The 55,065-nt window shown below is 68.1% G+C and carries 55 protein-coding genes, 1 tRNA gene, 1 pseudogene and 1 riboswitch (1 of these 58 running past the window's edge); of the genes and pseudogenes, 28 read left to right on the top strand and 29 right to left on the bottom strand.

The genetic code is table 11. The features are described 5' to 3' along the window. The first annotated feature begins 78 nt into the window (after positions 1-78). The 8 genes from clpS to ADL12_RS17280 all read left to right on the top strand — a co-directional run bounded on the left by clpS (position 79) and on the right by ADL12_RS17280 (position 6,948). Positions 79-396: an ATP-dependent Clp protease adapter ClpS gene (gene clpS, locus ADL12_RS17310; RefSeq protein WP_030053518.1), complete on the top strand. Its 318-nt coding sequence runs from the start codon at positions 79-81 to the stop codon at positions 394-396. A 41-nt stretch (positions 397-437) separates the two neighbouring features. Continuing rightward, positions 438-1,046, top strand: a complete 609-nt coding sequence (locus ADL12_RS17305) for a DUF2017 domain-containing protein (RefSeq protein ID WP_062703378.1) — start codon at positions 438-440, stop codon at positions 1,044-1,046. A 368-nt stretch (positions 1,047-1,414) separates the two neighbouring features. Beyond that, positions 1,415-2,953, top strand: coding sequence for an alanine/glycine:cation symporter family protein (locus tag ADL12_RS17300; protein WP_062703376.1), 1,539 nt, complete (start codon positions 1,415-1,417; stop codon positions 2,951-2,953). 451 nt (positions 2,954-3,404) lie between these two features. Then, positions 3,405-4,847, top strand: coding sequence for an amino acid permease (locus ADL12_RS17295; protein WP_062703371.1), 1,443 nt, complete (start codon positions 3,405-3,407; stop codon positions 4,845-4,847). 145 nt (positions 4,848-4,992) lie between these two features. Beyond that, the gene (locus ADL12_RS17290; protein WP_062703369.1) at positions 4,993-5,415 is read left to right on the top strand and encodes a M67 family metallopeptidase; all 423 of its coding nucleotides are present in this window, start codon (positions 4,993-4,995) and stop codon (positions 5,413-5,415) included. Between the two features lie 86 nt (positions 5,416-5,501). Next, positions 5,502-5,597 (top strand): putative leader peptide, encoded by a 96-nt coding sequence (locus ADL12_RS58100; protein ID WP_324617258.1) that lies wholly within the window; start codon positions 5,502-5,504, stop codon positions 5,595-5,597. A gap of 114 nt (positions 5,598-5,711) precedes the next feature. Continuing rightward, positions 5,712-5,990, top strand: coding sequence for a MoaD/ThiS family protein (locus tag ADL12_RS17285; protein ID WP_062703367.1), 279 nt, complete (start codon positions 5,712-5,714; stop codon positions 5,988-5,990). Between the two features lie 7 nt (positions 5,991-5,997). Continuing rightward, positions 5,998-6,948 (top strand): PLP-dependent cysteine synthase family protein, encoded by a 951-nt coding sequence (locus tag ADL12_RS17280; protein WP_062703365.1) that lies wholly within the window; start codon positions 5,998-6,000, stop codon positions 6,946-6,948. A gap of 34 nt (positions 6,949-6,982) precedes the next feature. Here the strand turns inward: ADL12_RS17280 and ADL12_RS17275 are convergent, their stop codons facing one another. Together ADL12_RS17275 and ADL12_RS17270 are read right to left on the bottom strand one after the other, a co-directional pair. Then, complete coding sequence (locus ADL12_RS17275; RefSeq protein WP_062703363.1) at positions 6,983-7,513, bottom strand: type II toxin-antitoxin system PemK/MazF family toxin; 531 nt, start codon at positions 7,511-7,513, stop codon at positions 6,983-6,985. 19 nt (positions 7,514-7,532) lie between these two features. Then, positions 7,533-7,814, bottom strand: coding sequence for a hypothetical protein (locus ADL12_RS17270; RefSeq protein ID WP_062703361.1), 282 nt, complete (start codon positions 7,812-7,814; stop codon positions 7,533-7,535). A gap of 284 nt (positions 7,815-8,098) precedes the next feature. Here ADL12_RS17270 and ADL12_RS17265 point away from each other — a divergent pair, with 284 nt between their 5' ends. Next, complete coding sequence (locus ADL12_RS17265) at positions 8,099-8,851, top strand: MBL fold metallo-hydrolase (protein WP_062703359.1); 753 nt, start codon at positions 8,099-8,101, stop codon at positions 8,849-8,851. A gap of 119 nt (positions 8,852-8,970) precedes the next feature. Here the strand turns inward: ADL12_RS17265 and ADL12_RS17260 are convergent, their stop codons facing one another. Continuing rightward, complete coding sequence (locus ADL12_RS17260) at positions 8,971-10,236, bottom strand: PTS transporter subunit EIIC (protein WP_062703357.1); 1,266 nt, start codon at positions 10,234-10,236, stop codon at positions 8,971-8,973. A gap of 184 nt (positions 10,237-10,420) precedes the next feature. After that, positions 10,421-11,734 carry a PTS transporter subunit EIIC gene (locus tag ADL12_RS17255; RefSeq protein WP_062703480.1) on the bottom strand — a complete coding sequence of 438 codons (1,314 nt, stop codon included), beginning with the start codon at positions 11,732-11,734 and terminating at the stop codon, positions 10,421-10,423. 176 nt (positions 11,735-11,910) lie between these two features. Here ADL12_RS17255 and ADL12_RS17250 point away from each other — a divergent pair, with 176 nt between their 5' ends. From ADL12_RS17250 to rdgB, 4 genes are all read left to right on the top strand, one after another. Beyond that, positions 11,911-12,144, top strand: a complete 234-nt coding sequence (locus ADL12_RS17250) for a PTS sugar transporter subunit IIB (protein ID WP_062703355.1) — start codon at positions 11,911-11,913, stop codon at positions 12,142-12,144. Between the two features lie 107 nt (positions 12,145-12,251). After that, positions 12,252-12,989 (top strand): ribonuclease PH, encoded by a 738-nt coding sequence (gene rph, locus ADL12_RS17245; RefSeq protein WP_062703478.1) that lies wholly within the window; start codon positions 12,252-12,254, stop codon positions 12,987-12,989. 150 nt (positions 12,990-13,139) lie between these two features. Beyond that, positions 13,140-13,544, top strand: coding sequence for a hypothetical protein (locus ADL12_RS17240; RefSeq protein WP_062703353.1), 405 nt, complete (start codon positions 13,140-13,142; stop codon positions 13,542-13,544). Positions 13,545-13,578: 34 nt separating this feature from the next. Further along, positions 13,579-14,181, top strand: a complete 603-nt coding sequence (rdgB, locus tag ADL12_RS17235; RefSeq protein ID WP_062703350.1) for an RdgB/HAM1 family non-canonical purine NTP pyrophosphatase — start codon at positions 13,579-13,581, stop codon at positions 14,179-14,181. A 59-nt stretch (positions 14,182-14,240) separates the two neighbouring features. Here rdgB and ADL12_RS17230 read toward each other — a convergent pair. The 4 genes from ADL12_RS17230 to bcp all read right to left on the bottom strand — a co-directional run bounded on the left by ADL12_RS17230 (position 14,241) and on the right by bcp (position 16,256). Continuing rightward, positions 14,241-14,316 (bottom strand) — tRNA-Leu (locus ADL12_RS17230). Continuing rightward, positions 14,307-15,002 carry an HNH endonuclease signature motif containing protein gene (locus ADL12_RS17225; RefSeq protein ID WP_062703349.1) on the bottom strand — a complete coding sequence of 232 codons (696 nt, stop codon included), beginning with the start codon at positions 15,000-15,002 and terminating at the stop codon, positions 14,307-14,309. The genes ADL12_RS17230 and ADL12_RS17225 overlap by 10 nt, the downstream gene beginning before the upstream one ends. After that, a complete protein-coding gene (locus ADL12_RS17220) occupies positions 14,999-15,640 on the bottom strand; it encodes an HNH endonuclease signature motif containing protein (protein WP_062703347.1) in 642 nt (213 codons plus the stop codon). Before ADL12_RS17220 ends, ADL12_RS17225 begins: the two co-directional genes overlap by 4 nt. Before the next feature lie 148 nt (positions 15,641-15,788). Next, positions 15,789-16,256 carry a thioredoxin-dependent thiol peroxidase gene (gene bcp, locus ADL12_RS17215; RefSeq protein WP_062703340.1) on the bottom strand — a complete coding sequence of 156 codons (468 nt, stop codon included), beginning with the start codon at positions 16,254-16,256 and terminating at the stop codon, positions 15,789-15,791. Between the two features lie 95 nt (positions 16,257-16,351). Between bcp and ADL12_RS17210 the strand changes: the two genes are divergently transcribed. The 3 genes from ADL12_RS17210 to ADL12_RS17200 all read left to right on the top strand — a co-directional run bounded on the left by ADL12_RS17210 (position 16,352) and on the right by ADL12_RS17200 (position 17,613). Next, positions 16,352-16,681 carry a DUF3618 domain-containing protein gene (locus ADL12_RS17210; RefSeq protein ID WP_062703338.1) on the top strand — a complete coding sequence of 110 codons (330 nt, stop codon included), beginning with the start codon at positions 16,352-16,354 and terminating at the stop codon, positions 16,679-16,681. A 55-nt stretch (positions 16,682-16,736) separates the two neighbouring features. Then, positions 16,737-17,093, top strand: a complete 357-nt coding sequence (locus tag ADL12_RS17205; protein WP_062703335.1) for a GroES family chaperonin — start codon at positions 16,737-16,739, stop codon at positions 17,091-17,093. An 81-nt stretch (positions 17,094-17,174) separates the two neighbouring features. Continuing rightward, a riboswitch (guanidine-III (ykkC-III) riboswitch) is annotated at positions 17,175-17,245 on the top strand. 47 nt (positions 17,246-17,292) lie between these two features. Further along, a complete protein-coding gene (locus ADL12_RS17200) occupies positions 17,293-17,613 on the top strand; it encodes a DMT family transporter (protein ID WP_062703333.1) in 321 nt (106 codons plus the stop codon). Between the two features lie 13 nt (positions 17,614-17,626). Here ADL12_RS17200 and ADL12_RS17195 read toward each other — a convergent pair whose 3' ends face one another. Beyond that, positions 17,627-20,017 carry a transglycosylase domain-containing protein gene (locus ADL12_RS17195; RefSeq protein WP_062703331.1) on the bottom strand — a complete coding sequence of 797 codons (2,391 nt, stop codon included), beginning with the start codon at positions 20,015-20,017 and terminating at the stop codon, positions 17,627-17,629. A 237-nt stretch (positions 20,018-20,254) separates the two neighbouring features. Here ADL12_RS17195 and ADL12_RS17190 point away from each other — a divergent pair, with 237 nt between their 5' ends. From ADL12_RS17190 to ADL12_RS17175, 4 genes are read left to right on the top strand one after another with little or no spacing between them, the layout of a single operon-like run. Then, positions 20,255-21,055: an ABC transporter permease gene (locus tag ADL12_RS17190; protein WP_062703329.1), complete on the top strand. Its 801-nt coding sequence runs from the start codon at positions 20,255-20,257 to the stop codon at positions 21,053-21,055. 37 nt (positions 21,056-21,092) lie between these two features. Continuing rightward, the gene (locus ADL12_RS17185) at positions 21,093-21,869 is read left to right on the top strand and encodes an ABC transporter permease (RefSeq protein WP_244187925.1); all 777 of its coding nucleotides are present in this window, start codon (positions 21,093-21,095) and stop codon (positions 21,867-21,869) included. Between the two features lie 6 nt (positions 21,870-21,875). Then, the gene (locus ADL12_RS17180) at positions 21,876-22,889 is read left to right on the top strand and encodes an ABC transporter ATP-binding protein (protein WP_062703327.1); all 1,014 of its coding nucleotides are present in this window, start codon (positions 21,876-21,878) and stop codon (positions 22,887-22,889) included. Positions 22,890-22,923: 34 nt separating this feature from the next. Next, positions 22,924-23,742, top strand: coding sequence for a DUF1707 SHOCT-like domain-containing protein (locus ADL12_RS17175; RefSeq protein WP_062703325.1), 819 nt, complete (start codon positions 22,924-22,926; stop codon positions 23,740-23,742). A 196-nt stretch (positions 23,743-23,938) separates the two neighbouring features. Here the strand turns inward: ADL12_RS17175 and ADL12_RS17170 are convergent, their stop codons facing one another. Next, entirely contained in the window at positions 23,939-25,276 is a 1,338-nt protein-coding gene (locus ADL12_RS17170) for an SGNH/GDSL hydrolase family protein (RefSeq protein WP_062703323.1), read from the bottom strand. Between the two features lie 232 nt (positions 25,277-25,508). Between ADL12_RS17170 and ADL12_RS17165 the strand changes: the two genes are divergently transcribed. After that, positions 25,509-26,876: a DUF445 domain-containing protein gene (locus ADL12_RS17165; protein WP_107119939.1), complete on the top strand. Its 1,368-nt coding sequence runs from the start codon at positions 25,509-25,511 to the stop codon at positions 26,874-26,876. A gap of 335 nt (positions 26,877-27,211) precedes the next feature. On the opposite strand, the gene ADL12_RS17160 is transcribed toward ADL12_RS17165, so the two are convergent. Continuing rightward, complete coding sequence (locus ADL12_RS17160) at positions 27,212-28,681, bottom strand: alginate lyase family protein (protein WP_062703319.1); 1,470 nt, start codon at positions 28,679-28,681, stop codon at positions 27,212-27,214. Positions 28,682-28,808: 127 nt separating this feature from the next. Between ADL12_RS17160 and ADL12_RS17155 the strand changes: the two genes are divergently transcribed. Next, positions 28,809-29,210, top strand: a complete 402-nt coding sequence (locus ADL12_RS17155) for a VOC family protein (RefSeq protein ID WP_062703317.1) — start codon at positions 28,809-28,811, stop codon at positions 29,208-29,210. Here the strand turns inward: ADL12_RS17155 and ADL12_RS17150 are convergent. The 4 genes and pseudogenes from ADL12_RS17150 to ADL12_RS17135 form a co-directional block, all read right to left on the bottom strand. After that, entirely contained in the window at positions 29,178-29,486 is a 309-nt protein-coding gene (locus ADL12_RS17150; RefSeq protein ID WP_062703316.1) for a barstar family protein, read from the bottom strand. The genes ADL12_RS17155 and ADL12_RS17150 overlap by 33 nt on opposite strands. Before the next feature lie 54 nt (positions 29,487-29,540). Further along, a pseudogene (locus ADL12_RS17145) lies at positions 29,541-29,856 on the bottom strand (hypothetical protein). 62 nt (positions 29,857-29,918) lie between these two features. Next, positions 29,919-30,269, bottom strand: a complete 351-nt coding sequence (locus ADL12_RS17140; protein ID WP_244187920.1) for a hypothetical protein — start codon at positions 30,267-30,269, stop codon at positions 29,919-29,921. A 236-nt stretch (positions 30,270-30,505) separates the two neighbouring features. Next, positions 30,506-31,369, bottom strand: coding sequence for a class I SAM-dependent methyltransferase (locus ADL12_RS17135; RefSeq protein ID WP_079052086.1), 864 nt, complete (start codon positions 31,367-31,369; stop codon positions 30,506-30,508). A gap of 107 nt (positions 31,370-31,476) precedes the next feature. Between ADL12_RS17135 and ADL12_RS17130 the strand changes: the two genes are divergently transcribed. Continuing rightward, complete coding sequence (locus tag ADL12_RS17130) at positions 31,477-31,938, top strand: Lrp/AsnC family transcriptional regulator (protein WP_062703473.1); 462 nt, start codon at positions 31,477-31,479, stop codon at positions 31,936-31,938. A 3-nt stretch (positions 31,939-31,941) separates the two neighbouring features. On the opposite strand, the gene ADL12_RS17125 is transcribed toward ADL12_RS17130, so the two are convergent. Next, positions 31,942-32,355, bottom strand: coding sequence for an SsgA family sporulation/cell division regulator (locus tag ADL12_RS17125; RefSeq protein WP_062703312.1), 414 nt, complete (start codon positions 32,353-32,355; stop codon positions 31,942-31,944). A gap of 218 nt (positions 32,356-32,573) precedes the next feature. On the opposite strand from ADL12_RS17125, the gene ADL12_RS17120 reads away from it, so the two are divergent. The 3 genes from ADL12_RS17120 (at position 32,574) to ADL12_RS17110 (ending at position 37,503) form a co-directional block, all read left to right on the top strand. Beyond that, positions 32,574-34,424, top strand: a complete 1,851-nt coding sequence (locus ADL12_RS17120; protein ID WP_062703310.1) for a sigma-70 family RNA polymerase sigma factor — start codon at positions 32,574-32,576, stop codon at positions 34,422-34,424. Between the two features lie 247 nt (positions 34,425-34,671). Next, on the top strand, positions 34,672-35,748 hold the full coding sequence (locus ADL12_RS17115; protein ID WP_062703309.1) for an SH3 domain-containing protein: 1,077 nt from the start codon (positions 34,672-34,674) through the stop codon (positions 35,746-35,748). 234 nt (positions 35,749-35,982) lie between these two features. After that, positions 35,983-37,503 carry a hypothetical protein gene (locus ADL12_RS17110; RefSeq protein ID WP_062703307.1) on the top strand — a complete coding sequence of 507 codons (1,521 nt, stop codon included), beginning with the start codon at positions 35,983-35,985 and terminating at the stop codon, positions 37,501-37,503. A gap of 150 nt (positions 37,504-37,653) precedes the next feature. On the opposite strand, the gene ADL12_RS17105 is transcribed toward ADL12_RS17110, so the two are convergent. Together ADL12_RS17105 and ADL12_RS56470 are read right to left on the bottom strand one after the other, a co-directional pair. Next, positions 37,654-37,860, bottom strand: a complete 207-nt coding sequence (locus tag ADL12_RS17105) for a hypothetical protein (RefSeq protein WP_062703305.1) — start codon at positions 37,858-37,860, stop codon at positions 37,654-37,656. Further along, positions 37,857-38,210, bottom strand: coding sequence for a hypothetical protein (locus ADL12_RS56470; protein WP_244187919.1), 354 nt, complete (start codon positions 38,208-38,210; stop codon positions 37,857-37,859). Before ADL12_RS56470 ends, ADL12_RS17105 begins: the two co-directional genes overlap by 4 nt. 363 nt (positions 38,211-38,573) lie before the next feature. On the opposite strand from ADL12_RS56470, the gene ADL12_RS17095 reads away from it, so the two are divergent. After that, a complete protein-coding gene (locus tag ADL12_RS17095; RefSeq protein WP_079052085.1) occupies positions 38,574-39,689 on the top strand; it encodes an endonuclease/exonuclease/phosphatase family protein in 1,116 nt (371 codons plus the stop codon). Between the two features lie 156 nt (positions 39,690-39,845). Here ADL12_RS17095 and ADL12_RS54010 read toward each other — a convergent pair whose 3' ends face one another. The 7 genes from ADL12_RS54010 to ADL12_RS17070 form a co-directional block, all read right to left on the bottom strand. Continuing rightward, on the bottom strand, positions 39,846-40,139 hold the full coding sequence (locus tag ADL12_RS54010) for a peptidase inhibitor family I36 protein (RefSeq protein ID WP_062703299.1): 294 nt from the start codon (positions 40,137-40,139) through the stop codon (positions 39,846-39,848). Between the two features lie 178 nt (positions 40,140-40,317). Next, the gene (locus tag ADL12_RS17085; RefSeq protein WP_244187918.1) at positions 40,318-41,073 is read right to left on the bottom strand and encodes a YqeB family protein; all 756 of its coding nucleotides are present in this window, start codon (positions 41,071-41,073) and stop codon (positions 40,318-40,320) included. A 206-nt stretch (positions 41,074-41,279) separates the two neighbouring features. Beyond that, on the bottom strand, positions 41,280-41,951 hold the full coding sequence (locus tag ADL12_RS17080) for a class I SAM-dependent methyltransferase (RefSeq protein WP_062703297.1): 672 nt from the start codon (positions 41,949-41,951) through the stop codon (positions 41,280-41,282). A 292-nt stretch (positions 41,952-42,243) separates the two neighbouring features. After that, positions 42,244-42,531: a hypothetical protein gene (locus ADL12_RS54005; RefSeq protein WP_159053182.1), complete on the bottom strand. Its 288-nt coding sequence runs from the start codon at positions 42,529-42,531 to the stop codon at positions 42,244-42,246. Continuing rightward, on the bottom strand, positions 42,528-42,824 hold the full coding sequence (locus tag ADL12_RS17075; protein WP_062703295.1) for a hypothetical protein: 297 nt from the start codon (positions 42,822-42,824) through the stop codon (positions 42,528-42,530). Before ADL12_RS17075 ends, ADL12_RS54005 begins: the two co-directional genes overlap by 4 nt. Before the next feature lie 180 nt (positions 42,825-43,004). Next, positions 43,005-43,208 carry a DUF397 domain-containing protein gene (locus tag ADL12_RS50450; protein ID WP_079052084.1) on the bottom strand — a complete coding sequence of 68 codons (204 nt, stop codon included), beginning with the start codon at positions 43,206-43,208 and terminating at the stop codon, positions 43,005-43,007. Beyond that, positions 43,205-44,053 (bottom strand): helix-turn-helix domain-containing protein, encoded by an 849-nt coding sequence (locus tag ADL12_RS17070; RefSeq protein WP_062703293.1) that lies wholly within the window; start codon positions 44,051-44,053, stop codon positions 43,205-43,207. The genes ADL12_RS50450 and ADL12_RS17070 overlap by 4 nt, the downstream gene beginning before the upstream one ends. Before the next feature lie 216 nt (positions 44,054-44,269). Here ADL12_RS17070 and ADL12_RS17065 point away from each other — a divergent pair, with 216 nt between their 5' ends. Beyond that, on the top strand, positions 44,270-44,926 hold the full coding sequence (locus ADL12_RS17065; protein ID WP_062703292.1) for an ATP-binding protein: 657 nt from the start codon (positions 44,270-44,272) through the stop codon (positions 44,924-44,926). Positions 44,927-45,162: 236 nt separating this feature from the next. On the opposite strand, the gene drmB is transcribed toward ADL12_RS17065, so the two are convergent. The 4 genes in view from drmB to ADL12_RS17045 are tightly spaced (each overlapping or abutting the next) and all read right to left on the bottom strand, a layout consistent with a single transcriptional unit that may run on beyond the window. Next, positions 45,163-46,974 (bottom strand): DUF1998 domain-containing protein, encoded by a 1,812-nt coding sequence (gene drmB, locus ADL12_RS17060; RefSeq protein WP_062703290.1) that lies wholly within the window; start codon positions 46,972-46,974, stop codon positions 45,163-45,165. Beyond that, positions 46,955-50,128 (bottom strand): helicase-related protein, encoded by a 3,174-nt coding sequence (locus tag ADL12_RS17055; RefSeq protein ID WP_062703288.1) that lies wholly within the window; start codon positions 50,126-50,128, stop codon positions 46,955-46,957. Before ADL12_RS17055 ends, drmB begins: the two co-directional genes overlap by 20 nt. Then, a complete protein-coding gene (locus tag ADL12_RS17050; RefSeq protein ID WP_062703286.1) occupies positions 50,125-51,642 on the bottom strand; it encodes a nuclease-related domain-containing DEAD/DEAH box helicase in 1,518 nt (505 codons plus the stop codon). The genes ADL12_RS17055 and ADL12_RS17050 overlap by 4 nt, the downstream gene beginning before the upstream one ends. Beyond that, positions 51,639-55,065: the 3' portion of a DEAD/DEAH box helicase gene (locus ADL12_RS17045; protein WP_079052083.1), read on the bottom strand. Its footprint extends 1,295 nt past the window's final position; only the last 3,427 of its 4,722 coding nucleotides appear in the window; the start codon falls outside the window, past its right edge; the stop codon is at positions 51,639-51,641. The genes ADL12_RS17050 and ADL12_RS17045 overlap by 4 nt, the downstream gene beginning before the upstream one ends.

Raw genomic sequence — 55,065 nt, 5'->3', positions numbered from 1 at the left:
TGACGATTTGTGGGGCGGAGGTCACAACAGGCGCGGCTGCGCAGCCCGTTTGTGCGACCACCCCCCTCGGGTGGCAGCATGGGCTCTGTGACGTCACCCGCTCCCCTAGAGATCGAACGCACCGAGTCGGCGGAGGAAGTCTTCGCCGTCCCCGAGCCGGACGTCCCCTGGGTCACCATCGTCCATAACGACCCGGTCAATCTCATGAGCTACGTGACCTACGTCTTCCAGTCGTACTTCGGCTACACGAAGGACAAGGCCACCAAGCTCATGCTCGACGTCCACCACAAGGGCCGGGCTGTCGTCTCCAGCGGTACTCGCGAGGAGATGGAACGCGACGTGCAAGCCATGCACGGCTACGGCCTGTGGGCGACCCTCCAGCACGACCGCAAATGACCTGTTCGCCCGCGCAGGACCGGAAGTAGCGAATCGCCTCCATGCCAGGAACCTTCGAACCGCTCCCCGGCGGCGGCGCGGCCGTCGCCCTCGATGAAGTCGAGATCTCCATCATCCGGTCGCTGGCAGTCCAGCTGCTGGAACTCATCGGGCCCGGCCCCGCCGGGGAGGCCCCCGACGACCCGCTCGCCGAGCTGTTCGCCGAGGGACCGAGCGAACCTCCCGCCGACCCGGTCCTCAAGCGCCTCTTCCCGGACGCCTACAGCGACCCGGAGGCGAATCCCGGCCCCAAGGAGGCCGAGGAGCAGCGGGCGTACTCCTCGGAGTTCCGCCGCTACACCGAGAACGACCTGCGCGCCGGCAAGCGCGACAACGCGCTGGCGGTCGTCCGCTCCCTCGACGAGCTCAGCTCCGCCTCCGCCGGTGAGGGCGGTGCGGTGCTCAAGCTGTCCACCGAGGAGTCCCAGCAGTGGCTCGGCGCCCTCAACGACCTGCGCCTGGCCATCGGCTCCCGCCTGGAGATCACCGACGAGGACGACACCGACCTGCTCTACCGGCTCCCGGACGAGGATCCGCGCAAGCCGATGGTGATGGCGTATCTGTGGCTGGGCGGACTTCAGGAAACCCTCGTGGCGACCCTTCTGCCCTGATTTGCCGGGTCGCGTGTTTGTCTTGTAACCGCCTTGCATTGATCTTGCGTTCGCTCAGAGAACGCTCAAATCCGAATAACGATCCTGTCACCGCCCCTGGGGTTTTATGCCTTAGGGGCGGCTGCATGTGATCTGTACCACTAAAGATCTCGTAAACGACGTGATAGGAACTGGCAACTCGTTTTCGGCACCACCCCTGCCCGAGGCGGGAGAGCCGGTCAACACCGGTGTGCACGACCTGTACGACACCAAGGGGAAGCCCGAGTCCGTGGGCCCCCCTTTATTTCTGTCGCCGAACGGACACGGCGTTCGCTCATCCCCATCCGCTGCGCCACGCCAGCACGTCCCCGCGCCACCGAGGAAGTTCGATGTCACTCGACTCCATCACCACGTCCATCGACGATGCCGTCAGCGGCTTCTTCGAACCCGTATCCGAGACGGTCGCTAAGTACGTCTTCTACTCCGTCTCCGTCAACGGCACAGAGCTCCCCCTCATCGTCGCCTGGCTCGTGATCGCGGGCCTGGTCTTCAGCGCCTGGTTCGGGCTCATCCAGATACGGAAGTTCAAGCTCGCCCTCGAAGTCGTACGCGGCAAGTACGACGAGAAGGGCGCCCCCGGTGAGGTCAGCCACTTCCAGGCGCTGACCGCCGCCGTCTCAGGCACCGTCGGCCTCGGCAACATCGCCGGTGTCGCGGTCGCCGTCTCCATCGGTGGCCCGGGTGCCACCTTCTGGATGATCCTGTGCGGTCTGCTCGGCATGGCGAGCAAGTTCGTCGAGGTCACGCTCGGTGTGAAGTACCGCGAGACGCACGCGGACGGCACCGTCTCCGGTGGCCCGATGTACTACCTGCCCCGCGGCCTCGCCGAGCGCTTCGGCCCCGCCGGCGCCAAGTTCGGCAAGGTGCTGGCCATCGCCGCCTCCGTCATGATCCTCTTCTTCGGTCTGTTCGGCGGCAACCTGTACCAGACCAACCAGAGCTACGCGCAGGTCTCCTCGACCTTCGGCGGCGAGGACGGCTTCCTGGCCTCCTCCGCCGGTGCCGTCCTCTTCGGCCTGGTGGTCTCCGCGCTGGTCGGCCTGGTGCTGCTCGGCGGCATCCGCTCCATCGCCTCCGTCACCAGCAAGCTGGTCCCGGCGATGGCCATCATGTACATCCTGGCCTGCCTGGTCGTCATCCTGGCCAACGTCTCCGCGGTGCCCGACGCGATCCAGGAAATCATCAAGGGCGCGTTCCAGGCCGATGGTGTCGTCGGCGGTGTGATCGGTGCCCTGATCCAGGGCTTCAAGCGGGCCGCCTTCTCCAACGAGGCGGGTCTGGGCTCCGCCCCGATCGCCCACTCCGCGGTCAAGACCAACAAGCCCGCGAGCGAGGGTCTGGTCGCCCTGCTGGAGCCGTTCATCGACACGGTCGTCATCTGCACCATGACCGCCCTGACGATCATCATCGCCAACCCGGACAGCTGGGGCGAGGCCCGCAAGAGCGGCGAGCCCGTCGGTGTCGTCATCACCTCGGACGCCTTCGGCACCGTGCTGCCCTGGTTCCCGAAGCTGCTGACCGTCGCGGTGCTGCTGTTCGCCTTCTCCACGATCCTGACCTGGGGCTACTACGGCCTCAAGGCCTGGACGTACCTCTTCGGCCGCAGCAAGGCCAGCGAGACGATCTTCAAGGCCGTCTGGAGCGCGTTCGTCGTCCTGGGCTCCCTGATGTCCCTCGGCTCGCTGATCGACCTGGGTGACTCGGCGCTGTTCCTGCTGTCGGTGTTCAACATCATCGGCCTCTACCTGCTGGCCCCGATCGTCAAGCGCGAGCTGGACAAGTTCCTGGACTACGTCCGGGAGCGCAAGGCCCGCGCGGCCCTCGGCAGCGAGGAGCCGCAGGAGGAGGAGACCGCCAAGGCGCTCTGAGCGCGGCAGGCAGTCCCCGCAAGGCCCTGAACGCAAGGCCCTGAACGCAAGGCCCTGAAGGGCCCGCTCGTACCATCCGGGTACTCCGGGCTTCCCGGTACGAGCGGGCCCTTCCGCGTCTCTTGGTCTCTTGACCGGATCGCGAATGTTCTCTCAGCGAACGCTCAAATCCGGATAACGATCACGTCAACCCTCAGGCCACGATCCCCCCGCTTTGCGCCCTTTGACCGCTTCTCCCTGTGTTCCGTGTCACATTCGTAGCAGCCGATCATGGTTGCGACCGTGATAAATCTTCACGATCGCCCGGCGAACACCACCCGTATGTTCGCCGGGTGCGCCATGTGGCCGACGGATCGTGGGCCAGGCACAGCTCCATCAGTCCGGGGGGATCGACACCCGATCCGAGGCCCACGAAAGGCCCGGGTCGGTATGGAGAAAGGGCGCACCACACATGACCTCTTCGAAGGTCACCGACGCGAAGGCCACGGACGCCCCCGAGGAGGGGTACGAGCGCGGCCTCGGCAGCCGTCAGGTCCAGATGATCGCCATCGGCGGCGCCATCGGCGTCGGCCTGTTCCTGGGTGCCGGCGCGAACATCGCCAAGGCCGGTCCCAGCCTCATCCTGATGTACGCCCTCGCGGGCGCCATCGTCTTCTTCATCATGCGGGCGCTCGGTGAGCTCCTGCTCTACCGCCCGGTCTCGGGTTCCTTCGCCGAGTACTCCCGTGAATTCCTCGGCCCGTTCTTCGGCTACTTCACCGGCTGGACGTACTGGCTGATGTGGGTCGTCACCGGCATGGCCGAGCTCACGGCCGCCGCGATCTACGTCCACTACTGGTTCCCGGACGTCCCGCAGTGGGTCACGGCCCTGGTCTTCCTGGTGATCCTCTTCGGGGTCAACCTGATCTCCGTGAAGGTCTTCGGCGAGCTCGAGTTCTGGTTCTCGATGGTCAAGGTCACCGCCCTGATCGGCATGATCGTCATCGGCCTGGGCGTGCTCACCTTCGGCTTCAGCGCCGCCGGCGACACCGCGGCCGTCTCCAACCTGTGGGCCTTCGACGGCTTCTTCCCCAAGGGCATCGGCTCGTCCCTGATGACCCTGCAGGGCGTCATGTTCGCCTACCTCGCGGTCGAGCTGGTCGGCGTCACGGCCGGCGAGTCGGAGAACCCGGAGAAGACCCTCCCCAAGGCGATCAACACCCTGCCCTGGCGTATCGCGCTGTTCTACGTCGGCGCCCTCACCGTCATTCTCTGCGTGGTGAAGTGGACCGAGTTCGCGGAGGGCGTCAGCCCCTTCGTGAAGGCATTCGCGGTGATCGGCATCCCGGCCGCCGCCGGCATCGTCAACTTCGTCGTGCTGACGGCCGCCCTGTCGTCCTGCAACTCCGGCATGTACTCCACGGGCCGCATGCTGCGCAACCTCGCCGACAGCGGTGAGGCTCCCAAGGCCTTCTCGAAGCTGTCCTCCACCAAGACCCCGGCCCTCGGCATCGCGGTCTCGGTCGCCTTCATGGGCATCGGCGTGGTCCTGAACTACATCGTCCCGGAGAAGGCGTTCGGCTACGTCACCTCCATCGCCACCGCGGCCGGCATCTGGACCTGGCTGATGATCCTGATCAGCCACGTCCGCTACCGCCGCCAGGTCGTCGCGGGTCGCCTGCCCGCCTCGTCCTTCCCGGCGCCGGGCGGCTCGGTGTGCAGCTGGATCGCCATCATGTTCCTGCTCTTCGTCACCGGCCTGATCGCCTACGACCCCGACTCCCGCGTCTGCCTGTACGTGATGGCCGGCTGGGCCGCCGCCCTGGGCATCGGCTGGGCGGTCCTCAAGAGCCGCAACCCGCAGATCACCGCGCGCGGTGGCGACGAGGAGCCGGAGTTCGAGAAGGTCGGCTGAGTCCGCCGTATTCACGGTCGAGGACGTCCAGTCGCAGGGAGCGCTCGTGGCGCCCCCCGGCGGCTGCCGCTCAGGACGTCCGGCATGTGGGCCGTCCCGTACCACTCTTCGGTATGGGGCGGCCCTTCTGCTTATCCTGACGAGCATGCTGACCATCACCCAGGCCCTCGTCGACCAGATCGTCGCCCACGCGCGCAAGGACCACCCCGACGAGGCGTGCGGCGTCGTGGCGGGGCCGGCGGGCTCGGACCGCCCGGAGCGCTTCATCCCGATGCTGAACGCGGCCATGTCGCCCACGTTCTACGAGTTCGACTCGGGCGATCTGCTCAAGCTGTACCGCGAGATGGACGACCGCGACGAGGAGCCGGTGGTCATCTACCACTCCCACACGGCGACCCAGGCCTACCCTTCCCGCACCGACATCTCCTACGCGAACGAGCCCGGCGCGCACTATGTCCTGGTCTCCACGGCCGACACCGACGGGCTCGGCGAGTTCCAGTTCCGCTCGTTCCGGATCGTGGACGGTGCGGTGACGGAGGAAGAGGTCGAGGTCGTAGCGGCCTACTGAGCCTGCATCCCGTTATTCGGTCAGAATTCTTCCACTATGCGAGATCACACTCTGGGCCCCGGACCGGGAATCGATACGATGAGCCCATGGTTTCCCACGACGTGAGCGAGAAGACGCCGGGCTTGCTGCTCGTGGCGCGGCTGCACGTCGACCTGTGCAGGCTCGCCAGCGCCATCTGTTGACGCTGCCCCTGCCGCCGTACGGCCGTGAGCCGCGGCGCTGCCCACACGCACCACCTGCTGTACCTGCGCTGCCGCGCGCCCCCGACTGACTACTCCCGACAGGAGCCCTGAGCCATGGCCATCGAGGTCCGCATCCCGACCATCCTCCGCCAGTACACCGACGGTCAGAAGGCGGTGGAGGGCAGCGGTGACACCCTCGCCGACCTGTTCACCGACCTCGAGACCCGGCACGCGGGCATCCAGGCCCGCATCGTGGACGAGGGCCAGCTGCGCCGCTTCGTCAACGTCTACCTGAACGACGAGGACGTCCGTTTCGTCGACGGCATCAACACCAAGCTGTCCGACGGCGACACCGTGACGATCCTGCCGGCCGTCGCCGGCGGCATGGCCTGAGACCGGTATGCGCTACGACTCCCCGCTCGCCGCGGTGGGCAACACCCCTCTGGTGTGCCTGCCGCGGTTGTCGCCGTCCGCCGACGTCCGCATCTGGGCCAAGCTGGAGGACCGCAACCCCACCGGCTCGGTCAAGGACCGCCCGGCCCTGCACATGATCGAGCAGGCGGAGAAGGACGGCCGCCTCACCCCGGGCTGCACCATCCTGGAGCCGACCAGCGGCAACACCGGGATCTCGCTGGCGATGGCGGCGAAGCTCAAGGGCTACCGCATGGTCTGCGTGATGCCCGAGAACACCTCGCAGGAGCGCCGTGACCTGCTCGGCATGTGGGGCGCGGAGATCATCCCCAGCCCCGCCGCGGGCGGCTCCAACACCGCCGTACGGGTCGCCAAGGAGCTGGCGGCCGAGCACCCGGACTGGGTGATGCTCTACCAGTACGGCAACCCGGACAACGCCGGCGCGCACTACGCGACGACCGGCCCCGAGATCCTCACCGACCTCCCCTCCATCACCCACTTCGTGGCCGGCCTCGGCACCACGGGCACGCTGATGGGCGTCGGCCGCTACCTGCGCGAGCACAAGCCGGACGTGAAGATCGTGGCGGCGGAACCGCGCTACGACGATCTCGTCTACGGCCTGCGCAACCTCGACGAGGGCTTCGTACCCGAGCTGTACGACGCCTCCGTCCTGACCACCCGCTTCTCGGTCGGCTCGGCCGACGCGGTCACCCGCACCCGCGAACTCCTGCAGCAGGAGGGCATCTTCGCGGGCATCTCCACCGGCGCCGCGCTGCACGCCGCGATCGGTGTCGGAAACAAGGCGCTGAAGGCGGGCGAGAGCGCGGACATCGTGTTCGTCGTGGCCGACGGCGGCTGGAAGTACCTCTCGACGGGCGTCTACACGGCGGCGACGACGGAGGAAGCGATCGAGACCTTGCAGGGGCAACTCTGGGCGTGAGCAACGCCCTGCACCGGCGCTCCCCGCGGAGCGTCTACGTCGCGAGGTGACGGACCTGGTCCCACACGACCGGGTCCATCACCCCCACCCGCCGCCGGAAGTCCCCCACCGGTACGTCCCGCAGCTCGCCCGTCTCCAGAAAGCTCGCCCGCCCGCGCGTGTCCCCGACCGAGCCCGGCGGCAGCGGGATCACTCCGCCCCGCTCGTCGCGGTACTTGCTGGTGATCTTCGCGACGGTGACCCGCTGCCCGCGCACCGCGAGCACCAGACACGGCCGGTCCTTCGCCCGCCCGTCTCCCGCCACCGCCCTACCCGACGCGCTACGCGCGGCCCCTTTTGACGCTGGCCCGTCCTCGTAGGGCACGTTCGCCCACCAGATCTCCGCGGGCGCCGGCCGAGCGGGACCACGCCCGTCCTGACGACCCGGAGGGCGCCGGTCCGCCCGCCCCGGCGGCCGCGTCCGCCGCCCCCGGGGACGCCGCCCGCGCCCCCACCCGTCCACGAGCGCGGCGATCAGTGCGAGCAGCACCACCGCGGCGAGCGCCAGCCACCAGGACGTGTCCATGAAGACGACGGTACCCGCCCTACGGGATCAGCGAGTTGTACAGCTCGACCACCTGGCTGTCGAACGGCGGCGCTCCGAGAGCCTGCGCGGCCGGAATCACCGACTCCGCCAGGAAGCGCCGGAACTGTTCCTCCGACTCCCACACGTCGACGACCTGCCATCCGCCTGACTCGGCAGGTGCCCCGAAGTGCGCGATCAGCCCGGCGGGTGGATTCGCGCGATCCGGGATCGCCCGGTCGAAGGCAGCCTGGTAGAGCTCCTGGGTCCACTCAGCACCCCGGTTGACGACCAAAACAGTCATGTCCGGATCCCTCGGTTCACTTAGGCAACACGTCTTTCCGACGCTACGTCCGTATACGGGGGGCTGCGACCGGAGATGACCGTCTCTGCGCCGCCCGAGGGCCGGCCTCGAACAACTGGACAGCGTCGGCAGCCGAACCGGTGACACCACAGGTGAGTTCGCCCACAACAGCCCTTGGCGGAGGAGCGACCGGAGGTTTTGCGCCTTACGCTCGACAAACCGCACGACCCCCGACGCCCCATCCTTCGATCTTCTCTTTTTCCGCCAGCGGAGGTTTCTGTTTCATGAAGCTCACCGTCGTCGGCTGCTCGGGGTCGTTCCCGTCCGCGGAATCGGCCTGCTCGAGCTACCTCGTCGAGGCCGACGGCTTCCGGCTGCTCCTCGACATGGGCAATGGCGCCCTGGGCGAGTTGCAGCGCCACTGCGGTCTCTACGACCTCGACGCGATCTTCCTCAGTCATCTGCACGCCGACCACTGCATCGACATGTGCGCGTATTTCGTCGCGCGTTACTACCGGCACGACGGCGGCCGCTGCGACCCGATCCCGGTCTACGGACCCGAGGGCACGGAACAGCGCCTGACCACCGCCTACGCCGACACCCCCACCGCCTCGTCCATGAGCGAGGTCTTCGACTTCCACACGGTCAAGCCGTCCACCTTCGAGATCGGCCCGTTCACGGTGCACACGGAACGCGTGGCCCACCCGGTGGAGGCGTACGGCATCCGGATCGAGCACGGCGGGAAGAGCCTGACGTACTCCGGCGACACGGGCATCAGCACGGCCCTGGACGAACTCGCCCGCGACGCCGACCTGTTCCTGTGCGAGGCCGCCTTCACGCACGGCAAGGAAGACATCCCCGACCTGCACCTCAACGGCCGCGAGGCGGGCCAGACGGCGGCCCGCGCCGGCGCCCGCCGCCTGCTCCTCACCCACATCCCGCCGTGGACCGACCCCCAGGTCAACCTGGCCGACGCGCGCGCGGTCTACGACGGACCCGTGGAGCTGGCGGCGCCGAGGCGGTCGTACGAGATCTAGCCGGTCCAGCCGAGCCGGTCGAGAAGCAGCCCGTACGGGGTTCAGGCCCGTAGGTGCGCGAAGGCCCCGGAACCTTTTCGGTTCCGGGGCCTTCGTCATTCGTTGCTGGGGCGTGCGGCCTACTTCGCCTCCGCCTTCTGGAGTTCGGCGAGTTCCTCGTCGGACTCGCGGCCCGGGGTCGGCAGGTTGAACTTGGTGATCGCGAACCGGAAGACCACGTAGTAGACCGCGGCGAAGCACAGGCCCACCAAGGCCAGGCCCCACGGGTTGGTCGCGATGCCCAGGTTCAGGCCGAAGTCGACCGCGCCGGCCGAGAAGCCGAAGCCGTCCTTCATGCCGAGAGCCCAGGTCAGGGCCATCGACACACCGGTCAGCGCCGCGTGGATCGCGTACAGCACCGGGGCGATGAACATGAAGGTGAACTCGATCGGCTCGGTGACGCCCGTGACGAACGAGGTCAGCGCGAGGGAGAACATCATGCCGCCGACGACCTTGCGGCGCTCGGGGCGGGCGCAGTGGACGATCGCGAGGCACGCGGCCGGCAGTGCGAACATCATGATCGGGAAGAAGCCGGTCATGAACTGGCCGGCGCTCGGGTCGCCCGCCAGGAACCGGGCGATGTCGCCGCTCTTGCCCTGGTACTCGCCGGCCTGGAACCAGGGGAAGGAGTTGAGCAGGTGGTGCATGCCGATCGGGATCAGCGCACGGTTGGCGACACCGAAGATGCCGGCGCCGACGGCCCCCGAACCGACCAGCCACTCACCGAAGTTGTGCAGACCCGTGCCGAGGACCGGCCAGATGTAGCCGAAGACGATGCCGATGACCAGGCCGGCGAAGGCCGACAGGATCGGGACCATTCGGCGGCCACCGAAGAAGCCCGCCCAGTCGGGCAGCTTGGTGCGGTAGAAGCGCTGGTAGAGGAGGGCGACGACGATGCCCATCACCACGCCGCCGAGGACCTTGGCGTCCACGGGTGCGTCGACCATCACGACCTTGCCGTCGACGGCGGTCGCCACCTGCGGAAGGTTCGGGTCGGTGAACGTGGCGAGTACGTTCTTGAAGACCAGGTAGCCGACCACGGCCGCCAGGGCCGTCGAGCCGTCCGACTTCTTCGCGAAGCCGATCGCGATGCCGACGGCGAACAGCAGCGCCATGTTGTCGAGGATCGCGTTGCCACCGGCCGCCATGAAGCCCGCGATCTTCGTGAGGAACGCGGGGAACTCCGGACGGCCCAGCATGTCGGTGTTGCCGAGGCGGACCAGGAGCGCGGCGGCGGGCAGGACCGCCACCGGCAGCATCAGGCTGCGGCCGATACGCTGCAGAACAGCCATCGCACCGGCGCCCTTCTTCTTGTCGGCCGCGGGAGCGGCGCTGGCCGTGGTCACAACTTCCTCCAGGGGGCATGGCGCCGCCCGAAGACAAGGAGGGGACGGCGGCGTCTGGTCTAAACCACTTAGTGGTGTAGACCTGTTGTAGCACGGTGAAGGCCGGATAAGGAACCCGCGATTCCCGCGACTGATCCGCTACTTTCCGGCGTCGCCGGGCCCCTTTCGCCCCCGCCCGATCACGTCAGACCTTGGTCACGTCCTCGACCTCGTCCTCCGGCTCCCGCCCCGGGGTCTTCAGGTCGAACTTCGTGATGGCGAACCGGAAAACGGCGTAATAGACGGCCGCGAAGCACAGGCCGATCGGAATGATCGCCCAAGGTCTCGTCGCCAGGTTCCAGTTGATGATGTAGTCGATCAACCCGGCCGAGAAGCTGAAGCCGTCGTGCACGCCCAGCCCCCAGGTCACCGCCATCGACACACCCGTCAGCAGCGCGTGCACCACGTACAGGAGCGGGGCGATGAAGAGGAACGAGTACTCGATCGGTTCCGTGATGCCGGTGACGAACGACGTCAGGGCCACCGACAGCATCAGCCCGCCCACCTCTTTGCGGCGGCTCGGCTTGGCGCAGTGGGTGATGGCGAGGGCCGCCGCCGGCAGGGCGAACATCATGATCGGGAAAAAGCCCGAGGTGAACTGGCCGGCGTCCGGGTCGCCCGCGAGGAACATGTTGATGTCGCCGTGCACCACCTCGCCGTCGGGCGTGGTGTAGCTGCCGAACTGGAACCAGATGGGCACGTTGAGGAACTGGTGCAGGCCCACGACCAGCAGTGCGCGGTTTGCGATGCCGAACACGCCCGCGCCCCAGGCGCCCAGGCCGCTCATCCAGTCGCTGAAGCTCTCCAGCGCGTCACCGATCGGCGGCCAGACCCACAGGCACAGCACCGCGAACACGATCGCCACGAACGCCATGATGATCGGGACGAGACGCCGCCCGTTGAAGAAGCCGAGCCAGTCCACCAGCCTCGTGCGGTGGTAGCGCTGCCAGAAGAAGGCCGCCAGCAGGCCGATGACGATGCCGCCGAAGACGCCCGGATTCTGGTACGTGTACGCGCTCACCGCCCCCTCGGCCGCGGCGCAGCCGATGTCGGGGATCTCCTTCGTCCCCTCCGGGCAGTCCTCCGGGAACTCGCGCAGCACGTTGTAGTAGACGAGGAACCCGGTCACCGCCGCCAGCGCCGTCGAACCGTCCGCCTTCTTCGCCATGCCGATGGCCACGCCCACGCAGAACAGCAACGGCAGTCCCAGCGAGCCGTCGAGCAGCGCACCGCCCGCGCCGTCCATCACCTTCGAGACGTTGTCCCAGCCCAGTCCCTCGTCCCCGAACACATCCGGCTGGCCGAGGCGGTTGAGGATGCCGGCGGCCGGCAGTACGGCGATCGGGAGCTGGAGGCTGCGGCCCATCTTCTGCAGGCCCTGGAACGCGGTGTTCCAGCGGGCGCGCGCGGGGCTGACAGTGCTCTCTCCGCCCCTGTTCGCACTGCTGTCGGCGCTCATCGGGACCCCTCTGCCGGTGCGCGGTTTGTCGGCCGTCCCCAGGGTGGTGTAGACCAGTCGGCGGACGGTTCCGTTGTCGTGAACGTCATCCTTGGGCACGTACGACATGACCGCTCGCGAAGATGGGCCAACTGTGGGTTACTGCGACAAAGCGGTTCGGATCAGGGAGAAGGAACATGGCCAGCAAGGCTGAGAAGATCGTCGCCGGGCTCGGCGGCATCGACAACATCGAGGAGATCGAGGGTTGCATCACCCGACTCCGCACCGAGGTCAGCGACCCCTCGCTGGTCGACGAGACCGCCCTGAAGGCCGCCGGCGCGCACGGTGTCGTGAAGATGGGCAGCGCCATCCAGGTCGTCATCGGCACCGACGCCGACCCGATCGCGGCGGAGATCGAAGACATGATGTGAAGCGCGGGCATCGTCCCGGGCTTCAGCCCCTGAGGGCCCCTTCCCACCGCGGGAGGGGCCCCTTCCGTATGTGCGGCTAGGCTCACGCCATGGCAGCTACCTCCTCAATTCCTCGAATCGACGGCCGTACCCCCGAACAGCTCCGCCCGGTCACCATCGAACGTGCCTGGAGCAAGCACGCAGAGGGCTCCGTCCTCGTCTCCTTCGGCGACACGAAGGTCCTGTGCACCGCCTCCTTCACCGAAGGCGTCCCGCGCTGGCGCAAGGGCAGTGGCGAGGGCTGGGTCACCGCGGAGTACGCCATGCTGCCGCGCGCCACCAACACCCGCGGTGACCGCGAGTCCGTCCGGGGCAAGATCGGCGGCCGTACCCACGAGATCAGCCGCCTCATCGGCCGTTCCCTGCGCGCGGTCATCGACTACAAGGCGCTCGGCGAGAACATGATCGTCCTCGACTGCGACGTCCTCCAGGCCGACGGCGGCACGCGTACGGCGGCCATCACCGGCGCCTACGTCGCCCTCGCCGACGCCGTCTCCTGGGCCCAGGGCAAGAAGCTGATCAAGCCCGGCCGCAAGCCGCTCACCGGCACGGTGAGCGCCGTCTCGGTCGGCATCGTCGGCGGCGTACCGCTCCTCGACCTCTGCTACGAGGAGGACGTGAAGGCCGACACTGACATGAACGTCGTCTGCACCGGCGACGGCCGCTTCGTCGAGGTCCAGGGCACCGCCGAGGCCGAGCCCTTCGCCCGCGACGAGCTCAACTCCCTGCTGGACCTTGCCGTTTCGGGCTGCGGGGAGCTGGCGGAAGCGCAGCGCAAGGCACTTGATACCGTCCTCGAAAAGTAAAGGACGCACCAAGAAGAGCCGCAGCACCAGGCAACCCTGCAGCCCTTCCTGGCGTCACTAGGGGTACGGGTGTACGGCATACCGCTGTACGCCCGGCCAGTGACCAACGGGGGCCCTGCGAGGCCTGGGAGCAGGGAGGGAACGTCAACCATGGCCACGAGCCGACGCCGCTGGAGCCGTATCGCCATAGCCGCCGCAGCCGTTGCGGCTGTCGGACTGACGGCCGGGCTGACCACCGGCTGCGACGCTGTCAACAAGGCGCTGGACTGCGTCCAGACCGCCGACGCCATCGCCGACAGCGTCACCGAACTCCAGCAGGCCGTGGAGAGCGCCGCGAACGACCCGACGCAGCTCGAGGAGTCGCTGACCTCCATCGACAAGAACCTCGACAAGATCGGCGACAAGACGGACGACGCCGACGTCAACAAGGCGGTGGACGATCTCCAGCAGGCCGTCACCAACGTCCGCGACGCCGTCAAGAACGGCGACGAGACCCCGGACATCAGCCCGGTCACCGACGCGGCCGGCGAGCTGACCAAGGTCTGCACCTCATAACAGGCAGCTCTGGACCCCAGCGATACTGGGGTCCATGACCCGCCTCATCCTCGCCACCCGCAACGCCGGAAAGATCACCGAGCTCAGGGCGATCCTCGCCGACGCAGGCCTGCACCACGACCTCGTCGGCGCGGACGCCTACCCGGACATCCCCGACGTCAAGGAAACCGGCGTCACCTTCGCCGAGAACGCCCTGCTGAAGGCCCACGCCCTGGCCCAGGCGACGGGACTGCCCGCAGTCGCCGACGACTCGGGCCTGTGCGTCGACGTCCTGAACGGCGCCCCCGGCATCTTCTCGGCCCGCTGGGCCGGGAAGCACGGCGACGACCGCGCGAACCTGGAGCTGCTGCTGGCCCAGCTCGCCGACATCGACGACGCGCATCGGGGGGCGCACTTCGCGTGCGCGGCGGCGCTGGCCCTGCCTGACGGCACGGAACGGGTGGTCGAGGGGCAGCTGCGGGGCGTACTGCGGCATGCGCCGGTGGGCACGAACGGCTTCGGGTACGACCCGATCCTCCAGCCGGAGGGGGAGACGCGGACGTGCGCGCAGTTGACTCCGGGGGAGAAGAACGCGATCAGCCATCGAGGGAAGGCGTTTCGGGCGCTGGTGCCTGTGGTGCGGGAGCTGTTGGGCTGAGGCAGGGCACGCAAGAAAGCCGAAGGGCGCGGCGCCCGTGGGGAGCCGCGCCCTGAAAGTGGGGCCGACGAGACTCGAACTCGCACTGTCCACTACCTAAAAGTGGTGCCTCCTGCCAAATTGGGCTACGGCCCCACGTACAGCTTACTGGTACTCGGTCGCGGCCTGTTGCCTCCCCTGCACCATGTGCTGGTGATCGCGTGACAGTTGGGGCACAGGAACCGCAGGTTCTCGCGCCGGTCGTCGCTCCAGTCCCCGTTGATGTGATCGACCTCCAGCGTCATGGGCGAGCCGAGCCACTCCGGCCCGGTTCCGCACGCGGCGCACTCCTCGGGCATGCCTACTTCCAGGAGTGCCCTGCGGAGCAGATGGGTTCTCGTTCGACGGGTGCCGTCGTGCTGGACCAGGATGTCCCTGGCGCGCCTGAGCGGCGTGGTGCCCGGGCCGCCACGTTGATGTGCCTGCCCCAGGAAGTGGGTGGTGTCGAGAGCGTCCTCGGTCACCCAGCAGCGGAGCTGAGCCCGCAGCCTGGTGTTGTAGGGCTCCATCCCCAGCGCGCGGAGCGTACCCGCTATGGAAGTTGCTCCTTCGACCGCTCGGCGCAACTCGTCGGCGGTCGGCCTGGTGGGTGCTGCCCTCACTCGCCTCTGACGGGGCATGTGCGAGACGTCGATCCCGAAATGATCGAAGCGTCGGAAGAGATGGCGGCGCAGTTGGCCGTACGGCCGGATGCCGAAGAAGGCGATGACCTCGTCGATGTCGGAGCACTGCGCGGCGGCTTCGGTCAGCCGCTCCCGCGTGTACCGCACGCCGCTGCTCATGAAGCCCTGCCTTTGCCGCGACCCCGGTAACTATCCATTGTCGAATGGCAGTTGGGGCACAGGAACCGCAGGTTCTTGATGCGGTTGTCCCGCCAGTTGCCGTCGATGTGGTCGATCTCCAGAGGGAGCGGGTGCCCTCGCCAGACCGCGTCGGTTCCGCACCTGGCGCACCGCTCCGGCATGCCAGTCGCCGTCATCGCCCATCTGAGCCGATCACTCGGGATGCGCCGCGCCTGGCCGACCGGCTGGTCGACAAGCAGAGCCTCTGGCGTTCGGGGGCGCCGGACCTTTCCCCGCTGTGTCGGAACCTGGAAGTGCGAAACGTCGATGCCGTACGCCTTGATCCGGCGGCTGATGTGCGTGTGGTGCCCGCCGACGACCTCCAGCCCGAGATGCCGCAACACGTCGCACATGTTCGTCGACGCCGAAACCGCCTCCTGAAGGATCTCCCGTGTCCACTTCACCCCTTCCCGCTCGAAGTGTGAGACGTCCACCCTCAGCTTCTTCATCCGCTCGAAGACGTACCGCCGCGTCGAGCTCTTCGGATCCACCCCCAACCTCCCCAACGCCTCAGACAATGTCCGCGCCCCCCGAGCCGCCTCCTCCAGCCGCTCCTTGGTGTACGCACCGGCCCCCATCGAGCCCCCTCCGTTCCTCCGTGCTCGCCCACGCGTTCGTGGCCTCGCACGGAGTAACGAACCGCTTATCGGACAGTCACGCCCGAAATGCAAACGGCCCGGACCAGGTCACCCCGGTCCGGGCCGCTTCCAGTCGGTGAGAGCCGCCTCAGATCCCCAGATCCTTGATGATCTTGGCCACATGCCCCGTCGCCCGCACGTTGTACAGCGCCCGCTCGACCTTGCCCTCCTCGTCCACGATCACCGTGGACCGGATGACGCCCATGTACGTCTTGCCGTAGTTCTTCTTCTCGCCGTAGGCCCCGTAGGACTCGGTGACGGACTTCTCCGGGTCGGCGAGCAGCGTGATCTTCAGGGACTCCTGGTCGCGGAACTTGGCGAGCTTCTCCGGCTTGTCGGGGGAGACGCCGATCACGTCGTACCCGGCGCCGGCCAGCAGTTCCAGGTTGTCCGTGAAGTCGCAGGCCTGCTTGGTGCAGCCGGGCGTCAGTGCGGCCGGGTAGAAGTAGACGATGACCTTGCGGCCCTTGTGGTCCGACAGGGACACCTCGTTGCCATCGGCGTCGGGCAGGGTGAAGGCGGGGGCCACGTCCCCCGGCTGGAGTCGCTCGCTCATCGGACCAGCGTAACCGGGGAGCCTGACAGTGCGGTCCGGCGTGGAGCTGACAGACTGTCCGGAAACAGCATCAGCTTCACTTCGGAGGCCGTACGGTGGCGGACACGTCGGACACCAGAACACCGGCGCAGATCGAGGCGGACATCAAGCGCCGCCGCGCAGTGCTGGCCGAGACGCTCGACGAGATCGGGGTGCGCGTGCACCCGAAGACGATCGTCGGCGACGCCAAGGCCAAGGTCGTCTCGAACATCGACCACACGCTCGGACGGGCCTACGTCGGGGTCAACCGGGCCGTGAGCGATGTGCGGGCCACGTTCACCGACGAGGACGGCGCGCCCCGCCTGGAGCGCATCGTGCCCGTCGCGCTCGTCGCCGTGGGTCTCGTGGGGCTGCTGGCCCTCGGCACCCGGCGCCGCAGGGACTGAGCGACGGCGGACCCACCGGCGTACGGACGCGGCAAAGGCAGGTAGGTTCAAAGGCGTGAGCGCCAACAGAAACGAGCACAGCAGCCACCACGACAAGCTGCCCATCCGGATGCTGCACGACCGTGTACTCGTGCGGCAGGACACCAGCGAGGGCGAGCGGCGTTCCGGTGGCGGCATCCTGATCCCCGCCACGGCGGCCGTCGGCCGTCGGCTGGCCTGGGCCGAGGTCGTCGCGGTGGGGCAGAACGTACGGACCGTGGAGACCGGCGACCGGGTGCTGTACGACCCGGAGGACCGCGCCGAGGTCGAGGTGCGCGGGGTCGCGTACGTGCTCATGCGCGAACGCGATCTGCATGCCGTGGCCGCCGACCGGTTCGAGGGGGCGGAGGACTCGACGGGGCTCTACCTGTAAAACAGCGGTACCTGTAAGGCAGCGGTACCTGTGATTCAGTGGTTCGAGGGGCTGGTGACCATCGTCACCGGCCCCTTTTCCCGTTTCCTTGCTAGCTTTGAAGGAACCCGACGAGACGCGCCGTACCGGGACGAACGCAAAGACGACGCACCCCGCTCACCCGTCGACTTCGCGTCGATACGTCTCGGAGGTGCCTGTCATGGCCTGGGTTCTGCTTCTCGTCGCGGGTCTGCTCGAAGTCGGCTGGTCGATCGGTATGAAGTACACCGACGGTTTCACCCGCCCTCTCCCCAGCCTGTTCACCGGCGCCGGCATCGTGGCCAGCATGCTGCTGCTGTCGTACGCCGCGAAGTCGCTGCCCATCGGTACCGCCTACGGCGTGTGGGTGGGAATCGGGGCGGCCGGTGCGGCGGTGGTCGGCATGGTGGTGCTGGGGGAGCCGGTCACCGCCGCGCGGATCTTCTTCGTCTGTCTGCTGCTGGTCGCCGTGGTGGGGCTGAAGGCGACCAGCGGTCACTGATCAGGGCCGGCGCTCACTCCCGGAGGAGCGTGTTCCGCGGGCCGCCCGTGGTTCCCGTCGTTCCTCCGCCTCCGGTGTCCGCGCCGCCGGTCGTGGTGTCGCCGCCCGTGCTGCCGCCGGTGTCCGTCCCGCCGGTGGTCGTATCGCCCGTGGTGCCTCCGTCGGTCGTGGCTCCGTCGGTGGTGCCGCCGGTGGTGCCGCCGTCGGTGGTCGTACCCCCGTCCGTCCCGTCGGTCGTGCCGCCGGTCGTCGTGTCGCCCGTCGTGCCGCCGTCCGTCTGGCCCGGCGTCTCGCCGCCGGTCTGGCCCTCGGTGTCCTGGCCGCCGGTGGTGGTGTCCCCGGTGGTGCCGCCGTTGTCCTGGCCGCCGGTGCCCTGGTCGCCCTGGGTCGGGTCGGTCGTCGGGTACTGGGGTACGTCGGCGCCCTCCTGGAGTTCCAGGTCGAAGTCGCTGACCGGCTTGCCCTTCAGGGCCTCCTTGGTGAACTGGGCCCAGATGTCGGTGGGCGCGCCGCCGCCGTTGATGCGGTCGAGGCCCATCACGCCATACAGCGACTTGTGCTTGGCCGTGACCGGGTCCTGGCCCATGACGGCGACGACGGTGGCGAGGTCGGGGGTGTAGCCGGCGAACCAGGCGGCCTGGTCCTCCTCCGCCGTACCGGTCTTGCCCGCCGCCGGGCGGCCGGCGGCCTGGGCGGCGGTGGCGGTGCCGTTGTCGACGACGCTCTGCAGGACGGAGGTCGTGGTGTCGGCGGCCTCGCGGCTGATGACCTGGGCGGTCTTGCGCTCCGGCATCTCGATGACGTCGGCGCCGTCCTTGGTGACCTTCTCGATCATGGTGTATGTGCCGTGCTTGCCGTGGTTGGCGAGCGTCGCGTAGGCCTCCGCCATGTCGAGGACGCTGGCGGTGGCCACGCCGAGCGCGATGGACGGGGACGGGTACAACTCCGGGGTGGTGGACGGCAGGCCGAGCTCGACCGCGGTGTCCTTCACCTTTTCGGGACCCACGTCGACGGCCATCTGCGCGTACACGGAGTTGACGGACTTGTCGGTGGCCGTACGGACGTTGATGTTGCCGTAGGAGTACTGGTCCTCGTTCTCGGGGGCGTAGGCGCCCCCGGTCCAGCCCTGGACGGGGCGCTTGTTGGTGCCGTCGTAGATCGTGTTCGGGGTGATCGTGCGGCCGTCCTGCGTGGTCGACTCGTTCTGCACGGCCGAGGTGAACACGAACGGCTTGAAGGTGGAGCCGACCTGGAAGTCCCGGCGGGTGGCGTTCGGGGTGTACTGCTTCACGTAGTCGATGCCGTTGTACATCGCGACGACCTTGCCGGTCTTCGGGTCGACGGAGGCGCCGCCCGCGCGGACGTAGTTGTCGACCTTGTTGTTCTTCTTGTCCAGCTTGGACATCAGCTGGTCGTTGACGGCGTCTACGAAGGCGTTCTGCTTGTCCTTCTGCAGGGTGGTGGTGACGCGGTAGCCGCCGGCCTCCAGTTCCTCCGCGCTGACGATCTTGTTCTTGGTCAGATAGTCCTTGACGATCCCCACGATGTAACCGCGCTGCCCGGACAGGCCGGTGGAGGTCGCGGCCTCCTTCGGCATCGGGAACTTCATGCCCGCCCGCTTGCTCTCGGACAGCCAGCCCTTGGTGACCATGCCGTCGAGGACGTAGTTCCAACGGGCCACGGCCGCGGCCTTGTTCTCCGGGTGGGCGACCACGTCGTACTCGCTGGGCGCGTTGACCAGCGCGGCCAGGTAGGCGGCGCGGGCCGGGTCGAGGTCCTTGGCGTCCATGCCGTAGTAGGCCTGGGCGGCGGCCTGGATGCCGTAGGCGTTGCGGCCGAAGAAGCTGGTGTTGAGGTAGCCCTCGAGGATCTCGTCCTTGGTCACCTCGCGGTCCAGCTTGATGGCGATGAAGAACTCCTTCACCTTGCGGGTGACCGTCTGGTCCTGGGCCAGGTAGTAGTTCTTCACGTACTGCTGGGTGATCGTGGAGCCGGACTGCTTGCCCTTGCCGGTGGCCGTGTTCCAGGCGGCGCGCAGCATCGCCTTGGGGTCGATGGCGGACTCGGTGTAGAAGTCGCGGTCCTCGGCCGCCAGGATCGCGTGCTGGGAGCTCCTGGACATCTGCGCGAGGGTCACGTTCTCCCGGTTGACCTCGCCGTCGCGGGCGATCACGGAGCCGTCCGCGTACATATAGACGTTGGCCTGCTTGGTGGCGAGCGCGTTGGCCGGCGGGATCTTGACCATGGAGTAGCCGAGGAAGAACAGGCCGAAGAGCAGCAGTACGCCGATGACGAAGGTGCCGAGCACCGTCCGCCAGGTCGGGATGATCCGTCGCCAGCCCGTGCGTTTTTGCCGCCCCGGCTTCCGGTTCGGCTGTTGTGGCGGCTGCTGCTCGTCGCTCATGTCGTGCACGGACTCCTGTTTCGCGTCGTACGTTCCTGTACGCCTCGTACGCCTACTGCGCCCCCATTGAAGACTCTCGCACCAGGTGTTCCGTTCCCGGAAATGGCGCGTGTCCGCGGAAAGTGAGCAGGCTCTCGCGCGCCCCCCCGGGCGTCCCCGGAAATTGGCTGGCAGTCCCCGTCGTGCGCGCACTAGGCTCCTGCGCTTCGGTGTCGGCGGGCGAGGAGGGCTGTGGATGTGGGCTCGGGGCGGTTGTACTTAGCCGTCGCGGTGGGCGGATTCCGACGGTACGCGACGTATCGGGCGGCGACGCTCGCCGGGGTGTTCACCAACACCGTGTTCGGGCTGATCCTGGTGTACACGTACACCGCTCTGTGGGACGAGAAGCCGCACTTGGGCGGGTACGACCTGGCGCAGGCCGTCACCTATGTGTGGGTTGGCCAGTCCCTGTTCAAGACGCTCGCCAACGGCGGCGGGGGCGTCGAGTCCGAGCTCATGGAGCGTATCCGTACGGGTGACATCGCGGTCGATCTGTACCGGCCGGCCGACCTCCAACTGTGGTGGCTGGCAGCCGACTTGGGGCGGGCCGGCTTCGAGCTGCTGGGACGCGGAGTGGCGCCCTTCGTGTTCGGGGCGCTCGTCTTCGACCTGGCGCTGCCGACGGATGTGACGACCTGGGCCGCCTTCCTGGGCGCCGTGCTGCTCGCGATGGTGGTCAGCTTCGGCATCCGGTATCTGGTGGCGCTGAGCGCGTTCTGGCTTCTCGACGCCAAGGGCGTGGCGCAGATGGTGATGTTCACCGGGTGGTTCTGCTCGGGGATGATCCTGCCGCTGAACGTGTTCCCGGGCGCCCTGGGTGAGGTCGTACGGACCCTGCCGTGGTCGGCGCTGCTGCAGGCGCCCGCGGACGTGCTGCTCGGGCACGCCGATCCGCTGGGCACGTATGCCTTCCAGGGGATGTGGGCGGTGGTGCTGCTGGCGGCCGGGCGGATGGCGCAGGGCGCGGCGACGCGGAGGGTGGTGCTGCAGGGTGGCTGACACCAGCAGAGTCGTGGACGGGTTGCGTGCCTACCGCATGATCACCGCGATGTGGATCCGCTCCACGATGGCGTACCGCGCCTCCTTCTTCATGACCACGCTGGGGAACCTCACGGCGACCACGTTCGACTTCGTCGCGATCCTGCTGATGTTCTCCCGCGTCGACGAGCTGGGCGGCTACAGCCTGCCCCAAGTCGCCTTCCTGTACGGCCTGTCCAGTACCGCCTTCGGCCTCGCCGATCTGGCGCTCGGCTCGATGGAGAACCTGGGCCGGCGAGTGCGCGACGGCACGCTGGACACCCTGCTGGTGCGTCCGGCGCCGGTGCTCGCGCAGATGGGCGCCGACCAGTTCGGGCTGCGGCGGCTGGGGCGGATCACCCAGGGCCTGGCGGTGCTGATCTACGCGCTCGCCACGGTCGACATCGACTGGACGCCGCTCAAGCTGCTGCTGATGCCGGTGATCCTGGTCAGCGGCGCGGGGATCTTCGGCGCGGTGTTCATCGCGGGCGCGGCCTTCCAGTTCGTGGCGAAGGACGCCTCCGAGGTGCAGAACGCGTTCACCTACGGCGGCACGACGATGCTGCAGTACCCGCCGACGGTGTTCGCGACGGAGCTGGTGCGCGGGGTGACGTTCGTGCTGCCGCTGGCCTTCGTCAACTGGCTGCCGGCGACGTATGTGCTGGGGATGCCGATCCCGCTGGGGCTGCCCGAGTGGGTGGCCTTCCTGCCGCCGCTGGTGGCGGTGGGGTGCTGTGCGCTGGCCGGGATGGCCTGGCGGGCGGGGTTGCGGTCGTATCAGAGCACAGGGAATTGAGGGTTCATGGACGAGGGGTTCATCGACGTCAAGGGCGTCGAAAAGGTTTTCGAGGTGCGTAAGAAAGCCGGCTTCCTCAAACGCGAACGCCGCCAGGTACGCGCCGTCGATTCGATCTCCTTCCGCGTGGCGCGCGGCGAGATGGTCGGCTACATCGGCCCGAACGGCGCCGGCAAGTCGACGACGATCAAAATGCTCACCGGCATCCTGACGCCGAGCGGCGGCCGGCTGCGGGTGGCGGGCATCGACCCGTCCCGTGAGCGCACCCGGCTCGCGCACCGCATCGGGGTGGTGTTCGGGCAGCGGACCACACTCTGGTGGGACCTTCCGCTGATCGACTCGTACAAGCTGATGCACCGCATGTACCGCATCCCCGACGGCCGTTACCGCGAGAACCTCGACCGCCTCGTCGAACTCCTCGACCTGTCCGAGCTGTTGGACGTCCCGGTACGCCAACTCTCCCTCGGCCAGCGGATGCGCGGCGACATCGCGGCGGCGCTGCTGCACGACCCTGAGGTGCTGTACCTGGACGAGCCCACGATCGGGCTCGACGTCATCTCCAAGGCGAAGGTCCGGGAGTTCCTGCGGGAGTTGAACGCCGAGCGCGGCACGACGGTGCTGCTGACCACGCACGACCTGCAGGACATCGAGCAGCTCTGCTCCCGGGTCATGGTCATCGACCACGGGCGGATGATGTACGACGGCCCGCTCGCCGGCCTGCACGAGGCGGGGGAGAGCGAGCGGACGCTGGTGGTGGACCTGGAGCGGGAGCTGCCGCCGATCGAGGCGCCGGCGCCCGCACGGGTGGTACGGGTGGAGGGACCGCGGCAGTGGCTGGCGTTCCCGGCTTCGGAGTCGGCGGCGCCGCTGGTGGCGCGGATCGCGGCGGAGTATCCGCTGGTGGATCTGTCGGTGCGGGAGCCGGACATCGAGGCCGTGATCGCGAAGATGTACGTGGAGCAGACGGAGAAGACGGCGAACGCGGGGAACGCCGGGAACGCGGGCAAGGCGGTCTCGTAGCCCCGGGGCGGGGGTTGCTCGTAGGCTGCTGTACATGAGCGACGATGCCCCGGAGCTGCGTGCCTCAGACGCCGATCGTGAACGAGTCGCCGAGATCCTGCGGGACGCCCTCGCGGAGGGGCGGCTCGACATGGAGGAGTTCGAGGAACGTCTGGACGCCACGTACCGGGCGCGTACGTACGGGGATCTGGCGCCGATCACCCGGGATCTGCCCGCCGGTGCGGTGGCCGTTCCGAAGGTCGACATGGTCAAGAAGCCCGAGCTCCCGGACGGGAGTTGGGCGGACCGGATCGTAGGCGGCGGCGGTGAGGGGGCGTCGGCGTGGGGTGTCGCCGTGATGTCCGGGTTCCAGCGCAAGGGGCGGTGGACGGCGCCGAAGCGGTTCAACTGCTTCGCCTTCTGGGGCGGCGGGGAGATCGATCTGCGGGAGGCGAACTTCGCGGACCGGGAGATCGAGATCAACTGCGTCGCGATCATGGGCGGGGTGCAGGTGATCGTGCCGCCGGGGGTCGAGGTCGTGGTGCGCGGAATCGGGATCATGGGTGGGTTCGACCACCGTGAGGAGGGCGTGCCGGGGGATCCGGGCGCGCCGCGCGTGATCGTGACCGGGTTCGCCTTCTGGGGCGGTGTCGGGGTCGAGCGGAAGCTGACGCGGACCCAGCGGCAGGAGCTCCGGGAGGAGCGGCGGCGGGAGAAACTGGAGCGCAAGGCCGAACGCCGGGAACTGCGGGCGTCGACCCGGGACCAGGAGTACGAGGCGCATCGGGGGATGCTCGAGGAGCATCGGGACATGTGGCGGCATGCGCATGGTGAGCGCGGGAACCACCGGGTGCGGGAGCGGGACGAGGACTGAGCCGGGGTTTGCTGGGGCCCGGCGTGGGGGCCGGCGCGCGGGTTGGGATGCTCGCCCGCGCCGGTGGGGTGCCGCTCTTTGTGGGACGGGTGTCGTCCCAGTGGCACGGCTGTCCGCGGCTGGGTGGGCGCGAAGGGGCGCATCCGGGTGGGTGCGGCCGGCCGTGTCAGTCGGCCCGCACCGCAGGTCGCGCCCCTTACAGCTCCGCGGGTGCCGCGCCCTTCAGGTCCTGCAAGTTGAAGGTCTCCGCCATCCGCTCGTAGCCCTTGTCGCTCGGGTGGAGGTGGTCGCCCGAGTCGTAGTCGGGGCGGAACTTGCGGGGGTTGTACGGGTCCCGTACGGCCTCGTCGAAGTCGGTCACCGCGTCGAAGACCCGGCCCGCGCGGATCTCCGCGTTGATCTGCCGGCGTACGTTCTCGCGGGCGTCCGTGTAGCCGCGGTGGCCCTGGAAGGGCATCAGGGTCGCGCCGATGACCTTCAGGCCGCGGGCGTGGGCCTGGCGGACCAGGGTGCGCAGACCGTCGAGGATGCGGTTCGGGTCGGCGAGGTTCGGGTTGCGCAGGATGTCGTTGACGCCGAGGTCGATGACGACGACCTTGACGTTCGTACGGGAGAGGACGTCGCGGTCGAACCGGCCGATGCCGGCCTGGTTGTCCGCGGGGCGCCCGCCGCCGCTGGCGAGGATCTGGTTGCCGCTGATGCCCTGGTTGACGACGCTGTAGCGCGGCACGTTCTCGCGCGCCGCGATCGCCGTGCGCAGCCGGCGTGACAGGACGTCCGTCCAGCGGCGGTTGGCGTTCTCGGTGGACGTGATGCCGTCGGTCAGGGAGTCGCCGAACACCACGAGGGTGCCGTCGGACTCGTTGCTGAGGACGTCCAGTGCGGTCAGGTACCGCCAGGCCTCGACCCGCCCGGTGTACGCCACGCCGGTGGCGTCCTCGGTGAGGTCGCCCTGCGCGAGGTAACTGGTCTGGCGTGCGTGCGGGTGGAAGGTGACCGGGCCGGACCGGGTGGGGGAGTAGGTGGTGACCAGGACGTCGGTGTCCGCGGCGATCGCGAGGCGCACGGCGTCGCTCAGCACCTGCTGACCCGGCGGGACGACGACCGAGGGGTTGCCGCCGAAGGTCAGCCTCCGCATGGTGTCCGCGACGGCCGCCGCGGTGCCGGGGCCTGCGGCGACGGCGATCGACGCGTGCGTGATCGTCAGCGCCGACTGGCCGTAGAGGTTGGACAGCGTGATCCGGGCACTTTTGCCGCCGACACTCGTGTGCACGACGTTGCGGACCGAGCTGCCCGCCAGGCCCGCGACCTCGGTGCCCGGCTCGGCGCCGACCGGTGAGGCGGACCAGGCGCCGACCCAGATGCCGGTGGAGGCGGGGGCGGCGGGGTTACGTGGGGCGCCGTCCTGGGCAGGGGTGTTCTTGCTGGTGGCGCTGCCCTCGTCGGAGGCGAATCCGACGTAGATGGCGGCCGAAAGCGTGACGATCAGGGCGATGATCGCAGATAGCAGGGCATAACCGTTACGCCTGGTCATGCGGTGCGTGTCTCCTCGGGCGGATGGGAGCCCGAGGCTCCGATGTGATCACCTCATGATGCGTCATGAGGCAGAGGGGAGTTGCACGGACCCCCCATTGGGCCGCCGGACTTCATCCGGAGTTCGCCATCGACCTCCCCCCACCGGACAGACGCCGGGAACTCTTGATTCGTTCCAGGAGTCGGTCAGGAAGGGACAATGTGTGCGGGGGATCACTGGACGGGTGGAGCGGATGGAACGTACGAATCCGGATGTAACGGGAACACGAGGCATAGAGGAGCATGCCCGGCAGGATGTCGCCGATAACCGGCGCGTCCCCGTATCGGCCGTACGTGCGATGACGGCGTTCACCGCCGCCGACGAGGAGAAGGCTCGCGGCGTACGGCGGATGAAGATCACCGCGACCGGGATGCTGCTGTTCGTGGCGCTGGTGTACGTCGTCGCCAAGTGGGCGTCGAACGAGGGCGCCGGCGAGTGGGCGAACTTTGTCGCCGCGGCCGCCGAGGCCGGCATGGTCGGCGCGCTGGCCGACTGGTTCGCGGTCACGGCCCTGTTCCGGCACCCGCTGGGTATCCCCATCCCGCACACCGCGATCATCCCCAACAAGAAGGACCAGCTGGGGGTCTCGCTGGGCGAGTTCGTCGGGGAGAACTTCCTCTCCGAGGACGTCGTACGACAGCGCCTGCGCGCCGTCGGCATCGGCAGCCGGCTGGGCGGATGGCTGGCCGAGCCCGAGCACGCGGACCGGGTGACGGCGGAGCTGTCGGCGGCGCTGAGAGGCGCCCTGACGGTCATGCGTGACTCGGACGTCCAGGCGGTGGTGGGGGAGGCGATCACCCGTCGGGCCGACGCCAAGGACATCGCGCCCGGCCTGGGGAAGATGCTGGAGAAGATCGTCGCGGACGGCGGCCACAAGCGGGCCGTCGACCTGATCGTCGCGCGGGCGCAGAACTGGCTGATCCTGCACGACGACGAGATCATGGACGCGGTCCAGGGCGGCGCCCCCGGCTGGACCCCGAAGTTCGTCGACCGCAGGGTCGGCGAGCGCGTCTACAAGGAGCTGCTCCGCTTCGTCACCGAGATGCGCGACATGCCCTCCCACCCGGCCCGCGGCGCCCTCGACCGCTTCCTCACCGACTTCGCCTCCGACCTGCAGTCCGACACGGACACACGCGCGCGTGTCGAGCGGCTCAAGGGCGAGGTGCTGGGGCGTGGCGAGGTCCAGGACCTGATCGCGTCCGCGTGGACCGCCGTACGCTCGATGATCGTCTCGGCGGCCGAGGACGAGCGCAGCGAGCTGCGCCTGCGCGTGCGTGCCTCGCTGCTGTCGCTGGGTGCGCGGATGGCCGTCGAGCCGCGGCTGCAGGCCAAGGTCGACAGCTGGGTGGAGGGCGCGGCGGTGTACGTCGTCACCACCTACCGCAAGGAGATCACGTCCCTGATCACGGACACCGTGGCGAGCTGGGACGCCGAGCACACGACGAAGAAGATCGAGGCGCACATCGGCCGCGACCTGCAGTTCATCCGGATCAACGGCACCGTGGTGGGGTCGCTCGCCGGGCTGCTGATCTTTACGGTGTCGCGGGCGCTGGGGGCGTAGGCCTCCGGCGGTTGGGCGGGGGGCCTGCGGAGGCTCCGGTGGTTGGGCTGGGATGCCTGCGGCGGCCTGTGCGGGTTCGGTGGGGGTACGCGTAGCGCCTGTGGTTGGTGGGTGGGGCGGGGCCGCGCCGGGGGGGTCCGTCCTCGGACCGGCGGCCGGCCTTGGGCCGGGAGGTGCGGCGTGTTGAGGCTGGCCACTGTGGGCGGACACCCCCCGACACGTCCCCTCTCCGCCGTCGGCGGCTGCGGGTTGTCCGGGGCGACCGGGGGACCGAACCGAACCGGTCCCGGCTCTCCCCCGGTCAAGAGCCGGGACCGGATTCTTTCGCTCGGCCCTTACTGCGACTCGCGCCGGGCCCTGTCGCGGCGGCGCAGCAGGAGCAGGCCGCCGGCGAGGGCGGTGATGCCCGTGGCGGCGGTCCAGCCGACGATGTCGTTCGAGCCGGTGGCGGCGAGGTCACCGGAGGCGGAGGAGGCGGACGCGGAGGGCGATGCCGTGGAGCCGCCCGTCTGCGGTCGCGGGTCAGACCCCGATCCCGACGTCGACCCGGCAGCGGCGGACGTCGACGCCGACGCCGACGGGCTGGGCGAACCGGCCGTGCCCGTCCCCGTGGACTTGTCCCGCGTGAACGCCAGCGTGCCGAAGCCCAGTTGGTCGTAGCCGCCGCTGTTGGGGCCGTAGTCCCCGCCGCCGCCCTCCGGCCCGGACTTCACGGCGATCTGGGTGAGGTACGAGGCCGACAGGCCCCGGCGCTTGGTGTAGTGGTTGGCGATCAGCGCCCAGATGGGGCGGGTCATCGCCGGGTCGACGGGGGCGGCCTGGGTCACGGTCTCCGACCCCGACCAGCCGTTGATCGCGCCCTTCCTGCGGGTGTTCGCCGTGAAGGGGACCTCCCCGCCCATCGCCCACTTGGCGACGTACTGGGCGCCCTTGAGGAAGCGGCTGTCGTCGTAGCCGTACAGGTCGATGCCCTGGTTCCAGGCCATCTCGCAGAAGGTGCCCATCAGACCGACGCCGAGCAGGGCGTGTCCCTGGTCGCGGCCGGCCTCCAGCCACTCGGCGAGTCCGTCGTCGCGTACGACGGGGATGGCGTTCCTGACCGAGCCGAGACCCTCGCCGTGCTTGAAGTACTCGACGGCGCGGGCGACCTGAGCCTTGTCGTCGCAGAAGATGCCGCTGGCCAGGACGCAGCACATGGCGGCGAGGTCCCAGTTGGTCCAGTAGTTGCTGACGACGGCGCCGTTGTGCCTGGCCAGGAAGTCGTCGCTGAGCGACGCGAAGTGGGCGGTCAGCATCTCCTGGAAGCGGCCGAGCTCGAAGTCGGGGTGGTCGCGGACGAGTTCGGCCGCGTTGGCGATCTGGTAGCCCTGCAGACCGGCGGCCAGGAAGCGGTCCGCGCTGCCCTGCATGCTGGTCAGCTTGGCCGACCAGGCGTTGAGGATCGCGACGGCCGTGTCGGCGTGCGCACTGTCACCGCTGACGTGGTGGCGCAGGGCGTTCTGGTACGCGGCGTGGACGTCGTTGTAGAGGGTGGCGTAGTTCTGCGGCGAGCCCCCTCCCCGGTACACGATCTCCTGCGGGTTGGCCGTCCAGCCGCTCTGCGCGTGCCGGTTGGCGGTCAGCTTGGCGAATCCGGCCGTGTAGGGAGCGGCGCCGGCCTTCACCTTGGCGGCCATACGGTTGAGGTCGGCGCCGGTGTGCAGGAGGCCGGGGTGGGCGTAGGCGCCGGCCGCAACGGCAGGGGTCGGCAGCAAGGCCGTACCGATACCGACGGCTCCGGCTGCCGCGCCCGCGGCCTTGAGCATGCTCCGGCGGCTGATCTGTCGTGTCACGTCGTCATTCCTCGCGTGCCTGCGGCTGGGGACGGTGAGGAGACGCGGGAAGACTGCGGGGGATAACAAAAACTCCGTACGCCGATCAGGAGCGCATTCGATGACCATCCGCAGGATCGTCCCCGACGTCCACGTCGGATCCGAGGCAGCGATGCAGACCAGCCGGGACTTCTACGGCCTGCTCGGCTTCGAGGAGGTGATGCACATGGGCTGGGTGATGACGATGGCGTCCCCCGCCAACCCCACCGCCCAGATCAGCTTCTTCACCGAGGAACGCACCGCCCCCGTCGTCCCCGACCTGAGCGTGGAGGTCGAGGACGTCGACGCCGTGTACGCGCAGGTGGTGGCGTCGGGCGCGGAGGTCGTACGGGAGCTTCGGGACGAGGAGTGGGGCGTACGGCGGTTCTTCGTACGGGATCCGAACGGGCGGGTGGTGAATGTGCTGACGCACCTGCCCGCCGGACGGACGTCAGTCCGGGACGACGTGGGTGACCAGCCGTGACCGCGGGCCGGCGAACGCTCTGCGCAACGCCCGCGCCTCGCGGTCCCGCGAGGTGAAGACGCCGCGCTTGTCGACGTGGACGCTCACGACGTCGTAGCTGTCGACGACCTCGGAGACGCCGCCGACCTGGAGGGTGTCCCGCAGGGCCTCCGTGTTCCGGCCGAACCCCTCCGGCAGGCCGAGCGGGCCGGCGATGGCGTCCCAGAAGTCGTCGAGCGCGTCGAACGACCGCCCTCGCAGATCCACCACCAGCTCGGTCGGCGTCTTCTTCGGCATGGCGGGAGGGTAGCGAGCGTCGCCGGGGCTGGTCGACGGGACAAGCCCGTCGCCTCAGCCGTTGCGGTCCGCCACCGCCCAGGACGCCAGGGCGACCGCCCCCGCCACCCCGAACACGGCGGGCCAGGCGCCCACCTTCTTGGCCAGGTGATGCGAACCGGCGAAGGCGGCGACATACGCGGCGGTCAGCCCCCGCTGCCTTCCCGCCCGCCTGCTGCCGTCACTGCTGCGCGGCCGCGGCCCCCGCGACGGCCCCGCCGAGCTGCCGCTTCCTGGTCCAGCGGGCCACGCCGCTGTATCCGACAGCCGCTGCGCGGCGGGCACCTACGAGTCCGCCTGCGGCGACCACCGCGCTGGGGATCTTCGCCATGCTGCCTCCAACCACTTCTGCCGGGCCTTCGACCACTTCTGCCGGGCCTGGGAGAACCGAGGCTAACCGGCCTTGCTCTTGCGTATCTCGGCCCGGGCGCGCAGCTCCGAGGCGTACCCCGCGCCGATCGCGCCCCCGGCGGCCGTGAGGGCGAGGCCCAGGACGGCCGGGTTGACGTACCCGGGCACGTCACCGCTGTCGTAACTCCCGCCGTCGCTCGTCTCGCAGACGAACCCGAGGGGGACGTACGTGACCTTGTAGTCGACGATCTCGCTGCCCTGCTGGTGCCGTTCCCACCAGTCCGCCGTACGGCAGGGCCGGGGCGGCGACGAGTCGGTGCCGCCGTCCTCCGCCTCCAGGACCGCGCCGCTGACGGCGAGCAGCCCCCACGCGTACAGGGCACACGCGCCCACACCCGCGACGGCGGCTACGCGGCGCAGTACGGCGGGGCTGCCCGGGCGTCCCGGTCGCCCGCTTCTGCATCCGCGGCGACCTGGCCTGCGACGCCACGACGCCGGTGGCCGCGTTCGACTTCTTCCTCACCGACAAGCACGGGCGCTACGTACAGGACGGCAACGTCATGGCCCAGACCATCGCCCAGGAGGGCCTCAACGAGGTCTTCTGGTCCGAGTCCTGACCTGGGCTTTCGCTAATCTCGCTCGCGGTCGCCGCCGGTCCTCAGCCCGCAGGCCCGCTCCAGCACGACCGTCCGCATGCCCCCGGGCCCGCTGTCCTCGTGCGTCACGCGCAGCCCGGCCGTGTGGAGTTGCGCCAGCACCCAGGCGTGGGACAGCCGCAGTTTGCGGTAACTGTGGGCGGTGAGGGTCCAGTCGGCGTCCGAGCTGTCCCGGGTGTGGATGAGGTCGTGCACGACGACCGTGTAGTCGTTGTAGTCGTCCGGGTACTCCAGGAAGCAGGTCATGATCCGGTCCTCGGTGGCCCGGACCGGGAGGAAGCGGTCGGTGCCGGTGAGCGGGACCGTCAGGTCGCGGTAGCTGAACACGGCCGTCCCTCCGGGCATGAGCGCGTCGGCGACATCGGCGAAGAGGGCGGCCACATCACCCCGGGTCGGCAGATGCGTCAGCGTGTCACCCAGACAGAGGACGGCCCCCGCGGACCCCGGCCGCACGAGCTCCCGCAGGGCGGTGCGCACATCCGCCCGCACCGGCCGCACCGCCGGCATGTCACGGGCGTACGCCGCGAGTTCGCCCAGCAGCGGTCGGCTCAGATCGACCGCGAGGACGGAGTCGTAGCCCACACCGGCCAGGGCAAGGCTCGTATGCCCCGGCCCGCACCCGAGATCCACGGCGAGCGATCCGTCCCCCGGCCCCGAGCCCGGCACCACGCCCCACCCCGCGAGCAGATCGCGCTGGGCGGCGACGAGCGCGTCGAGATCACCGCCGAGCATCCAGGTGTAGTGCTCCGCGAGAAACCGGTCGTAGTGGTCGACGGCTTGTCCGACGGGCTGGTCGGTGGCGGCACCGGTGGTGGCGGTGGTGGCGGCAGTCGTCATGGACGGGGGCTCCCTTCGGTCCGACAGGCGAGGGAAATCTAGGCCGCGGTACGGGAGTTGAGCGCCTCGCCCGAACCAAATTCGGAACCCCGGGAAGAATGACGGCCATGGACGACACTGATTCGGCGATCCTCACCCATCTCCAGCGCGATGCACGGCTCACCAACCGCGAACTCGCCCGCAAGGTCGGCATCGCACCCTCCACCTGCCTGGAACGGGTCCGCGCCCTGCGCGCCCGTGGCGTGATCACCGGCTACCACGCGGCCGTACAGCCACGCCTGCTGGGCCGCTCGCTCCAGGCCCTGGTCTTCGCCCGGCTGCGTCCGCTGAGCCGCGAGGTGATCTACGACTTCGAGAGCTACCTCACCCAACTCCCCGAGGTCGTCTCGGTCTTCGTGGTCTCCGGCGACGACGACTTCCTCGTCCACGTGGCCGTCCCGGACATCGAGCACCTGCACGCCTTCCTCATGGACCGTTTCAGCGCCCGCCGCGAGGTGGTGAGCTTTCGCAGCTCGGTGATCTACCGGCAGTCGGGCACGCGTGTGCTGGCCCCCATGGAGACCTCGTGACCTTCAGACTCCGTCGAGCAGGGACGTGAGCCCGTGGTCGAGTTCCGGCCCCAGATCCTCTCTCCCCGGCTCGACGACGGCGTACGACCGTTGCAGAAACCGCCGGAGAGAGGCCGTACCGAATCTGATGACGGCCATGCCGTGCCCCGCGTGGAACTCGATGACCGTGCGGGACCGCTCGCCCGGCCGTATGCGTACGTCCCCGATCCCGGCGGCCGCCGCCAGCCCCTCCTCCAGCAGTGAACGGGCGAACGTCCAGGTGACGCCGTTCTCGTCGGCCGAGACACGGGCCGGGAAGTCGACGTGCACGGCGAAGGGCTCGGTGGCGTCGTAGCGCAGGGTGGGGCGGATCGGCAGCTCCAGGTAGCCGGGGGTGACGAGGCGGGCGCGGACGGGCTGTTCGAGGACGGGGCGCATGGTCGTCTTCTCTCTTTCTCTCTTGTTCTGTCTTGTGTTCTGTCCTGTCGGTGTCTGTGTGCCTTCTCGACCGGATGGCAGGCCGGTTGATTACGCCGAACCAGAAGACGGCCCCTGTGATCTAACTCACTCGAACCATTTAGTTGAGTTTTAAGTCATCTACGCTGACGAACTCGTCAGCCCTCATCAGCTCAGCAGGCAACTGGAGCGTTCCTGCCATGTCCGACGGTTCCCCCAAGGTGCCAGCCCAGGCGTCACCTCCCGCCTCCGCTTCCGCCACCGCCTCGTACGCCCGCATCTACGAGGAACAGCAGCCGCGCCTGGTCGCCTACGCCCGCTCGCTCACCCGGAACAACTCCTGGGCCGCCGAGGACCTGGTCGCCGAGGCGCACTTCCGTGTCTGGCGGCGGCTGTCGGCGGGGCACGAGATCGAGAACGTACCGGCGTACCTGATGACGACCGTGCGGCACCTGGCGGCCACGGCCGGCGGCGAGGCGCGCGAGACCCCGCACGACCCGCGGACCGCCGAGCGCACGGAGGTCTCCGTCCACGCGGAGGACCCGGCGGACCCGGCCGAACAGGTCTCGGAAGTGGACCTGCTGGTGCGCGTGCTGGGCCAACTGCCCGAACGCTGGGTACAGGCCCTGTGGCTGGCGGAGGCGGAAGGCCAGCCGCTGGAGATGGTCGGACAGCGCATCGGCGCCAAGCAGGGCGCAACGGCCGTACTCCTGCACCGCGCCCGCGAGGGCATGCGCCAGGCCTTCCTCCGTTCCCAGACCGGCGCCCCCGACGACCCCGCGTGCGAGGTCCATTGGGTGCGCATGCCGGCCTACGTCCGCGGCAACGCGACACCACGCCAGTCGGAACGCCTGCTCGCCCACGTGGACACCTGCGACGACTGCCGCGGCCGGCTCGCCGTCCTCATGCGCGCCAACGACCGCCTGCCCGCACTGGTCGGCCCGGCCCTGCTGGTCTTCGCCGTGGGCGGCACGGGCAAGTTCCTGCTGTCCTTCGTCGCCGGGTCCGCCGGCGCCACAGCCGCCCTGAGCGGCCAGGTCGGCAGCGCGCTGCACGCGGCCCGTCAGGCCATGACCGGCGGCGCGGGCGGCGCGAAGGTGCCGACGGCGATCGCGGCGGGCGCGACGGTCGCGGGCGCGGCCCTCGCGATGATGCTCGCCCTGGGCACGAGCACCCCGTCTCCGACCCCGCCCCCGGACCGGGTACCGCTCGCGGACGCGCCGGTGGCCTCCCGGCCGTCGGAGGGGCCGGGTGCCGGGGCGGCGGAGCCGGGTGGATCGGGTGGCCCGGCGGGGGCGCGGGAGGCGAAGGACGCCGAGCAGGCGGAGCACCGCCGGATGGACAGCGGGGGCGGCGCTTTGACTGCCGATGTCGTCGCTCCTGCCGCTGATGCGGATACGTCGGTGAGCGGCGTGGTGGCTGAGGCTGAGCCGGGAGCTGCTGCGGCCGAACCGGTGGTCGCAGCGCCGGACGCCGATGATCCGGCACCGCCGCACGAGGAGCCGGTGATCGAGCCCCCGGCGGCCGACACGCCTCCGCAGCACGAACCGACGCCGGGAGCCGAAGACCCGGCCGCTCCGGCACCGGGTGCTCCGGCACCGGCTGCTCCGGCACCGGCGGACCCCGCGCCCCCGCAGAGCGACACTCCTCCGCAGAGCGACACTCCTCCGCAGAACGAGCCGACGCCGGGGACTGAAGACCCGGCCGCCCCGGCACCGGCGGATCCCGAACCGGCGGACCCCGCACCGGCCGACCCGGTGGACGAGCAGCCGGATGAGCCGGGGCAGGAGACGCCGCCGTACCCGGATGCTCCGGAGGCCCCGGGGACCGAGGTTCCGGCAACACCGGCACCCTCGCCCACACCGGAGCCGTCGACACCAACTCCCGTAGCTCCGACGCCGATTGAGGAGACGTCGGAGGCCCCGGAGCCCCCGGAGGCCCCGGAGGTGCCGGAAGCCCCCGCCCCTCCGGAGACGACTGGCCCCGCACCCGTCCCCGACCCCGCACCCCAGCCAACACCCGAGCCCCCCGGAGACGGCTGCGGGCACTGACCGGAGGCCGGGCGGGCAAGCTGCCCGTCCAGCCTCTCCAAAACTCCCCAACCCCTTCCACCCCAATCCGTTCGCGAATTCGGCACTCTGCCCGCGGAATTCGGAAATGGAGATGGTGGCGACCTGCCCGCAGCGCTACGCTTCGGAATTCCGGTAGGGCGCGCGCAGGAGTGTGCGCACGGGGGGCATCGGGGGATGCGGTATGCGTTCAGTCGCGACAAGGGTGCTTGCCCTGCCGATAGTCGGGATGACGCTGATGGCTCTGGTGGGCGCGGCGGGCTGCGACAACTCCGATGCCTCCGCCTCCTTCACCCCGGCTTTCGCGCCGGTCACGTTCACGCTCGACTCGTCGGGAAAAATCACTGTTTCCGTAGGCAGATCTTTTGTGACCCCGATCGGCGTGTTCTCCGTGGATGCGGGAGTTGAGCATCAGTTCGAAATCGACCCCAAGGGTTACCTCACCGCGATCTTCCGATATGTAAGTCCAAAACAGGGACTTGTCGAAGCGGGCTATCTGATCCGCACGGACCGCCGTGTCGAACCGTCCCTCGACGGCCAGTCGTTGGCCCCGGCCAAGGGCGGCACACTGCGTATCGACGCCACGGACGCCGAGCCGGGCGAGACGACACAGCTCACCGTCTCCGACACCCCGCAGGACTCCCCGATCCCCAGCGCCTCGGCGTCGGCCGCCTGTCCCGACTCCGGCGCCCTCGAACTCGTACTGCCGGAAGTGTCCGCCGGTGACTCCGTGACGGACACGGTCACCAAGCTGACCGCCGCCTGCCTCAAGGTTCAGTACGCCACCGAGGAAACGGACGCGTCCGAGGAGGGCGCCGTCACCAAGGTCGAAATCCCCACGACCGGCCCCGAGGGGGCGGTGCAACTGCCGCGCCCCGACGAGACGGCCCCAGGCCCGGGCGACACGGTCGAGGCGGCCCTGGAGCAGGCGGCCACGGTCTTCGTCGCGGCATCCGGGCAGAACCCGTCTCCGTCCGATACCGCAACCGAGCTCACTTCACCCCCCACGCCCACGGACTCGTCGCCGCCCACGGACGACACGACCACCACTGCCACCACGACCGTCTACGGCCAGGCCTACGCTCCGGTCCGCTCGGAGCCGAGTACGGCCGGTGTCCAGGTGAGCCACATAGCCGCGCAGGGCGAATACCAGGCCCTGTGCTTCCAGCGCGGGGAAGAGGTATCCGCACACGGCTCGGTCAGCAACATCTGGGTCAAGCTGCTCCGCACGAACGGCGAGACGGGATGGGTCACTGCCACCGCACTGAGCGGCGATCCGGAGGCGGTCGTCCCGACGACCTGCTGACCGACCTTGATGTGACTCATGTGGCTCATGTGACTCACGTCACCGCAGTCGCGCGAGGAAGAAAGCGGCTGCTGTGTCCGCGATCCTGGCATGCTCATGCATGACTACTGGGGGGTAATCGCCGTTTGCGCCAGTACCGGAACCGCCTGACTCGGCATGTCCCGGCACGGCCGCGTGCCCTCCCACCAGTCACCTCCTGCAGCGCACCCCCATACACCGCTCCCGAGGACACGCGTGCACAGATCCAAGCTCAAGAGGCATGCCTTACTGTCGGCAGCCACCATCGCGGCCCTGCTCATCACGGGCTGCTCCACCACCTCCCCGACCACCCCCGAAACGGCGACCGAGCCGGCGGCCGAGAGCCCTGAGCCCGCCGCGGTCCAGGAACAACTCGCGGTCGTCGCGGCCCCGTCCTCCGGTACGGCCACTCCCACCACGGTGGCCGACGCAGGTGAGGGAGGCACGGCGAAGAAGTCCTCGCTCAAGGTCGCCTCGTACGACAGGAAGAGCGGACGGGCCGTCATCTCGTCGCGGTCCGCAGCGAAACCGACTGCCGAACCGACCACGGAACCCACGGCCGAACCGACCACCGACCCCTCGGCCAGTCCCTCATCCGGCCCCTCATCCGGCCCCTCAACCGGCCCCTCGGCCCAACCCCCGGTAGCCGTCGGCGACATCATCGCCAGTGCCCCGGCCCCCGGCGCCCCCGACGGCGTGCTGGCCGAGGTCACGGAGGTCGTCAGCACCACGCAGGACGGCGGTATGACGGTCGGGACGGAACCGGCGAAGCTCAACTCCGTGCTCGGCGAGAGCAAGGCCGAGGGCGAGGTCCCGGTCGACCCGTCGTCCGTCGAGGTCAAGCCGCTCGTCCAGGGCGTGAAGGTCTCCTGGGCGAAGACCGGTGACCTCCACTTCGGACCCGAGGGCGCGAAACTCCCGCTGGGCAGCCTGCGTATCGACGTGGGCGCGGCGGTCGCCACGGCCGAGGGCGCCCCGGCGTCGGCGGCCGCGTCCGTGGAGGGCTTCGTCCAACTCGCCCCCGAGGTCGCGTTCTCGTACGACGGCTCCGGCGGCGGCACGAGCGCTTCGCCCGGCGGGGCCTTCCTGGGCCTGTCCGGAGACTGGGCCTCCCAGTGGTCCCTGAAGGGCCGCGCGGCCGGCTCGACGAACGGACAGCCGATCCGCATCCCCTTCGCCGAGCTCCACTCCGACCCGGTGATCCAGGTCGGCCCGATCCCCGTCGTCGTAAACCTGGATCTGACCTGCTACATCCAGGTGAACGCGGACGGCCGGGTGACGGTGGACGTCGAACAGGACCTCAAGGGCGACTTCCGCGTCGGCGGCACCTTCTCCTGGGCCAAGGGCTGGACCCCGGTCAGCGAGTCCGACATGACGGGCGAGCCCCTGAAGGCCACGGTCACAACCGCCGGCGACGTCAAGGCCGCGTTGGGCGCCGAGGCCACCGTAGGCCTGTACGGCACGGTGGGCGTCACGGCCGACCTGGCCCCGTACGTCCGCGCCCACGCCGACGCATCGGCCGAGGCATCCTCCGACGGCACGGCCACGGCGGCAGGCTCCTACGCCCTGTACGGCGGCGTGGACCTCACTGGTTCCCTCCAGCTCCAACTGACCATATTCGGCACGCCCGTCTTCCAGACGAAGATCCCGCTGGGCGCCCTCCACCGCGAGTGGCTACTGACGAAGGGCGGGGTCGGGGGAGCGGTGACAGCGAGCTCGGCAAAGACGACCGGCTGACCCGAGGGATGGCAGGCCCGCTCACGGGCCTCCACACGCAAGTGGCACGCGGGCTGCGCCGACGGTCTCTTCATCCCGGCGCGGCCCGCATGCGGCGTCGCCGCTGGCTGGGCAACCACCAGCCAACGCCGCCAGCCCTCAGTCGTGTCGTCAGTCGTCCCCACCCGAGCTCGACCCCGACCCCGATTTCCGACTCGAACGCGCCAGCCAGCGCACCAACCGGCTCAGCCCCAGTGTCACAGCGGCCACCCCACGCACCCAGCGCGGGCCGCCCCGCTCCGCCCACACGACGCAGACGTACCCTCTGAGGACGAGCGCGAGGACGCCGGACAAGACGAGGAGCTCGAACACGCTCATCCCCCTTCTTCCTTTACGGTTCGCGCAATCCTCTCAGCTCGTACACCAGGCTCTCGAACGGCAGTCCACACGCGCCGTCGCCGAACCCGCACGCCCCTCACCCGCACGTCCCTCACCGTCGCCCGGAGAGCGCGCCGCAGGGCCTGGATGAGCAGGCCGGCGGCGACCCCGAGCAGGACGAGGGCCGGCGTCGCCGTCTGCCGCGGCGGGAGATCCTGGGCGATGGCGGCGCCCAGGGCGAGTCGACCGAGCCCCGGAATGTTGAAGATCTTCTCCACCGCGACCGCGACCGCGACCGCGACCGCGGCACCGGCCAGCGCCACGACGGTCGGCAGAAGCTGTGGAAGCACGGCGGCCGATGTGCGGCGCAAGGCGTTGCGGGCGACGGCGCCGGGCGAGAACCGGAAGGCGTACCAGGTCCGCGCCCATGGCTCCGGAAGACGCCGGGCAGTGACTGGTCGAGCAGACCGCCGATCATCGCCCCCGACGGCACGCCGAGGGCGAGCGCGGGCAGCACCAGACGTTCACGTGCTTCCCCATGGGGGATCCCGGTGCCGACGCCGTAGGCACCATCCGCCCGTCAGGGCGGCCCTTCCTTGCGAAGAGCTTCGGCTGCCCGGCCTACACCTGGATCGACACATCGCGTCCGGCCGCCTTAGCTGTTGCCGAAGATAGGCACTTTCATCCGCTTATGCAGAAAAAGGTCTGCTTGCATGATTCGCCGTTGGTTCACAGCCGTCCTGGGCCCGCTCCTGCTCCTCACACCCGGGTCACTCACTGCGGCCTCGGCCGCCGAGGCCCCCGCCCCTTTGCGGGTCATGACCCGCAACCTCTACCTGGGTGCCGACCTCGCGCCCGTCCTCGCCGCCGGTAACCCACAAGCGCTCGTCGCCGCGGTGACCGCGGTATACGCGAACGTCCAGGCGACGAACTTCCCCGAGCGCGCCGAGGCACTGGCTGACGAGATCGCCGGCAGCGACCCCCACCTCGTGGGCCTCCAGGAAGCCGTGTTGTGGCGCAGCCAGACCCCAGCCGGACCGGGCAGCGCCACCCACGTCGAGTATGACTTCCTGCAGATCCTGCTCGACAAGCTTGCCTCCCGGGGCAAGCACTACGCGGCCGTGGGCACCGTCACCGTCGGCAGCGACTTCGAGGCCCCGCGCTCCCTGCCCGGCGGCGGCCTGCAGGACATCCGGCTCACCGACCGCGACGTGCTCCTGGCCCGCACCGACCTGCCCGCGCGCGTCTTCTCCGTGGCCAACCCCCAGGCAGCCCGGTTCCAGGCACACGTGCCCATCTGCCGCCCGCTGTTCGGCTGCGTTCCGCCCGGCAACGTCCCTATCCGGGTCGAGCGCGGCTGGGTCGCTGCCGACGCCACCTTGAGCGGCAACACCACCCGGGTGGTCACCACCCATCTGGAACCCGCCTCTCCCACCGTCCAGGAAGCACAGGCCGACGAACTGCTCGCCGGCCCCCTGAACACCACACTCCGCACCGTGCTTCTCGGCGACCTCAACTCGGCCGCCGGCGGAGTCGGCGCAACACCGGGGACCGCCACCCAGAGCTACAACCACCTGCTGGCCGCCGGCTTCACCGACGCATGGACCGCCACCCGCCCCGGCAACCCCGGCGCCACCTGCTGTCAGGCCGCCAACCTGATCAACCCCACGTCCAGCCTCACCCAGCGCATCGACTACGTGCTCTTCCGCGGCAGCGGCGTCACCGCACTGGCGAGCAATCGGGTGGGCGACACGCAGGCCGACCGCACTCCGTCAGGACTGTGGCCCTCCGACCACGCCGGGGTCAGGAGCCTGCTCCTGCTGCGTTGAGTGACACCCGCACAGGAGTAGGGCCCCACTTGAGGGGTTGCCCCATCACGCCCTCCAAACGGGCACCCCTTCGCCACGAGGGGCCTCCTCCCGGGGAATTACGTGACGCTCAACGCCTCGATCGTGGGGAAAACCCTGAACGCTCACAGGCGCGGCTCAGGGCGGGCAGTGCCCGTACGCGTTGAGAGCGTCGATACGGCTGCCGAACTTGTCGTCGGCCTTGTGCACAGCGGAGTAGTCGCCGACGGCGACCTTGCGGAACTCCGCCGGATCCCGGTCGATGAAGCAACCGGGCGCGTTGGCGATGAACGAGCCGACGGTGTCGTGCAGGTACGGCGGCAAGTTGACGTACCCGCTCTGCGGCGTCCACCGCCGCGGCGTGCCCTGATAGTCGTTCTCCGGGAAGAGGCAGATCTCCCCGGCATTACACGGCGGCGGCGCGGCGGGCACGGCGTGCGGGGCGTACGCGTAGGGAAGGCGTGTCGGTCCTTTCCGGTCGGTTCCGATGAACCCGGTTCCGGGGGTGCCCCAATGGACCGCCCCCGTCCGGCCCCACCAGAGTGGGGCGGCCGGAAAGACCTGGCCATTACGTTCGACTCGGATCGAATCGACCGAAAGACCCCCGACATCAGGACCGTGGAGGCATACGCCAGTACTGCCTCTTCTTCTCGTCCCGCACGACAACGCCGAGCCCCAGCAGCTCCCTACGCAGCTCCCGGGCGTCGTCGGCATCCTCCTCCCCCTTCTTCCGCGCCGCGGCACGAGCCCTCAACAGCGCATCCGCCCCCTCGGGCAGACCGGGCGCCCCGGGAACCCAACGCCTGAACTCCTCCCGGTACGGATCCTCGTCCGCCCAGCGATAACCATGCTCGGCAAAGGCACCGGCAACCCGCTGCCAGGACAGCCGACAATCCTCCCGAGCAAGCTCCATACCGTCCGCCCCGAGCAACACGAGCTGCTTGCCGTCCCGCGCCACCAGCCCGATCTCATCGCCCCCGAACTCCTGAGAGGCATCCCTGACGCTGAGAACGACACGACTCCGGGAGACCCTGACACCCAGCGACTCATGCGCCGCAACAAACCCGACGACCAGCCCCAACAGCGCCCCCACCCCAACGTCACCAACGCTCAGCCACGGCTCCGGAACAGAGGTCAGCAACTCGGCCGGCCCCTTGAACGGCGCCCAGGGCAACCTCACCAGCCAACGCGCAAGAACCGCGACCAACCAGCCGACGCCGCCCCCACACCCCACACAGAAGAGCACAAGCACCCAGGCCGACTCAGCGATCACGGTGACGTCGCCGGCCGACGCCCTGCCCTTCTCCGAAAGATCCCCCGTATTACTCATGTCCCCCGTGCCTACGCGTCTGGTCTCCGGTTTCACACCGCCGAGTCTGGAGGGCAGCCGTACATGCTGTCGTCGGCCGATGGTCTACGGGGGCTGCGACTTTGGTTGTGTGGTCGGCAGTGCCGAGAACCTTGCGGCGGCTCAGGACTGAGTGGATGAGGTCCGGTACGGGGAGCGGCGGCTGATGACTGATCGAGCCAGACGTCTACTTGAGCATGGGCGATGGCAGTGTCCGCTGCCCATCACTTCCTAGGCTGTGTGGACCTGGTCCCTCGGACGATCACGGTCTGCACCATGCCCTCCTTACCGGGCGGCGGCGCGATGATCCAGCTGGACACGTCTACGAAGCCGGCGACGCGCAGATGGCCCTCCCACACGGCGTCTGGATAGCACCGCCGCATAGCCGGTGCCTCCTCGCCATGCAGAACTGGTCCGTATTCGCCGCCATCGGGCGGTCGGTGCGAGAACACCAGGACGCCGCCGGGCTTGAGCCTCCGCCGGATCTTGGGCAACAGCACTTCCGGGTCGGTGAACCAGACCGCACCGAACACGCTGTAGATCGCGTCGAACTCCTCGCTGCAGGTGTCCAGGAACGTGGCTGCGTCTGTCTGGTGCAATTCCATGCGCACGCCGGAAAGCCCACGCGCCGACTTGATCTGGTTCCCTGACAGGTCGACGCCGACCGCGCGACCGCCGCGTGCAGCGACGTGGGAGAGGTTCCTGCCCTTCCCACAGCCCAAGTCGAGAACGCTTGTGCCAGGGCCGGTCGGCAGCAGCTCCAGTTGCGGGCCGTGGTCAGGGTGCCCGGTCCACTGCGCCCAGTGGAAGCGGCTTGGGTCACGATCCCACAGTCTGGCTTGGCGGCCGTCGCCGTAGGCGTCCCAGGCGTCCTCCTCGGTGGCGTGTTGTGTCACGCTCTTTCCCTTCCTTCAACAGAGGGTTACGGCCGCTGAGCGCACGGTGGCGCCCCTGCTTGTCGAACACTGAGCATGGACCTTCGAGGGTCGGGACGTTCCTTGAGGCGGAAACCCTCATCGACGAGGAAGAAGTGATTGATCGAGGCCCTGGACGCCACTCGCCCCGTTCTCGCTGAACTCGGCATCGGTCCCGAGGAGCCGCCTCCGGAGACTTACGCGAGGGCCGTGGCGGCGCGAAAAAGGGGGTACAGACCTGGTGACTCGGTCGTGGCCGGACTGGGGAAGGTTCCTACTGGGGCTGGACCCCGTCGTCCGGCGTCACCGCGACGATCGCGACAGTCGGAGGAGGCGGTGACGGTGTGTAGACGTATGCCACCGCCAGCCCGGGTACATCGCCTCTGGGTTCAATCCGGGTCTTGCGGACTTCAGTACCGTCCTGCCGCGGCGGCCCGAGGAGTACGCCGAGCCGTGGAATCTGCTCCAGTTCCTGCCGTAGTGACTCCAGGGCCTGCTCGGCCCCGACAGCCTTCGCCCGCTGAGCCGCCCGCGCTGTTACGGCAGCGATCACGCCGCTCACTGGTCCTGGGCCTCCCGCTTCAGACGTGCTGTGAGGTCGATGCCTTCCTGCACCGCGATGTCGAAGTACGGGTCCTGGTAGAGACGGATCCTGCCCCGGTAGTCGACGATCACCGTCGCTACGGCGTTCAGGTCGGTTTCCGACGAGGTCTCCAGCGCACGCTGAAGATCCGCTTCGAAGGACTCCTGGTCACCCGGGAAGCCGTGCCCGGACCGCAGCGCCGCTCGGATGTCGCCGATGGTCCTCAACGGCAACGGCGCAGGAACGGGTGTTTCCGCATGCTGTGCGCTCACGATCGTCTGCTCCTTGATGTCCTCGCCAATGTCCTCTGCCCTACGAGGAGTGTCCTACATGCTGGCGTCTGGCGTGGGCTTCGTTCTTGGGGCGGGGTGAACATGCTGAGTCCCGGCACGCCGTCCCCCACGGCCGGCCGCTGCGCTTCGCTTTGTCCGGGTTCGCGATCAACATGGTGACTAAACGTGCTTCAAGGTTTGCAGGAAGGAGCGCCAGGCCTCGCTTTCAACGGTCACTACCGGGCCTCCTGCATTCTTGGAGTCGCGCAAGAGGATGCCGCCGTTGGCCAACGCCCACTCGACGCATTCGCCTCCTGCGCCGTTGCTGTACGACGACGCGGACCATGCCAGATCGCCATGGCCGCCGGACTCTGCAATGCTCACTTTGCGTATTCCTTCAAAACGGACTTGATCAATTGGGCAGAGCGCTGAGGACTCAGGGCAGCGGCTCGCAGACCGTCGAACGCCTTGGTGTACTCACGAACATGATGCTCGCCTTCCAGGTACACGGCATCGGTAATGCCGTCCCGGTACACGATGTCCGGGTCTTCCTGAGCCGGGAAGCCCAGCATGGTGAATGAGCCCGTGACCGGATACGTGCCTGCGTCGAAGGGCAGGACCTGCAGGGTCACGGTGGGCAACTCGGCGGCCTCCAGCACACGTTCGAGCTGCTCCCGCATCACCGCCCGATCCCCGATGACGTGGCGCAGAGCGCCTTCGTTCACGACGAACCAGGCATCCGGGGCGTCAGACCGCGTCAGCATGGCTTGACGCTCCATGCGTACGCGTACGGCCCTGTCGATGTCCTCGGACGACATGTGGGCGCCGGTCGTGTGGAGCTCGCGAGCATAGACGTCGATCTGCATGAGGCCGGGAATCAACTCGCACTGGTACTGGCGGATGGTGGAGGCATCCTGCTCCAGGCCGATGTAGATGTTGAACCACTCGGGAACGCCGGCGCCGTGCTCCTGCCACCAACCGCGTGTCTTGGCCTGCCGGGCAAGTGACTTGAGGAACTCGCGCAGTTCGTCGCTGGTTCCGTAGAACCGGCACAGGGCATCGATGTCGGACGGCTGGACTCGGCCGCTTCCCGTCTCCATACGGTTGACCTTCGAGCCACTCCAGTCCAGGGCCTCGCCGACCTGGGCGCAGGTGAGCGCGCTCTTCTCGCGGAGCTTCTTCAGCTCGATCGAGAGGCGCCGACGGCGCGCCGTTGGTGATCCGGCCATCTCAACCCTCTTTCAGGTAGCGGGTGTTCAGTCTTGCGCCAAGGGGTGTGCTTGCCAATCACTCGGAAGTGGGAATCCCTTCCTGCACATTGCAAGAAGGGATGTGATGCGTCCACTCTGAGTGGGCAACGCAACTCATCGTGAGCGCCTATGACACTCCGTCGTTCCGAGGCGCCAACTGCGACGAGAGGGGTCTTTGTGAGCCGAGAAGCGTGTATGCAACGCAAGCCGTGGGAGCTGTGCTTCACTGCGAAACCCGAGGAAGTGGCGTACCTGCGGCGCGTCGTCGGGCTGCACCTGGGGAGCTGGGGACTCCTCGAAGTTGTCGACGCGGCTCAACTCTGCGTCAGTGAGCTGGTGTCCAACGTCATCACCCACGTCGGCCACGGCACGCCGGCCACACTGGCGGTCTCCATGAGCGGCCCCTACCTGCGTGTCGAGGTGCACGACCCCGACACGCGCGCTCTCCCCACTCTCCTCGATGCGGCTTCCGACGCGGAGGGCGGACGGGGAATGGCACTCGTCGACGCGATCGCCGACCGGTGGGGCGTACTGCTCCGGCCCGGTCGGAAGGTCACGTGGTGCGAGCTGGCGACGGGGCTCGCTTCGGCGAACGGGCATGTGGGTGGCGCGGGTGTCACCCGCGCCGAGGCGCTGATTGGTCTCTATGGGACTTCGCAGCAGCTCTGTGAGCGGAGCTCGAGTGCGCTGGGTATCTCGATGGCCGAGGAGGTCGTGGTCAACGTCATCACGGACTTCCTCCACTGGCTCAGCGCTCACGGCTGTGACGCGGATGAGGTCCTAGACCGTGCTCAAACGCATTTTGAGGCGCAGATCGAGGGATCAGGAGGCATGGGGCGTCGAGGCTTGTGATGAGGGATCCCTCGGAGCAATGCGGCGATGGCGCCTGCTGGCCTTTGGGATGCATGGCGGTTCCCAAGCCCGCCTGGGCTCAGATGATGGTCGTGTGCAGTCTGGAGACTCTGATCGTCTGCCGCGTCTGCCGTCAGGACTCTCTGAACGCGAGGCGGGCTACCACATCATTCCGGAAGCCGAGGATGGCCTTTCCCCGGCCCCAAGCATTCGCCGCCGTGCCGCAGAACGGCAACTCAAGAGCCGTCATCTGGGCGCCGGACCTCTTTCAGAACGTCGTCGAGCAGCCCACTCACGTCGCTTCCCCCCAGGACCAGTTGCCGGTCCAACAGCCGGTTTCCGGTCTCACATGATGTCTCACTCACCAGTGAACAGCCATGGCACGCCGAGAGGTTGAGTTGCGAGGCTCCTTGCCGGTCGCTCTCGATGCAGACCGGGTCGTTGGAACAGAAGTCCGAGTCGTCCAGGGCTGCCACCAGGAGGGGGATCAGCTTCCCGGGCTCTCCGAGCCTGACAAGGCCGCCGAGGGTTCCCTGAGCGTCGCCCGCCGCAGTGTAGATCAGGACCCCGGCCGTCTTGTCCGTACGGTCGGAGTTGGCGTAGATCCGTTCCTGCAGAGCGGCGGACGCATAGCCGCTTGCGAAGGCCAGGCGGCGTATGAGCAGGTGCGCCAGCGTGTGCAGTGCGATGTACCTGGGCTCAGGCACATTGAGGCGGCCGGCCCACGGAGAGTCGGCCCTACGCTCCTTGAGAATGCGCGCGCGTGCCTGTACCCCTGGCTGTGCTTCCCATTCAGCGAGCTTCTTCTCGTCGAAGCGCAGGAAGATGCCCTCTCCGAACAGCTCGATTGCCGGATAGGTGGGCCGATATCGCCGGTTCGTCCCCAGATCGGCGTTGATCATCGCTGCTTCCGCATCATGGCGCCGAAATCCGCGCAGAGCACGGACCTCCCGTACCCGACGCACCTGCCCGATTCCGGCGATCTTGCTGAGCAGGCTCTCCGGTCCTACGACCCCTTCGAGGCTCCGGCCGTCCACGACAAAGTCACTACCCGTGCCGTCGCGTCCTTCGTCGAGTTTCTTCAGAAACGCTGCCCACTCACCGTCCTTGAGGTCGAGGAGCATCTCGTCCGCAGTGCTTTCCTCCCCTGCGGCGACGGCAAGGACGGTTTCCGGCGCCACTCCGAGATCCTCGGCAATCAACCCTGCAAGCAATTCCGACTGGGGACCGCCGTTGTCCGTCACCACTCTTTCGAAGAGCATGTGACCACGGATCTTGTCAGCGACTTCTTCGGACTGAGGGCGTTCTTCCGGTATGTCGAGAGCCGAGATCCTTTCGGCGATGTAGTTGCCCGTGGCACCGCGCTGCACGGCGACCAACTCGTACGAACAAGGCGTCTTGACGGACTCTTCCGGCTCCCAGGGCTGTCGCCCACCGCAACGGATCCCGTCCCGATGCAGGGCGCCCTTCGCCACGAGTTCAGCAAGGCTGCGTGAATTCCCGCACCCGTAGCACTGGACGACCAGTGACGCGAGGCCCTCGCCGCGGCTGGCCAGCTTGCGGAACCTGAGCGACTTGTAGTCACGGCAGAAGCGAACTGCTTCGCTCAGACTCGCCGCACGCCCCCGATGCGCCCACTGGAACCAGTGGATGTCCTGTACATGGCTGCCCTTTTCGCAGACCGCGATGTAGCGCATGGGCACCAACTGGCCACCACATTCGCAAGTGTTGCTCCACTTTCCCTTCTTTTTCCCGGTCAGCATCGAGACCTTGTCGCAACGCTCGCAGAATCGCCATGCGGGAAAGCGCCAATAGGGCAGCGCGGGAGTGTCCTTGCCGGCAGGACCCGCGTGTGCCGGCGGTTGCCTCAGGACACCGGCCCCGAGGCGGGCCATCAGGCGCTCACAGCTGATCTCGTGGGCGAACTTCTTGTCCCACCAGGACGTATCCGGTGCCATGAGGGATTCGCCTCGGACATCGACGATCGCTCCCACGCCGAAGGGTGAGATCGTCTCGGAGAGACGGAGGTCATGCCTGATCTTCTCCACGGTGCACCTCCTCCCGAGGCTCCTGGACCTCGACCGCCACGTTGGGCTCCACGGATCTCATCGAGTCTCCGACGAGCCAGCCTTCGCCGGGCTGACCGAACTTCTTCAACAGAGCTGCCTGGTCCTTCTTCTGGTAGTACAGGGGCTCGCCCGACTCGCGTGCCAGTGCTGCCCGACGGTCCCAGTCCTTCAGGAGGCTCCACACTTCGGAGCGGGTCTCCGCGGCTTCGGAACTGTCGGTACGCGTCACGTAGCCGAGGAACTTTTCCACGAGTCGATCGACCGCGTCGTGGAGCCTGCCGTCCCCGAGGTCGAACCGATCTGCAGCGTCGTTGGGGGCGAGCACTGTGAACGACTGCCTCAGCAGAGCCACGATCGCACCCGCGAGGGATCGGTCGCGTGAGGCCAACGACCACGGTGTGACGCTCGTGGGCTCCACGCTCCGATAGAGAGCCTCGTGGTAGCCGCGGAAGGTCTCGAAGTGTGACCGGTCACGGGCTCTGCTCGACCTGAACAGTGTGACGACGACCCCCCTCGTGTCGCCACGTCCGACACGGCTGGTGGCCTGGATGTACTCTGCCGTGGTCTTCGGCTGCCCGACCATGAGCATCAGCGCGAGCCTGGGGATGTCGATGCCGACGGAGAGCATGTTCGACGAGAGGACTACGTCAATGGCCTCCGACGACACGTCGGCCTTGACCCGGAGCGCACGGAGATCGTTCGGCAGTTCCTCGGCTCCGCGGCGGCTGGTCAGTTCGAGGACCTTGCCCGCCCTGACTGAGCGCAGCGGCAGGCCCAGTCGTTCGGCGCGGGGTTCCAGACGGCCGTTGACGTCGTCGACGACCAGCGTCCCGGTACGGCCGAGCTCGCGAAGACTGTTGTGGTACATGACCAGCGTCCAGTAGGCGTCCCGGGCCGCGGCGGACGGTGCGCGGGCGGCCAACACCTCCGGAATCTCGACCATCGGTGTGACCGCGGCGATGACGGCCGACGGCTGCGAGACCGACTGTGGCATGAGACCGACGTAGAGACGTCCTTCTCCGCTCTCGACCGGACGGGAGAAGAAGGTCCGGTCGTCATCGAGTCCTGATGGCGGGTACAGGGCAACTTCGCGCCCGTAGAGCCCCTCCACTTGTTCCTGGGAGGCACGGATGGTCGCTGTCGACGCGACGATCTTCGGACTGGAGCCCGCCCGGCTCAGCAGGAGCTGGATGACGGCGTCGAAGACGGCGACAGTGGTCCCGAGCGGCCCTGAGAGCAGGTGCAGCTCGTCCTGGATGACCATGGACGGTTGCTTGAATGTGGTCCCGAGGCCGAGCAGCCTGCCGGCTTCGGGCCTGAACTGCAGACGCGCGAACTTGTCGACTGTGGCCAGCAGTATCGTGGGCGGCTCGTCGTACAGCACCTCGTCGACCACCGCGAGCGGAAGTTCGTCGGCGAACTCGCACGACTCGTCGACGCAATGAAGCACGACGTCCGTACCCGCCAGGCGCATGCCATAGTCCTGCGGCTTGTCGCTCCTGAGCTTCGGCACCATAGGCGTCAGGCACCAAGGACAGCTCTCGACCTGGAACGTGTTCGCCTCCTCCGGACGTGCAGCCTTCTGAAGGCGCTTGAGTGCGTCCCGTGCATCTCCGCGCGTACCAGGGGTGACGTCGTTGCCCACCCAGAGGCCGATCGAGAACGGCGCCATCCCCTTCGCCCGGTCGTCCGTGGCCCGCAGCCTCTCCATCGCGCAGACCAGCGCCGCTGCACGCTGGAACTGCTGAGAGGTCAGGAGCCGCAAGGTATAGCGGGTGATGACGGCAGTTCCTCCGCCGGCCAGGCCATGAGTAAGTCGTCGCCGGAAGATCTCAATCGCGGCGAGGCCCAGATACGCCTCGGTTTTTCCGCCACCTGTGGGGAACCAGATGAGGTCGACGAGTTCGCGGTCCTTGTGCGTCTCATCGACGGTGGATGCCAACGAGACGAGCAGAAACCCAAGTTGGAAGGGGCGCCAGTGTGGCTCCGGCACGTCCTCCTCCGGCTTTCCACGGTTGATTTCCGCCTGCCGCATCTGGAGGCGCATGGCGGTCATGCCGAGCGAGAAGGCTGTGCGGAGCTTCTCCTGCCCAGGTGCCCGAAGGAGATCCACTCCTTTCCTCATCCTGTCGGCGGCGTCCTCCGAACGCTGTGCGATGCGGACGGCCACTGTCTTGTCCGTGCCGAAGGTTTCTGCTCGTTCCCTCTGCTGGGAAGCCCAGTCGGCGAATGCGTCGACAAACGCGTCCAGGGACCGAAGCACTGCGTCCGGAGCCGGGTCGATCTCTTGGAGGTGCTTCAGCTCCAAAGACTTGGCTTCAGTCGTGCCCTCGTCGAACCCTGTCGTCTCGACGGCGGGCACCACGAAGGCGGGTACGGGATCCAGGAAGGCCCTGATGCAATGCCCCTCGGCGAACTCCCAGTCCGCGGCCATACCGTGCCCGACCGCGTACACCCTTCTATTGCGGTATCGCAGGCGCAGTTCGGCCGTTTCCGGGTCGGCGTCGATCGAGCGCGTCGTGTCGTACTCCAGGATCTGCGCGCCCGCGGAAGGCCTAACTGCCAACTGCACCTGGAACAGCATCAAGGGAATGTCGAGTCGGTCGTCACCGGTGGATTCAGTGAGAACTCGAACGTGCACCGTGACCAGCCAGTCACCCTTGAATTTGCGCCAACGCGATCCGACCTCTACCGACACGCCGTTCACGACCAGGTCCACCGGCCCGTCCTCTCGCCGGAGAACGAGGTCGTAGGCAGGGAACGGAGTCCGCCTCCACCTTGGGGGCCCGTCCCCCTCGACGGCCGCATACGTGCCGCACGAGAAGTCCACGTCGACCGAGTCCCCGTCGGTGACGAACGAGAGCGCGACAGAGGAGGGTTTCCAATCCTCGGCCAGGGGAACCCCGGCGCCGTCCTCCTCGACATCACCTTGGGGAACATCGGCGGAGACGTCATCGTCCCCGCCGTCACGACGCCCGCTGGTCACGACCTCGGCGGGGACCGGGAACAGCATGCCGACGGCGTACTGCCGGTGAGGCAAGTTCGTTGTGACCTCGTCGTCTCCTGCCTCAGGTCCCACATACGACGTGCGGAGATGCTGAAGGGCCTCCTTCTGGGCCGCTGTGAGGTTCACTTGCCAACCTGCTTTCCAAGAAGGTCCTGGAGCCGCCTCTTGTCCTCCTTGGACGCGACCACGTGAAGCGTGACCCGGGCTCTCGTGACGGCCACGTAGAACGCGGCCACTCCATGGTCGTCGTATTCCTGGGGCAGGTCGCAGACAATGACGTGCTCTGCTTCCAGTCCCTTGGCGAACCGGGGGTTCGTCACGAGGAATCCGGCCTTGGTCCTGCGCGGCTCGCCGTCCCCGGAAACACTGATGATCCAGATGTCTTGGCGGCGAGCCCCGTTCGCCACGAGGTCTCGAGCCACAGCCTCGGCCGCGGCGACGTCGGCCGTCCCGTCGGACCACCGCCATTCCACCCGGTCGCCGTGGACGATGCCTGGGTCTCCGACATCGGCGCCGAGGTACTCCTGCACCACGTGGACGATCGCCCTTGTGTTGCGAACGTTCCGGTCCAGGTCGTACTGGAGCGCCTCCTGCTGTACCAACTCACAGACGTCCGGGTCGAATTCACCATCGACACGTGCCTGGTTGTTGGGGTCGAGGAACATTCTCCATCGGCCGCCTTCGCGACCTCCGCGGATCACGGAGTCCAGTGCATCCATGCCCTCGGCGTTCATGAGGTCCTGTGCCTCGTCGACGAAGACTACGTCGTACTGCTTGTCGCCGGACAGGTCCGCGAACGGAAGGAGATCGATGTGCCTGCCCTCGATCCGCGGGCCGAAGAAGTCGACGAGAGCAGGCGAGTGGAAGGTGATGAGCACCGATCTCCCCTCGCCGGCCTCCTGCTTCGCGCCTTCAGCCAAAACCAATGACTTCCCGGTGCCTGCACCACCGAAGACAAGCATCCTGGGGTTCCGCGAGAGCGCGGCAAGGACACGGGCCTGCCCCTCGGTCGCCCGGTTCTGCTCCTCTATGACGGCGCCTCGCTGTGCGTCGATGACGGGCATCCGCGTGAACTCACCGAAGAGACGCGCCCGGAGAGTCTCGGGCCGAGCGACCCTGGCCCCGAGGGGTGCGGTTCTGGCCCCGCTGGCAACCCTCTCGAACGCTTCCGTCATTGCGGCGATGCTCATCTGGTCCTTGGCCCACCAGTGGCTCCCCTTCCACTCGACGGCTGCAGGAGGGGCGTCTATGTCGGGCGTGAGCGCAACGGCCTCGGACGCAAACCAGCCGACACCCTCCTCGCGCAGTATGTCGCGCAACGCGTACATCGCCGACTGTGCCTGGTCCATCGGGGATTCACGCAACTTCTTCCAGTCACCGTGGCGGTCGATGGAGTACCAGACACCGTCGTACTTCCTGACGCCCCCGCCCTTGATCTCGATGAGGATGACGACACCGTCCCAGAGCACGACGAAGTCCGCCTCACCCTGCTGCTTGATCGCATGGCTTCGCAGCTTCACGGAGTGGAAGGCGACAGCGCCTTTGGGCCCGTCGATGGATCTCAGCAGCCGTGCCACCCGCCGCTCGGCGTTGCTGGTGGTCGTCGTCTCGATGTCGGCGAGATCGGGTATGAGGATCATGCTCCCTGCTTTCGCCAGAGGTCCTCGTAAACGCGGTATCCGAGGAAGTCGTTGACTGCCCCGAAGTTGTCGGCGACGTCCACGATGAGGCACTCCGGCTTGCCGCCGTTCTCGGGGCCACGCAGACCGCGGCCGGCCATCTGGATGTATGCGCTGGGGCTGAACGTCGGCCTCGCGATGTACAGGGCCCGGACACCTGGCGCGTCGAAGCCCTGGATCAGCAGGTCACAGTTGGCCAGAACTCGGATCTCTTCCTTCTTGAACTTCTCGATGACGTCACGGCGCGCCTGCCGTCCGGTCTGACCGCTGACTGCCTCTGCCGCGACCTGCCGGTAACGGAGCGTCGCAGCAAGAACCTGGGCGGACAGGACGTTCGGCGTGAACACAAGGATCGGCCATTCCGGGTCCTGGCTCAGAATGTGCTCCACGAGAATCTTCATGCGGGCCTGGTCCCGGCCGATGCGGTCGAGAACCTTGGGCTCGAGCTTGCGGAACGACTGCACCTGCGCAAGTTCATCCGGCTTCAGTCGAACATCCACGCCCGTCCGCAACACCTCGTGGCGGACTCGGGCGAGGACACCCCTCTTCGACAACTCCTCATAGGCATTGCCGTCGAAGGCGCTCATCTTGTGGTGACCGAAGCGAGCCGCCAGCTCCCTGGTCGGCTCGGTGACGTCGCCACTCCCCTTGAACGGGGTCGCCGAGATGCCCACCAGAGGCCGTTCCCAGCTTCGACCGTCGACTCCGAGCCACCTGAGGATCTTCGTGTACATCTTCGAACCACCGGCTCGGTGCGCCTCGTCGATGAACACCGCAGATGCCCGACTCAGCCACTCGTACTCAGGGGTGTCGGCCACCCTGTCGAGCTTCGCGTCAGTAGCCACGATCACGCTGAACTCGGTATCGGGCTCGTGGACGACATTGGTGTTCCAGAGCCGACCGATCGTCAACGGACGCTCGTCGCCGAGCCAACGCCAGACGGTGCTGAACGTCTGCACAGCCTGCTCGCAGAGTTCCTCCGACTGCGCGATCCATAGCACCGTTCCGCTCATCTCCCCGTCGACGAAGAGCCGCAGTACGGTTTCGGTGGCGACGCGCGTCTTCCCAGCTCCTGTGGGCAGCTCCACCATGCCCTTGCGTGCGCGACCGTCGGCGTCCCGTTCTGTCAGGACCTCCTGCAGCTCCCCACTGATCTTCTTCTGGAAGTCGTGCAGGGCGTTGAGCTTCACGGCACCGGGCACGACGAACTCGTCGTCCTGATGCCGGCCACGACGTCCGGCGTACTCCGTGCCGAACCCCATCTTCCGGAGCCAGGCGATGGTCGACGCGCCCCCGGCCCACGTCGTGGGAACGTCGGTGTATCCCTCCGCGCTGAACTGGTCCGCGAGGAGCCTGATCGAGTCGCTGCCGTAGACGGTCAGGAAGAGCCTCGCGACGGACGTGGAGTCGTCCACCAGGCCCTGCCCTTCGAGCGCCTGCCAGAGCCCCTTCGGCAGGATCTCCTTCAGCGTGTCGTCACCGAAGAAGACCTCAAGACGTTCTGCATCACTGGATGCGGCGCGGGCGGCCTGCCGCTGTCCCTCCAGTCGTTGGTCGAGTCGTGCCTGGAGGATCTCGCTCAACTCGGCGTTCGTCAGGCCAAGATCGAATGCTTCGCTGATGATCTGCAGGACACGTTGTTCGTCGAGGTCGGCTCGGACTACGAGGGTCAGTCCGTCGCGGTGCCACTCGAGTGACTGGTCCTCGACACCGTCCTCGGTGGTCACACGCTTCGTGACGTGAACGGCCTTCGCCACGGTTGCGTTCACGACCTTGTCTTCGACGAACGTCGAACGGAGTCCTGCGTACAGGTCGAGGACCCGCTCGGCGTCCTGCTGGCCGTCCACCAACAGCGAGAAGGAGAAGCTGTCTTCGAAGCGGCGGCATCCGACCGCTGCGACGAGCAGCTGTGCTTCCTCCTGATCCGCCCTGAGGTACGGCTTGAGTCGCGCGAAGAGAAAAGTGCGCTCCTCCTCGGTCGTCGCCAAGTACACCGCGTCGGGACGCCTCGACTCGATGACGCGTCCCACCCGGGCAGGGATACGCACGGGATGCCCGTTTGGGAACGCAATCCTGCCGGCGGTGAGAACGAAGCCTGTCAACGCGCCATTCTTGATCGGTGAGGTGACTTCTGCCTCGAGTCCTTCGCGCAGGACCTCTGCCGGAACCTCGTTCAGCTCCTTGGGTAGTGCCAGAGCGTCTTCGACGTGGCGGGGACCGCGGAAGAGAGGCAGTAGGGCCTCGTACTCGACAAGCGATGCCGAGACGACTCGGCCAGGAGCCCGGTAGCCGCGTGTGGACTTCAACACCCCTGCTCGATCCACTGCCCATCGAACAGGGGAAACGACTCGGTGGGTGAGACCCGTGTCTATGTCCGTGCAGAGCCAGTAGCCTTCCCCGTCAAGCCTGAGCAGCCGTTCCGTCCACCGCTCACGGATGGCATCGGGAGCCTGCGCTTCCTTCAGCATGAGAAGCGCCGAGAATGGGCCGGGGCCGTCGCCCCTGTCGAACTCGACCTGCTCGATGGGGCGCTCCCCAGGACCGAGCCTCCGGTTCAGCTCCTCCAACACATATTGGGCGTAGTCCTCGTAGTGGATCTCATCCTCGATCGAGTACGAAGCCACCGGATCCGTGATGACGCCTGCCGCATGCGCGATCTCCGGAACACACCGGGTCCGATCCAGCACGCGATCGGGGGTGCCGTCGCGGAGCCCGTCGATGTCCAGCACGTGCCCGGGCAAAGCCCAGCCGCCGTCGCGGGTCGGTACCTTGACGCCTCCCGCTTTGTTGCTGGATACGACCTTCTGGGCTTGCGCCATCGGCACATCGGTGGCTGCGGCCCAAAACTTCGGGAGTTCTTCGTCCTCCGCCTCCGGCGACAGCTTGGCCATCCTGGCCTCGAACTTCGCGAGCGGGTCCAGGTCACGGAACCCCCTGTCACTGAGCTTCTTCTCAACGCCGGGGACGGCAAGAAGGCCGGGATCGACGAAGCACGCACCTTCGATGTCGATGTCCTCGACACGGTGGAGGAAGACATGGCCACGGTCGTTGAGGGACCGCATGCCGTCGGTCGTCGGAATGACCTTCGCAGAGTTGATGCCGTCGACTCTGGGGTTTTGCAGCACGAATTCGAGCGCCTTCGCAGCGGAGGCCATGTCGTCCCCCTCCGCCCACTCACGCAGCCAGGTCAGGATGCCCCTCTTGCGGATCTTCTCCAAGGCCTTTGCATCGTCCCTGGAACGCGAGTCCACGAAGGCGGAGGAGGCGCTGTACACGTAGAGCGTCCTCAAGCGGGTTACACGCTGGCTGCTGGCATAGCAACGCCAGTGCGGCACGTCGTCCCCGGTGTTGGGCGACTCGATCCACTCTTCGTGGTTGCGCTCG

It is taken from the genome of Streptomyces regalis (assembly GCF_001509475.1).
In the GTDB taxonomy this organism is placed as follows: Bacteria; Actinomycetota; Actinomycetes; order Streptomycetales; family Streptomycetaceae; genus Streptomyces; species Streptomyces regalis.
This window is presented reverse-complemented; position numbering and strand designations above follow the sequence as displayed.

What these genes read in the sequence shown, in the direction of transcription:
- clpS (WP_030053518.1), top strand. Translation starts at nt 79, where the DNA reads ATGGGCTCTGTGACGTCACCCGCTCCCCTAGAGATCGAACGCACCGAG.
- ADL12_RS17305 (WP_062703378.1), top strand. Translation starts at nt 438, where the DNA reads ATGCCAGGAACCTTCGAACCGCTCCCCGGCGGCGGCGCGGCCGTCGCC.
- ADL12_RS17300 (WP_062703376.1), top strand. Translation starts at nt 1,415, where the DNA reads ATGTCACTCGACTCCATCACCACGTCCATCGACGATGCCGTCAGCGGC.
- ADL12_RS17295 (WP_062703371.1), top strand. Translation starts at nt 3,405, where the DNA reads ATGACCTCTTCGAAGGTCACCGACGCGAAGGCCACGGACGCCCCCGAG.
- ADL12_RS17290 (WP_062703369.1), top strand. Translation starts at nt 4,993, where the DNA reads ATGCTGACCATCACCCAGGCCCTCGTCGACCAGATCGTCGCCCACGCG.
- ADL12_RS58100 (WP_324617258.1), top strand. Translation starts at nt 5,502, where the DNA reads ATGGTTTCCCACGACGTGAGCGAGAAGACGCCGGGCTTGCTGCTCGTG.
- ADL12_RS17285 (WP_062703367.1), top strand. Translation starts at nt 5,712, where the DNA reads ATGGCCATCGAGGTCCGCATCCCGACCATCCTCCGCCAGTACACCGAC.
- ADL12_RS17280 (WP_062703365.1), top strand. Translation starts at nt 5,998, where the DNA reads ATGCGCTACGACTCCCCGCTCGCCGCGGTGGGCAACACCCCTCTGGTG.
- ADL12_RS17275 (WP_062703363.1), bottom strand. Translation starts at nt 7,513, where the DNA reads ATGGACACGTCCTGGTGGCTGGCGCTCGCCGCGGTGGTGCTGCTCGCA.
- ADL12_RS17270 (WP_062703361.1), bottom strand. Translation starts at nt 7,814, where the DNA reads ATGACTGTTTTGGTCGTCAACCGGGGTGCTGAGTGGACCCAGGAGCTC.
- ADL12_RS17265 (WP_062703359.1), top strand. Translation starts at nt 8,099, where the DNA reads ATGAAGCTCACCGTCGTCGGCTGCTCGGGGTCGTTCCCGTCCGCGGAA.
- ADL12_RS17255 (WP_062703480.1), bottom strand. Translation starts at nt 11,734, where the DNA reads ATGAGCGCCGACAGCAGTGCGAACAGGGGCGGAGAGAGCACTGTCAGC.
- ADL12_RS17250 (WP_062703355.1), top strand. Translation starts at nt 11,911, where the DNA reads ATGGCCAGCAAGGCTGAGAAGATCGTCGCCGGGCTCGGCGGCATCGAC.
- ADL12_RS17240 (WP_062703353.1), top strand. Translation starts at nt 13,140, where the DNA reads ATGGCCACGAGCCGACGCCGCTGGAGCCGTATCGCCATAGCCGCCGCA.
- rdgB (WP_062703350.1), top strand. Translation starts at nt 13,579, where the DNA reads ATGACCCGCCTCATCCTCGCCACCCGCAACGCCGGAAAGATCACCGAG.
- ADL12_RS17225 (WP_062703349.1), bottom strand. Translation starts at nt 15,002, where the DNA reads ATGAGCAGCGGCGTGCGGTACACGCGGGAGCGGCTGACCGAAGCCGCC.
- ADL12_RS17220 (WP_062703347.1), bottom strand. Translation starts at nt 15,640, where the DNA reads ATGGGGGCCGGTGCGTACACCAAGGAGCGGCTGGAGGAGGCGGCTCGG.
- bcp (WP_062703340.1), bottom strand. Translation starts at nt 16,256, where the DNA reads ATGAGCGAGCGACTCCAGCCGGGGGACGTGGCCCCCGCCTTCACCCTG.
- ADL12_RS17200 (WP_062703333.1), top strand. Translation starts at nt 17,293, where the DNA reads ATGGCCTGGGTTCTGCTTCTCGTCGCGGGTCTGCTCGAAGTCGGCTGG.
- ADL12_RS17195 (WP_062703331.1), bottom strand. Translation starts at nt 20,017, where the DNA reads ATGAGCGACGAGCAGCAGCCGCCACAACAGCCGAACCGGAAGCCGGGG.
- ADL12_RS17185 (WP_244187925.1), top strand. Translation starts at nt 21,093, where the DNA reads ATGATCACCGCGATGTGGATCCGCTCCACGATGGCGTACCGCGCCTCC.
- ADL12_RS17180 (WP_062703327.1), top strand. Translation starts at nt 21,876, where the DNA reads ATGGACGAGGGGTTCATCGACGTCAAGGGCGTCGAAAAGGTTTTCGAG.
- ADL12_RS17175 (WP_062703325.1), top strand. Translation starts at nt 22,924, where the DNA reads ATGAGCGACGATGCCCCGGAGCTGCGTGCCTCAGACGCCGATCGTGAA.
- ADL12_RS17170 (WP_062703323.1), bottom strand. Translation starts at nt 25,276, where the DNA reads ATGACCAGGCGTAACGGTTATGCCCTGCTATCTGCGATCATCGCCCTG.
- ADL12_RS17165 (WP_107119939.1), top strand. Translation starts at nt 25,509, where the DNA reads ATGGAACGTACGAATCCGGATGTAACGGGAACACGAGGCATAGAGGAG.
- ADL12_RS17160 (WP_062703319.1), bottom strand. Translation starts at nt 28,681, where the DNA reads ATGCTCAAGGCCGCGGGCGCGGCAGCCGGAGCCGTCGGTATCGGTACG.
- ADL12_RS17155 (WP_062703317.1), top strand. Translation starts at nt 28,809, where the DNA reads ATGACCATCCGCAGGATCGTCCCCGACGTCCACGTCGGATCCGAGGCA.
- ADL12_RS17150 (WP_062703316.1), bottom strand. Translation starts at nt 29,486, where the DNA reads ATGCCGAAGAAGACGCCGACCGAGCTGGTGGTGGATCTGCGAGGGCGG.
- ADL12_RS17135 (WP_079052086.1), bottom strand. Translation starts at nt 31,369, where the DNA reads ATGACGACTGCCGCCACCACCGCCACCACCGGTGCCGCCACCGACCAG.
- ADL12_RS17130 (WP_062703473.1), top strand. Translation starts at nt 31,477, where the DNA reads ATGGACGACACTGATTCGGCGATCCTCACCCATCTCCAGCGCGATGCA.
- ADL12_RS17125 (WP_062703312.1), bottom strand. Translation starts at nt 32,355, where the DNA reads ATGCGCCCCGTCCTCGAACAGCCCGTCCGCGCCCGCCTCGTCACCCCC.
- ADL12_RS17120 (WP_062703310.1), top strand. Translation starts at nt 32,574, where the DNA reads ATGTCCGACGGTTCCCCCAAGGTGCCAGCCCAGGCGTCACCTCCCGCC.
- ADL12_RS17115 (WP_062703309.1), top strand. Translation starts at nt 34,672, where the DNA reads ATGACGCTGATGGCTCTGGTGGGCGCGGCGGGCTGCGACAACTCCGAT.
- ADL12_RS17105 (WP_062703305.1), bottom strand. Translation starts at nt 37,860, where the DNA reads ATGAGCGTGTTCGAGCTCCTCGTCTTGTCCGGCGTCCTCGCGCTCGTC.
- ADL12_RS17095 (WP_079052085.1), top strand. Translation starts at nt 38,574, where the DNA reads ATGATTCGCCGTTGGTTCACAGCCGTCCTGGGCCCGCTCCTGCTCCTC.
- ADL12_RS17070 (WP_062703293.1), bottom strand. Translation starts at nt 44,053, where the DNA reads ATGGCCGGATCACCAACGGCGCGCCGTCGGCGCCTCTCGATCGAGCTG.
- ADL12_RS17065 (WP_062703292.1), top strand. Translation starts at nt 44,270, where the DNA reads ATGCAACGCAAGCCGTGGGAGCTGTGCTTCACTGCGAAACCCGAGGAA.
- ADL12_RS17050 (WP_062703286.1), bottom strand. Translation starts at nt 51,642, where the DNA reads ATGATCCTCATACCCGATCTCGCCGACATCGAGACGACGACCACCAGC.